This window comes from Mucilaginibacter flavidus, from assembly GCF_024055575.1.
GTDB lineage: Bacteria > Bacteroidota > Bacteroidia > Sphingobacteriales > Sphingobacteriaceae > Mucilaginibacter > Mucilaginibacter flavidus.
The window spans coordinates 115,343-173,013 of sequence record NZ_JAMXOE010000009.1 but is presented as its reverse complement, the minus strand read 5'-3'; the positions used below and the strand labels follow the sequence as shown (position 1 = coordinate 173,013).

42 protein-coding genes (2 of these 42 running past the window's edge) are annotated in these 57,671 nt (G+C 43.6%); 14 read left to right on the top strand and 28 right to left on the bottom strand.

Annotated features, from left to right (window positions below):
• The 3 genes from NAF19_RS15315 to NAF19_RS15305 form a co-directional block, all read left to right on the top strand.
• Nucleotides 1-778, top strand: partial view of a glycosyltransferase gene (locus NAF19_RS15315; protein ID WP_252790942.1) — the 3' portion only. It extends 365 nt beyond the left edge of the window; 778 of the gene's 1,143 nt are visible here — the last part of the coding sequence; its start codon lies off the left edge, out of view; it ends in the stop codon at nucleotides 776-778.
• A 688-nt stretch (nucleotides 779-1,466) separates the two neighbouring features.
• Nucleotides 1,467-2,879, top strand: a complete 1,413-nt coding sequence (locus tag NAF19_RS15310) for an undecaprenyl-phosphate glucose phosphotransferase (RefSeq protein ID WP_252790941.1) — start codon at nucleotides 1,467-1,469, stop codon at nucleotides 2,877-2,879.
• 271 nt (nucleotides 2,880-3,150) lie between these two features.
• Nucleotides 3,151-3,378, top strand: coding sequence for a hypothetical protein (locus NAF19_RS15305; RefSeq protein ID WP_252790940.1), 228 nt, complete (start codon nucleotides 3,151-3,153; stop codon nucleotides 3,376-3,378).
• 247 nt (nucleotides 3,379-3,625) lie between these two features.
• On the opposite strand, the gene NAF19_RS15300 is transcribed toward NAF19_RS15305, so the two are convergent.
• On the bottom strand, nucleotides 3,626-4,492 hold the full coding sequence (locus tag NAF19_RS15300; RefSeq protein WP_252790939.1) for an AraC family transcriptional regulator: 867 nt from the start codon (nucleotides 4,490-4,492) through the stop codon (nucleotides 3,626-3,628).
• Between the two features lie 218 nt (nucleotides 4,493-4,710).
• Here NAF19_RS15300 and NAF19_RS15295 point away from each other — a divergent pair, with 218 nt between their 5' ends.
• The 4 genes from NAF19_RS15295 to NAF19_RS15280 are packed head-to-tail and all read left to right on the top strand — an operon-like array spanning nucleotide 4,711 to nucleotide 10,353.
• Nucleotides 4,711-5,427, top strand: a complete 717-nt coding sequence (locus NAF19_RS15295) for an RraA family protein (RefSeq protein WP_252790938.1) — start codon at nucleotides 4,711-4,713, stop codon at nucleotides 5,425-5,427.
• 36 nt (nucleotides 5,428-5,463) lie between these two features.
• Nucleotides 5,464-8,388, top strand: coding sequence for a glycoside hydrolase family 2 TIM barrel-domain containing protein (locus NAF19_RS15290; RefSeq protein WP_252790937.1), 2,925 nt, complete (start codon nucleotides 5,464-5,466; stop codon nucleotides 8,386-8,388).
• Between the two features lie 10 nt (nucleotides 8,389-8,398).
• Nucleotides 8,399-9,565, top strand: a complete 1,167-nt coding sequence (locus tag NAF19_RS15285) for a mandelate racemase/muconate lactonizing enzyme family protein (RefSeq protein ID WP_252790936.1) — start codon at nucleotides 8,399-8,401, stop codon at nucleotides 9,563-9,565.
• A 14-nt stretch (nucleotides 9,566-9,579) separates the two neighbouring features.
• Nucleotides 9,580-10,353: an SDR family NAD(P)-dependent oxidoreductase gene (locus tag NAF19_RS15280; protein ID WP_252790935.1), complete on the top strand. Its 774-nt coding sequence runs from the start codon at nucleotides 9,580-9,582 to the stop codon at nucleotides 10,351-10,353.
• Nucleotides 10,354-10,367: 14 nt separating this feature from the next.
• On the opposite strand, the gene NAF19_RS15275 is transcribed toward NAF19_RS15280, so the two are convergent.
• The 13 genes from NAF19_RS15275 to NAF19_RS15215 all read right to left on the bottom strand — a co-directional run bounded on the left by NAF19_RS15275 (nucleotide 10,368) and on the right by NAF19_RS15215 (nucleotide 27,018).
• The gene (locus tag NAF19_RS15275; RefSeq protein WP_252790934.1) at nucleotides 10,368-13,241 is read right to left on the bottom strand and encodes a DUF8487 domain-containing protein; all 2,874 of its coding nucleotides are present in this window, start codon (nucleotides 13,239-13,241) and stop codon (nucleotides 10,368-10,370) included.
• A gap of 422 nt (nucleotides 13,242-13,663) precedes the next feature.
• A complete protein-coding gene (locus tag NAF19_RS15270; RefSeq protein WP_252790933.1) occupies nucleotides 13,664-14,554 on the bottom strand; it encodes an SDR family oxidoreductase in 891 nt (296 codons plus the stop codon).
• A gap of 31 nt (nucleotides 14,555-14,585) precedes the next feature.
• Nucleotides 14,586-15,365, bottom strand: coding sequence for an enoyl-CoA hydratase/isomerase family protein (locus NAF19_RS15265; RefSeq protein WP_252790932.1), 780 nt, complete (start codon nucleotides 15,363-15,365; stop codon nucleotides 14,586-14,588).
• A gap of 4 nt (nucleotides 15,366-15,369) precedes the next feature.
• Nucleotides 15,370-17,193 (bottom strand): AMP-dependent synthetase/ligase, encoded by a 1,824-nt coding sequence (locus NAF19_RS15260; protein ID WP_252790931.1) that lies wholly within the window; start codon nucleotides 17,191-17,193, stop codon nucleotides 15,370-15,372.
• A 49-nt stretch (nucleotides 17,194-17,242) separates the two neighbouring features.
• Nucleotides 17,243-18,418: an acetyl-CoA C-acyltransferase gene (locus NAF19_RS15255; protein WP_252790930.1), complete on the bottom strand. Its 1,176-nt coding sequence runs from the start codon at nucleotides 18,416-18,418 to the stop codon at nucleotides 17,243-17,245.
• Nucleotides 18,419-18,447: 29 nt separating this feature from the next.
• Nucleotides 18,448-20,829, bottom strand: coding sequence for a 3-hydroxyacyl-CoA dehydrogenase/enoyl-CoA hydratase family protein (locus tag NAF19_RS15250; RefSeq protein ID WP_252790929.1), 2,382 nt, complete (start codon nucleotides 20,827-20,829; stop codon nucleotides 18,448-18,450).
• A gap of 34 nt (nucleotides 20,830-20,863) precedes the next feature.
• Complete coding sequence (locus NAF19_RS15245; protein WP_252790928.1) at nucleotides 20,864-21,313, bottom strand: DUF2147 domain-containing protein; 450 nt, start codon at nucleotides 21,311-21,313, stop codon at nucleotides 20,864-20,866.
• A 222-nt stretch (nucleotides 21,314-21,535) separates the two neighbouring features.
• A complete protein-coding gene (locus tag NAF19_RS15240) occupies nucleotides 21,536-21,799 on the bottom strand; it encodes an acyl-CoA-binding protein (protein ID WP_252790927.1) in 264 nt (87 codons plus the stop codon).
• Nucleotides 21,799-22,248, bottom strand: a complete 450-nt coding sequence (locus NAF19_RS15235; protein WP_252790926.1) for an acyl-CoA thioesterase — start codon at nucleotides 22,246-22,248, stop codon at nucleotides 21,799-21,801. Before NAF19_RS15235 ends, NAF19_RS15240 begins: the two co-directional genes overlap by 1 nt.
• A 5-nt stretch (nucleotides 22,249-22,253) precedes the next feature.
• The gene (locus NAF19_RS15230; RefSeq protein ID WP_252790925.1) at nucleotides 22,254-23,228 is read right to left on the bottom strand and encodes an electron transfer flavoprotein subunit alpha/FixB family protein; all 975 of its coding nucleotides are present in this window, start codon (nucleotides 23,226-23,228) and stop codon (nucleotides 22,254-22,256) included.
• Nucleotides 23,229-23,273: 45 nt separating this feature from the next.
• On the bottom strand, nucleotides 23,274-24,017 hold the full coding sequence (locus NAF19_RS15225) for an electron transfer flavoprotein subunit beta/FixA family protein (protein ID WP_252790924.1): 744 nt from the start codon (nucleotides 24,015-24,017) through the stop codon (nucleotides 23,274-23,276).
• A 26-nt stretch (nucleotides 24,018-24,043) separates the two neighbouring features.
• Nucleotides 24,044-25,840 (bottom strand): acyl-CoA dehydrogenase FadE, encoded by a 1,797-nt coding sequence (locus NAF19_RS15220; RefSeq protein ID WP_252790923.1) that lies wholly within the window; start codon nucleotides 25,838-25,840, stop codon nucleotides 24,044-24,046.
• A gap of 290 nt (nucleotides 25,841-26,130) precedes the next feature.
• Nucleotides 26,131-27,018, bottom strand: a complete 888-nt coding sequence (locus tag NAF19_RS15215; RefSeq protein ID WP_252790922.1) for a helix-turn-helix domain-containing protein — start codon at nucleotides 27,016-27,018, stop codon at nucleotides 26,131-26,133.
• Nucleotides 27,019-27,240: 222 nt separating this feature from the next.
• Here NAF19_RS15215 and NAF19_RS15210 point away from each other — a divergent pair, with 222 nt between their 5' ends.
• The 3 genes from NAF19_RS15210 (at nucleotide 27,241) to NAF19_RS15200 (ending at nucleotide 30,300) form a co-directional block, all read left to right on the top strand.
• Nucleotides 27,241-28,464: an OmpP1/FadL family transporter gene (locus NAF19_RS15210; RefSeq protein WP_252790921.1), complete on the top strand. Its 1,224-nt coding sequence runs from the start codon at nucleotides 27,241-27,243 to the stop codon at nucleotides 28,462-28,464.
• A 17-nt stretch (nucleotides 28,465-28,481) separates the two neighbouring features.
• Nucleotides 28,482-29,801, top strand: coding sequence for an SGNH/GDSL hydrolase family protein (locus NAF19_RS15205; protein ID WP_252790920.1), 1,320 nt, complete (start codon nucleotides 28,482-28,484; stop codon nucleotides 29,799-29,801).
• Between the two features lie 316 nt (nucleotides 29,802-30,117).
• Complete coding sequence (locus NAF19_RS15200) at nucleotides 30,118-30,300, top strand: hypothetical protein (RefSeq protein WP_252790919.1); 183 nt, start codon at nucleotides 30,118-30,120, stop codon at nucleotides 30,298-30,300.
• A gap of 286 nt (nucleotides 30,301-30,586) precedes the next feature.
• On the opposite strand, the gene NAF19_RS15195 is transcribed toward NAF19_RS15200, so the two are convergent.
• The 6 genes from NAF19_RS15195 to NAF19_RS15170 form a co-directional block, all read right to left on the bottom strand.
• Nucleotides 30,587-32,764, bottom strand: coding sequence for a tetratricopeptide repeat-containing sensor histidine kinase (locus NAF19_RS15195; RefSeq protein WP_252790918.1), 2,178 nt, complete (start codon nucleotides 32,762-32,764; stop codon nucleotides 30,587-30,589).
• Between the two features lie 10 nt (nucleotides 32,765-32,774).
• Nucleotides 32,775-33,491, bottom strand: coding sequence for a LytR/AlgR family response regulator transcription factor (locus NAF19_RS15190; RefSeq protein ID WP_252790917.1), 717 nt, complete (start codon nucleotides 33,489-33,491; stop codon nucleotides 32,775-32,777).
• 219 nt (nucleotides 33,492-33,710) lie between these two features.
• A complete protein-coding gene (locus NAF19_RS15185; RefSeq protein ID WP_252790916.1) occupies nucleotides 33,711-35,702 on the bottom strand; it encodes a fibronectin type III domain-containing protein in 1,992 nt (663 codons plus the stop codon).
• 8 nt (nucleotides 35,703-35,710) lie between these two features.
• Entirely contained in the window at nucleotides 35,711-42,913 is a 7,203-nt protein-coding gene (locus tag NAF19_RS15180) for a hypothetical protein (RefSeq protein ID WP_252790915.1), read from the bottom strand.
• Between the two features lies 1 nt (nucleotide 42,914).
• Nucleotides 42,915-44,597, bottom strand: a complete 1,683-nt coding sequence (locus NAF19_RS15175; protein ID WP_252790914.1) for a hypothetical protein — start codon at nucleotides 44,595-44,597, stop codon at nucleotides 42,915-42,917.
• Between the two features lie 72 nt (nucleotides 44,598-44,669).
• On the bottom strand, nucleotides 44,670-46,481 hold the full coding sequence (locus NAF19_RS15170; protein ID WP_252790913.1) for a collagen-like domain-containing protein: 1,812 nt from the start codon (nucleotides 46,479-46,481) through the stop codon (nucleotides 44,670-44,672).
• A gap of 737 nt (nucleotides 46,482-47,218) precedes the next feature.
• Here NAF19_RS15170 and NAF19_RS15165 point away from each other — a divergent pair.
• The 4 genes from NAF19_RS15165 (at nucleotide 47,219) to NAF19_RS15150 (ending at nucleotide 50,835) form a co-directional block, all read left to right on the top strand.
• Nucleotides 47,219-48,040 carry a DUF2249 domain-containing protein gene (locus NAF19_RS15165; RefSeq protein WP_252790912.1) on the top strand — a complete coding sequence of 274 codons (822 nt, stop codon included), beginning with the start codon at nucleotides 47,219-47,221 and terminating at the stop codon, nucleotides 48,038-48,040.
• Nucleotides 48,037-49,323: a hypothetical protein gene (locus NAF19_RS15160; protein ID WP_252790911.1), complete on the top strand. Its 1,287-nt coding sequence runs from the start codon at nucleotides 48,037-48,039 to the stop codon at nucleotides 49,321-49,323. The genes NAF19_RS15165 and NAF19_RS15160 overlap by 4 nt, the downstream gene beginning before the upstream one ends.
• Nucleotides 49,310-49,642 carry a metal-sulfur cluster assembly factor gene (locus NAF19_RS15155; protein WP_252790910.1) on the top strand — a complete coding sequence of 111 codons (333 nt, stop codon included), beginning with the start codon at nucleotides 49,310-49,312 and terminating at the stop codon, nucleotides 49,640-49,642. The genes NAF19_RS15160 and NAF19_RS15155 overlap by 14 nt, the downstream gene beginning before the upstream one ends.
• 269 nt (nucleotides 49,643-49,911) lie before the next feature.
• Entirely contained in the window at nucleotides 49,912-50,835 is a 924-nt protein-coding gene (locus NAF19_RS15150) for a hypothetical protein (protein ID WP_252790909.1), read from the top strand.
• A 30-nt stretch (nucleotides 50,836-50,865) separates the two neighbouring features.
• Here NAF19_RS15150 and NAF19_RS15145 read toward each other — a convergent pair whose 3' ends face one another.
• The 8 genes from NAF19_RS15145 to NAF19_RS15110 all read right to left on the bottom strand — a co-directional run.
• Complete coding sequence (locus tag NAF19_RS15145; RefSeq protein WP_252790908.1) at nucleotides 50,866-51,072, bottom strand: YgaP family membrane protein; 207 nt, start codon at nucleotides 51,070-51,072, stop codon at nucleotides 50,866-50,868.
• 89 nt (nucleotides 51,073-51,161) lie between these two features.
• Nucleotides 51,162-51,794 carry a Crp/Fnr family transcriptional regulator gene (locus tag NAF19_RS15140; RefSeq protein ID WP_252790907.1) on the bottom strand — a complete coding sequence of 211 codons (633 nt, stop codon included), beginning with the start codon at nucleotides 51,792-51,794 and terminating at the stop codon, nucleotides 51,162-51,164.
• A gap of 121 nt (nucleotides 51,795-51,915) precedes the next feature.
• Nucleotides 51,916-52,326 carry a DUF983 domain-containing protein gene (locus NAF19_RS15135; RefSeq protein WP_252790906.1) on the bottom strand — a complete coding sequence of 137 codons (411 nt, stop codon included), beginning with the start codon at nucleotides 52,324-52,326 and terminating at the stop codon, nucleotides 51,916-51,918.
• Nucleotides 52,327-52,404: 78 nt separating this feature from the next.
• Entirely contained in the window at nucleotides 52,405-52,590 is a 186-nt protein-coding gene (locus NAF19_RS15130) for a YgaP family membrane protein (RefSeq protein ID WP_252790905.1), read from the bottom strand.
• 18 nt (nucleotides 52,591-52,608) lie between these two features.
• The gene (locus tag NAF19_RS15125; protein ID WP_252790904.1) at nucleotides 52,609-52,914 is read right to left on the bottom strand and encodes a hypothetical protein; all 306 of its coding nucleotides are present in this window, start codon (nucleotides 52,912-52,914) and stop codon (nucleotides 52,609-52,611) included.
• A complete protein-coding gene (locus tag NAF19_RS15120; RefSeq protein ID WP_252790903.1) occupies nucleotides 52,911-56,135 on the bottom strand; it encodes an efflux RND transporter permease subunit in 3,225 nt (1,074 codons plus the stop codon). The genes NAF19_RS15125 and NAF19_RS15120 overlap by 4 nt, the downstream gene beginning before the upstream one ends.
• Nucleotides 56,136-56,139: 4 nt before the next feature.
• On the bottom strand, nucleotides 56,140-57,249 hold the full coding sequence (locus NAF19_RS15115; RefSeq protein WP_252790902.1) for an efflux RND transporter periplasmic adaptor subunit: 1,110 nt from the start codon (nucleotides 57,247-57,249) through the stop codon (nucleotides 56,140-56,142).
• Between the two features lie 10 nt (nucleotides 57,250-57,259).
• Nucleotides 57,260-57,671, bottom strand: partial view of a TolC family protein gene (locus NAF19_RS15110; RefSeq protein ID WP_252790901.1) — the final stretch only. 932 nt of this gene lie beyond the right edge of the window; 412 of the gene's 1,344 nt are visible here — the last part of the coding sequence; its start codon lies beyond the right edge, outside the window; the stop codon is at nucleotides 57,260-57,262.

Genomic DNA, 57,671 nt, shown 5'->3' with positions numbered 1-57,671 from the left:
CGAGTCGTATCCTCAAATCGCAGGGGCTTCATTTTTCAAAAAAAAACTGTATCAGCTTGTTATTAAAACTTTAAGGAAGCTTGATAAAGACTCAACAAAGAAAATAAACTATTTTATTGCCAACTCTAAAATTGTAGCTGGCCGAATTAAAAAAGCTTATGGTGAGGATAAAGAAATTACTATTGTCAATCCCCCCGTTAAGTGCAACGATTTTTATATTTCGTCCGATAGCAAAGATTATTACTTAGTAGTATCAAGATTTGAACCGTACAAAAAAGTAGACCTGGTTTTAAGTGTATTTAAAGAACTCAACATTCCTTTAATGGTTGTTGGTAATGGTTCAATGGCAGATAAGATCAGGGATATGGCAGATAATAATATCACCATAAAAAGCAAAGTTCCTAAAGACGAACTGGCTAAATTGTTTGCTAATTGCAAAGCGTTGATTTTTCCGCAGTTGGAAGATTATGGCATAACACCACTTGAAGCAAATGCGGCAGGAAGGCCGGTAATTGCTTATGGCAAGGGTGGTGTACTGGAAACAATGGAACCTTACACAAATGATGCCTCCCAGGCCAGCGCCTTATTTTTCGACGAGCAAAATGAGCAATCGCTAAAAAAATCACTCAAACAATTTGAGACATTGCAATTTAACCCGGAATATATCCGGGCACATGCCAGGAAATTCGACGAACAAGTATTTATTGATAAAATAGTTGGCTTAATCCACTCGAAATTCCAGGAACACAATCCAAAGGTTTTAGCAGTAAAAAAATAGCATTGCGGTTTTATGCCGGGAATGCTTTTTTGTTTGCGGCATTATTTATTGTATGTAAATAGCTTTCTACTTATTGTTTTTCTATTCTTTTCAACGACATTATTTTACAAGCCAGCTTTTCTATAAGTCGATTTATCATTAAGATTGAAAAATCAATACACCACGTAAACTGCGTTTTAGCATGGAGCGGATTGTGATTTCTATCAGCCCACTATCGTTTTTAAAATGGGAATAACACACCGATGTAATCCTTAATGCCCTTGGCGAATATTTCTTGTGCGTATATAAAACACTACCATCAAGGATTATTTTCAAATTTACCATCAAATACGCTTAAAAATCATCAAATTACCTAACAAAGCACATCAAATTTTATACAAAAAGAAATAATGATGATATTTTTTATTTAAAATCATTAAAAAAACAGTTAATATTATATATAAAGTTATTTTTATCAATGCTATACCATTAAAAAATTAACAATTTTATAGAAATGTAAAAACTACAACATTTTAATGCTATATAAAATGAAGATTTTACCATAAATCACTATATTTGCTATACCTAATGAAATAAAATGCGAATTTTAGTTAATTTAAATAATTTTTTAAACCAAATAACAACAAAAAAACCTAGGCAATTGGGAATTAAACAGTTAATAACTAGTATAACTTTAAAATAAATTGTCATGATAGTAAATAGAGACTCTAATTTTGACGTTTTCCGTTTTTTTAATGATGTTTTCCTGATTTTTGTAAGTTTCTATGTTGCAATTGTAATGTTTACAGGGCAGGCATATGCAAAACTCAGCCTTGTTGATTTCTGGATGCTGGTATTATTAGTTGGGGCATGGTACTTTTGTAGCAGCAGTAATAATTTCTACGACAATTTAAATACGAAATCGCTCTTTAAAAATATGCTTAACACATTTCACAATGTATTTGTACAGTTGTGTATTGTAGTCATATTTTTCTTTGCAATACATCGCACCAGTCATTTCCAGCAATTCATTTATACTTATATAGGATTACTATGTGTATTAATACCGCTTGAAAAAATCCTGTACAGACGATTAATGACCTACTTGCATTATAAAGGAATCACTCAAAAGAAGATTCTTATTATTGGCGCAGGCAGAACCGGCATGGCTTTTTTTGATATCATTAAAAATCAAAAACACCTGGGTTATGAGGTGGTTGGCTTTTTAGATGATGAAGTAAAACCTCATCTAAACGGTAGTTACCTGGGAAACCTTGAAAAAATTGATGAGTATGTGAGCACGAATATGACAGAATTTGACGAAGTAGTTGTGGCGCTGCCAAATGCCGCAAACGAAAAAATAAAACACATAGCCGATATTGTGGGAAACCACGCGGTAAAACTAAGAATCATTCCAGCTTATCACGAACTTATTAATTCACAGTACCGAATCAGTACCTTCGCTGATTTCCCCATGATAACCCTGCGTGACGAGCCGCTGGAGAATATTCATAACAGGGTGATTAAGAGAGTTTTTGATATAATATTCACCTTATTTGTTTTAGTATTTGTATGCTCATGGCTGTTTCCAATTGTGGCGCTGGCTATAATGATAGATTCTAAAGGGCCAATATTCTTTATACAGGAAAGATGGGGCCGCAAGAACAAGAAAATCAGATGTTACAAGTTCAGGTCGATGTACACGCATTCAAAGGATGTAAGTGAGAAAGACGGAAAATATCAACAAGCTTCAAAAAACGACAAGAGGATTACCAGAGTAGGAAGAATATTGAGGAAAACCAATCTTGATGAGTTCCCTCAGTTCATTAACGTATTGCTTGGAGAAATGTCAGTGATTGGGCCACGCCCTCATCCTACCCCACTTAACCTTGAATCAAAGCAGGTTATACACAATTACCTTGTTCGTCACCTGGTTAAACCTGGAATTTCTGGCTGGGCGCAGGTAAACGGTTTTCGTGGGGAAACAGCTGATCCTCAACTGATGCATAGCAGAGTAAAATACGATATATGGTATATTGAGAACTGGAGCCCATGGCTTGATCTCCGTATTATTTTCCTTACCGTATGGGGAACATTAAAAGGCGATAAAAACGCATTCTGACAGGCTGAGTGGGACTGCTTTATATTAACCCATGAAATAATATTATGGGGTTACAAACCGATAGTGGAATCTTAAAATTACTATCGCAGCAACGTTATTTACATAGCTTACGTCACCAATGCCCCGCCGTAATGCCGAGCATTGCTTTTGTGCGCTTAATTATTCTTCAAAATGCAAGCTAAATAAAGGCCTCAATTGGTTACATACCGGAAAAGAACAAGCAACAAATGATGTTATAACTCAAATTTTTAAAATAATAACCTTTTAAGTCATGGTGAAGCTTAAAGATAATCCACGTTTAGAGCGATTTCTCGCTATGTTATCGCTTGCGGTGATTGCTCTAAACTTTGCCATCTGCCTAATCGTGATGGAGGTAAGAAAAAAAGACAATTCCAAAGACGGAACTCCAAAAAAAGAAGCAACAAAAAAGTTTGCGGATTCGCCGGCTTTAAAAAAGCAGCATACCGGCGACGGTAATAAGAAAGATGGCGTTCATTAAACAACCTGACAAAGCGAATGTGTTTCGCAAACGGTTCATAGACGGCGAATACCACATCTATTCACTGACAAGGAAAAAGATTTCCGCAAAAACACAGTGATGCTACAAGCGTGAATTTGGGCGTACCATGACGAGATCCCCCTATCGGCTTAAAAACTCTGGATTTTCTACCGTCTTACCCCCGGAGTCCCCATGAAAAGCACTGTAAAATCTTAGCCCTCTATTTCTTTAAAAGGCATACTGACCTTTAATCTTTCAACTGTTTTTTATATTCAGACGGCTTTTTGCCAGTGATTGTCCTGAAAAATTTGTTAAAATTGGTAAGGTTATTATATCCGCATTGAAAACATACATCAGCAATACCGTTCTCTTCATTCTGTAATAATTTACATGCCTGGCCTATGCGTAATTCATTAATGAACCGGGTGAGAGACTTTTGTGTGCGTGATTTAAAAAATCTGCAAAATGAATTGGTTGTCATATTACAGAGGTCAGCTACTTCTTTAAGACTAATATCACGTTGAAAATTTTGCATCAGAAATTGGTACACTTTATTAATTCTGGTGGTATCTTTTTCATCGTATGAATTTTTAAAAGATAAACTGGCCAGGTAATTATATTCATCGGAAATTGATAAAATTTCGATGGCCTGTAGAAAATATATAATTTTCTTAAATCCATCTTTTTCCGAAATGTTTGACAGGGTCTTTATTACCTTTTTACTGGTCTCACCGTAAAACCTTAATCCCCTGGCCGAACGCAGGATAAGGTCTGCTGTCGGATTTAAAATATCCTGTTCGTCTGTTAAATTCAATAGAAAGTCGGGGGGAAAATAGATAACGGTAGCTTTAACACTATTGCCTTTTAACGCTTGTTCAAATATTTTATCATTTAGCCAGATATGAGGCAGATTGGGCCCCATCAGCACAAGGTCGCCATCCTCAAAATTGTCAATACTGTCCCCTACTATACGTTTCCCATAGCTTTTCTCAATCCATACCAATTCACAAAGATTATGGAAATGAAAAGGACTGGTAAGGTTATTCATCTCCAGCTTCTTTATCTGAATAGTTTTCTTTCCAGATAGATTTATATCAATTAATTGAGGCTTCAATTGTCAAAATCTTAGCATTAATGGGCTCTTTATATATTACGCGGCAACTAAATTAACTTTATTTATTAAAACGGTGATCAATTTATGGTAAAATAGTTTTAAATCCTGTTAAATGGCTTTTAGAATGATTGCATAGCTGTATCCTATATTTATCCACCTTCAAAAAGGAAAAAAAACGGGAAGGAATTGGCAAAAAGATTTGAACTAAAACATATTAAATGAGCGATAACAATAGCACCCAAAACCTTCAAAAACTTTGGGCGAATGACGACGAATTGTTCCGTCTGGTCCGCAAAGAACTTTATACTGCGGTGGTTGGCGACATAATGGATAAACTGGGTTTTTTGAATCAGTTTCTCCCCCCGCAAATAATGGCGTTAAGTGAAGATTCATTCATTGTAGGCCGGGCAATGCCTGTTCTGCAGGCTGATGTGGTATCTGGTAGCAGTAAGCATAACTCGGTTTTAAATAAACCTTTTGGCTTAATGCTTGAGGCCTTGGATGACCTTAAGAAGAACGAAGTTTATATCTGTAGCGGGGCATCACCCAATTACGCGCTTTGGGGCGAATTAATGAGCGCACGGGCTATAAAATTAGGTGCGGCAGGTGCAATTGTTGATGGTTATTCAAGGGATACTAATGGTATACGCGCGCTAAAATTTCCCATTTTCTCCTATGGTAGCTATGCCCAGGACCAAGTTCCGCGGGGCAAGGTAATTGACTTTCGCGTACCAATTAACATTAAAGGTGTAAACGTTAAACCAGGCGATATTGTATTAGGAGATGTTGATGGGGTATGTATTATTCCAGGCGAAGCAGAGGAGAAAATATTCACTTTAGCGTTAGAAAAAGCAAGGGGGGAACGGATGGTATTAACGAAAATAAATGAAGGTATGGGTGCAAAAGAGGCATTTGAGAAGTACGGAATAATGTAATCAACAAGTAATCATTTAAAGACAATAACAATCAGGATGTTTCAAATCAGATTTTTCAGGAAATTTTATTTACCGCTTTCGTTTCTTTTTAATGCTGGGTTTACTTTTGGCCAAAGCACAATAAATGATTTTAATATCCCCCGCTTGTCGCCATTGCCCGTGGCTGTAACAAGTGTTGAACAGTCCCGGATTTCGTTAAATGGCAAATGGAATTTCCAGGTATTGGGTCAGGCAGCAAAACACAGCGTAAACGTGCCCGGTGAGTGGGAAATGCAGGGATTTACCGTTAATGAAGGAGAAACGGCTTTATACAGCTTAAAGCTTGATATTCCCGCTGATTGGAAAGGTGAGCGGATAAAAATACGATTTGACGGTGTAAGCTCCCATGCGCTGGTGAAAGTTAATAACATTCAAGTAGGCGAACATGAAGGAAGTTTCGTGCCTTTTGAAGGTGATATCACCAATGCGCTTAAACCCAGCGGCAATATATTGCAGGTAGAAGTGCAGGCATTAACCATTAGCGACCGGCTGGCCTGTACGTCACAATATGCAGTACATACAGTTGGCGGTTTGTTGCGTAAAGTGGTTCTCTTTGCAGTGCCGCAAATAAATATCGCATCGACTATAGCAACAACAACATTTGATCCGCAGTTTAAAAATGCCGTTTTAAAAGTAAGGTCAGAGATTGCCAACGAATCTGCATCCCCGGCATCTGCTCAGTTTCAATATATTTTAACAGATGCAGCGGGTAAAGTAATCCTCCAAAAACTGTCAACAATTGAAAAAAATATAGCTCAGGGTGGTATAGCAAACGCACAAACAACCATTGATGTAAAACAACCCGAGCAATGGAACCCGGAGCACCCTTATCTTTATCATTTAAAAAGCAGCTTGCTGATAAATAATAAAGTTGTTCAATCGGTAAGTCAGAACCTGGGGTTTCGGCAAATCCAAATAAACGGCAATCAATTGCTGGTGAATGGCAAAGCCGTAAAATTGCACGGTGTAAACCGGCATTCTATTTATCCGCTTACTGGTAGAAGCGTTTGTCCTGAATTAGACCGCAAGGATGCTGAGCTGTTTCGCGATGCCAATTGTAACTATATCCGCACATCACACTACCCGCCATCAGAAGAGTTTTTAAACGCGGCTGATGAATTGGGCCTTTTTGTTGAAAGTGAAGCCTCTCTTTGCTGGATCAATCATGGCGCAGCCCCCATCTGGAAAAAGTGGGATTACAAAGATGAACGGTTCTTACCTTATATGGTAAATGCCGATGTTGAAAATGTATTGGCAGGCCGCAATCACCCATCCATCATCATCTGGTCGCTGGGGAATGAATCAGTATGGAGCCCTTTATGGGCAAAGGTCTTAGCTGTAGTTAAAAAACTTGATCCTTCACGGCCGACAACTTTCCATGACCAGTGCTGGGGTGGATATAATAATGCCCACAGCAAGGCGGATATTGCTGTGTATCATTATCCGGGCACCAATGGCCCGGCTGCATCTGATACCATGAAACGCCCTGTGCTTTTTGGCGAATACGCGCATATATCCTGCTACAACCGGAGGGAACTGTTAACAGACCCCGGCATCCGCAGCAGCTATGGTAAACCACTGGAGACAATGTACGATTCCATGTACTATCATAAAGGTTGCCTTGGGGGAGCTATATGGAGCGGTATTGATGATACGTTCGATATGCCTGACGGGCGCATCGTTGGTTATGGCCCCTGGGGACCAATTGATGGTTGGCGAAGACCAAAACCCGAATACTTTGGTATGAAAAAGGCCTATTCCCCCATAAAAATAAAACACATTGACTGGCCGCCGGCCGGCAAAAAATATATTGAATTAAGTGTAGAGAACCGCTACGATTTTACATCATTAAAGGATATGAATATCACCGCCATTGTAAATGGGGTTTCACAAACGGTTAATGCGGATATTGCTCCGCGTAGCAGTGGCATTATAAGGATTTCGGCTGTTGATGTAAAGACCCTGCAACTTACATTTAAAGATGCAAGAGGCTTTATTGCTGATGAAGAAAAATATGAACCAGGCGCTAACTCAATTGAAACGAATGTTAAAAATGCAGAGGTTTCGTATACTGAAAACGAAGCTGCCTATTTTGTAGAACAGGGTAACATACAATACTCCATCAGCAAAAATACCGGGATCATCATCTCGGTACGAAAAGGCGATGCAGAAATTATGAAACAGGGGCCAGTATTTAGTATGGTACCCATGAATGAGGAAGACGGCGGGAAACCTAATGTGGCTGGAGAAACTTATCAGAACGATATTTATCCGCTCAAAAACTATCCTTTATACACCTTATTCGCCCGTAATCTTGCCTTACAAAAAATTGACTCCGGGTTGAAATTCTCGATGGAAATTGCTTATTCTGATTGTGTAGGAAAACAAACCTATTTATTTACAAATGATGGAAAACTGGTAACCGAATACGAAGTTCAATACACAAAGGCCGATATATCGCCCTATCAGTATGGGTTGATGCTTCAACTGCCAAAATCATTCGATCAGCTTAGCTGGAAGCGTAAAGGTGAATTTACAGGATATCCTGAAAACGATATTGCAAGAACACAAGGAACTGCCCTACTGAATGCAAAGCACATGAATGAAGTAGAGGACTGGGGAGCAGTGCCTAAAGGCTATTGGAAAGATGATGCTAATGACTTAGGCAGCAACGATTTCCGATCAACTAAACGCTATGTCCTTCAGGCATCATTACAGGATAAAGATGGGGATAATGTTACTATACTTTCTGACGCAACACAGGCGTCGCGTAGTTGGTTGCAGGATGAGCATATTAACTGGCTTATAGCCGATTATTGCAACAATGGTTCGGAACCGTTTTATGGTTCTCCGCACTCGGACGGAAGAATTAAAATAAAAGACAATACTTTAAAAGGTAAATTAGTGATCGCAGTAAGATAAGTTGGAAAATATGAAAATTACAGATGTAAAAGTTTGGTTGGTTGAAGGTGTTAAATACAACTGGACATTATTAAAAATATATACCGATACCGGGCATACCGGGGTTGGTGAGGCCACCAACTGGCCGGGCAGTCCCATAGTTTTCAATGCAGCAAAGCATGTTGGCGAGCGCATTATCGGCCTCGACCCTATGCGGACGGATTTCATATGGACAAAACTATACCGCGACCTTAACTGGATAGGGCCTTATGGAGCCAGTATGTGTGCAATTAGTGGCATCGATATGGCATTGCTTGACCTGAAAGGCAAGGTATTGGGCACTCCTTGTTATGAGTTGCTTGGTGGCGCATTTAGGAAGAATATTTTGTTGTATGCCAACTATTGGTTCACAGGCGGAGGGCATAACGCTGATGATTATGCTGCACAGGCAAAAAAAGTAAAGGAAGCTGGCTTTACAGGGTTAAAGTTTGATCCTTTTGCACACACTAATTATCTGTATGGCGAAGATCTTTCAAGCAACCTTACCCTTACTGCACAACAACAGGATCTGGCATTTAATGTAAGCAAAGTTGTTCGTGAAGCGGTTGGACCCGACTTTGATATTATGATAGAAACCCATGCCATGCTTAACTACCGTGTGGCAGTAAAAATGGCCCAGCGTTTATCCACATTGGATATTACCTGGTATGAAGAACCCGCAGGTCCCGAAAGTGCAGATACTTTACGTGCCATGCGTGAGCGTATTCCCTCAAATGTATCTATTTGCGTTGGCGAACGTCATTATACCCGCCACGGTATTCGCCCGGTGCTGGAAAAAAACATTTGTGATATAATGATGCCTGACATTACCCGCTGCGGTGGGCCGTCTGAAATGAAACGCATGGCCACTATGATGGAAGCCTATAATGTTCTATTGGCACCGCATAATCCTAACGGACCACTATCCACATTAGCATCTGCCCATGTTTGCGCATCTGTACCGAATTTTTTCAGGCAGGAATTTATGTTTAATGACGTGGCATGGCGGGATACAGTAATTACATATCCCATAAAAGACATGATAAAAGATGGACATTTGCATTTAAGCGACCGCCCAGGTCTGGGTGTTGATTTGGTAGAGGAGGAGATGGAAAATCATCCGGGCATATTACAACCAAGGGCAGGGTTCTATGTATAATAAAAAGATATAATATGATCCAAATTGATCTTACCGGAAAAACAGTATTGATAACAGGCGCCTCGTCAGGTATCGGATTAGGTATAGCAAGGATGTTTGCAAAAGCCGGGGCAAATATTTCGGGCTGCGGCCTGGAGAAACTCGATGGTGGGTTTGTAAAGGAGACAGAAGAACTGGGTGTGAAAGTACTGCACACGGTCTGCGATGTTACAAAAAAAACAGACCGGGAAAAACTCATCAAAAACACGGCCGATGCCTTTAACGGTATTGATATTCTGGTGTCCAATGCCGGGCAGAATATTTTTGAAGGGGCTGAAAAATGCGAGGAAGAAGCATGGCAGCATAACATTGATCTGAACCTGGCATCACACTGGCAATTGGCAAAGTTGTGTAAACCCTATCTTGAACAAAACACCGGCGTTATAATTATCATAACCTCCAATCATGCATATAGCACCATACCCGGATGCTTCCCTTACAATGTATCGAAAACCGCATTAACCGGATTGATCAGAAGCCTGGCAATAGAATGGGGCCCCCGCATACGAACTGTTGGTTTGGCGCCTGGTTTTATCGATACGCCTGGCAATCAGCAGTGGTTTAATTCGTTTCCCGATCCTGAAAAAGAGCGGCAACCAACAATTGATCTTCACCCTGTTAAAAAATTAGGCACGCCGGAGGAAGCAGGCGCCTGGTGTGTATTTTTAGCTAGTGATTATGCCGCTTTTGCTTCCGGGACAACTTACTTGCTCGATGGCGGAAGGAACGCATTAATGCAGGATAGCTAACGGTATTCAAATAGTCAATTATTTAATTTATACATAGCAGTAATACGGTTTAATTCCACTTCCGTTTTTGGATTAAATTCACCGCTTTTCATATATTTTTCGATACTAAAAGCCAGCTGCTTTGCTTCGGGCCTATCCGTTATATCTGTCAAAAGATCGATGCCGGAAACGATGAGTTTACCCTTTCCGACTTTGCACTCGAATAACAGAGAAAGCGACCTGGCCTTTACCCAGTCATCCACCACACGGACTATGGGCTTAAGATCCTTTGCCACACTGTCGACTAAGATCGGGCTGCTGTGTGTCATAGCATCCCACCATTGGTAATCCGTATAACTCCTGGTCGGGAACAATTTGAGCGCCGGGTGGTGTGGGTCACATAAGATGCCGAGCGTCTCCGGTGCTTGTCCATGTGTCCAGGCGGTATTCCAAAAGATGCTGGAGAACCCGATAGCTACCTTTCCTCCATATTCATCTTTTAGCGTGCCTTTTTTTAAGGTTAATAATACACTTGCGCCCTGCTTTAGTGATGTAATCACTTCGTCGGTTAGCCGGTCTGTTACAATTACCCTGGCGTCTGCTTTTTTAACCTGTTCCGGGTAGACAAAGAACCGCCAGTTATTAGAATATTTCCCGATTTTAACCGTTAGGGTCAATTCCGCAGCCTGCCGGATAGTTTTCAAGTCGGCCTTCACTACACCAAGAGCAATGCAATTACCTTCCGAGATATCGCGTTTACTGAGTATGCCTGAAAAAAGGATTTTCCCCGTTGCATCGGTGATCGCCCAATTTGGAGAGACTCCTCTAAGGGCATGTTCAGAAAATTGCGAAATCTCCAAAGGGACGTTCAGGATTTCGCTATTCAGGTAAATCATCTTCGAAAAACGGGCCAAAGGCACTACATCATTACAAAATCGATTGAAGATCGCCGCAGTGATATAGGGTTTTGGCTGGTAAAATGCATTGAGTACCCCCACCAAAGCCGTTCCCTGGCCCGGGAAATCCTCAAGTCCAAGCAACTGGAACCCGCCAAAGCCTTTTGTCCGCAACGCTGCTTCGATGTCTGCTTTATAACAATGGGTCTGTAATCTTCCGGAAGCGTCAAGGAATTGATTTTCGTAAGCGCTTAAGCCATTCGCAGCCAGCTGATCGCGGAATATTTCGAAGTTGCGTGCTTTGAAAACGCCTTTATATTTACCTATTTCCTTAAAATCGGGATATGCGCACCATTGACCAATTTCATGGCTGATTGTGGGGTGTTGCCATTTTGAAATAATTTCAGACCAGTCATAATCAGTCGAAGGCTTTTTTCCATTGATGATGCTTTTTATACCTTCACCCCAACCCTGGATACGCGGATCGGGGGTGCTGTTATAGTCAGCCCCGGCGATGATAGGCCAGCCGGAACCTGTGGTGTATAAACGCCGCGCATCTTTTGCTTTCCAATATTTCACAAAACTGGTTAGGTATTCAGTCATGTGGTTTCCAGCGGGCTCATTTCCGTAATCCATCAGGCAGAACGACGGATGATTTCCATATGCTTCTGTTATTTTTTTACTTTCCTTGTAAATGTACTGATCCAGTGGCTCCCCGTCGCCAATCACTGCGCCCTGGTTGGCCCACGAAGAGCACTCGATCTGGAAATACATGCCGAGCCTGTCGCCTGCAGTAAACGCTGCTTCCGGCGGGCACCAGGAATGGAAACGGATATGATTTAAACCAAAAGCCTTGCAGGTTTTCAATATTCGGAGCCAGGACGCCACGTCGGTCGGCGGGTAACCAGTTAACGGAAATGCAGCGCAATCCAGTGTTCCCCTTAGAATAGTTGGGTGCCCATTGATCAGGAATTGTGTGCCGGCAGAACTGAATTTACGCATGCCAAAATGAATGGTCTGCGCATCATGCCAAGCGGCAGATGCGAGGGTAACCCTCATCGCGTACAGATTGGGATGATGTTCGCTCCAAAGCTCAGGATGGGCGCCCATAGGGTATACGATGTTGATCGTGTCCGATAAACTTCCCGGGACATGCGTTATGGATACAGCCGGCAATCCCACCTTGCCTTGAGCCGACATGGCCTGCAGCGTTAGCTTTGACTGCTTTTTGGCCAGCGGGTTTTGTTCGATAACTATCCTGGCCAAAACTTGCTTCCTGTCGATATCCGGGTATAACTGGATGTATTTGATAAAGCTGCGTGGTTTTGCGGCCATGTAAATCCGGCCAACCATGCCATTCCAGTTACCTTGCGTATGATCACTGATGCTGTGCGAGTTTTTCCCGACATTAATTTCATTGACGCGGTTATCAACGCGTATGGAAAGGGTATGCCGACCGGCCATAAGCCCTTTTAATAATAAGTAGTCATGAGGTGTGCCAAGACTGTTTTCGGTCCCGATAAAACGGTCATCAACGTAGACGCCGGTTGTCCAATGTGCACGTTCTATAAAAAGCTCAATCACTTTGCCACTCCAGGACGCCGGAATTATGACTTCGGTTTGATACCATGCGGCGCCTTTGTAATACTTTTCGGGCTGCAGCCAGAATGGTATCTTGATATGCCCCGTTTCACGATAACGGGCGTACTCCGGTTTGCGGAACCATGAAGAATCTTCAATGCCCCCGGTCCATTGGGTATTTACAGTAATTTCGTCGCCCAGGTGATTACTGGTCATTGATCCGGGCAGTGTTATCATGCCTTCAAGCTGCTTTTTATACCAGCTTTCTTTTATACCAATATCGTTTGGATCCGCACGGAACTTCCATTTGCCGGAAAGGCTGATCGTATCCCCGGCAACCAAACGCCGGCCTAGCATTGCATTAACCTCGACGGAAAAAAGGATGAGCAGGCTCGCCGTTAAAATGATAATGAGCGGATGTTTGATAGCCATAAATTATTTATAAATCCGGTGTAGCACAGAAATTCAATATAAGCGTTTTTAACTAAGCCTGTTATAATTGTTTCATATCGACTTGCCGTCTTAGTCAATTAAAGAATTTAATTATCTTAAGGGATAATTGGTATGTCGAAGTTACTCCACACAATAAAAAATGCCAATGGACATTTATTGGAAAAAGATGGATTAAATTCTTATCAAAAAGTATTGAATTATGCAATAAAGAAGAGGGTATCTGGCATTGAAATCTAATGTTTGGCGAATAGCACGAATCATTTTCCAATTAGCAGGAAATAAATAGCCTTTTATAAATTATTATAAACTTAATTTAGATACAGACTTGGCTAAATCGGGTTGCAGGCAAGAACGGATCAATATGAATTTGTTGCGATTGTATATCAAATAAAGGCTAACCATTACGAATGAGAGGCACTTCTGGTTGCCTTCTCAATATTGTCCCACATGGCGTCCGGCACCATTTCCAGCGCGTTAAACTGTCCCGCGCCCTGTAGCCATTCACCCCCGTCAATAGTAATTACGTCACCGTTAATATACCCCGAAAAATCGGAGACGAGGAAAGCGGCGAGATTTGCTAATTCCTGGTGTTCTCCTACCCTTTTCAGGGGGACTTTATTTTTAAAATCAAATTTTTCGGCCATCGCACCAGGTAGCAGGCGTTCCCATGCTCCTTTAGTTGGGAACGGTCCCGGGGCAATTGCATTACAGCGAATACCATGGCGTCCCCATTCTACGGCCAGCGATCTCGTCATGGCGAGTACCCCGCCTTTAGCGCAGGCTGATGGAACTACATAAGCAGACCCGGTAAAAGCGTATGTGGTAACGATATTAAGAATGTTACCAGGTATTTTTTCTTTAATCCAGTACTTCCCCAAAGCAAGCGCGCAATTCACCGAGCCTTTTAGTACGATATCAATTATAGCCGAAAAGGCATTTGCGGATAAACGCTCTGTTGGAGAAATAAAATTACCCGCCGCATTATTTAACAATACATCAACTTTGCCGAAAGTGTTAACAGCTGCTGCCAGCATGTTTTCAACTTCTTCATATTTTCTAACATCGCATGATATGGCCATCACTTTTCCGCCGGTGTCCGCTTCCATTTCGGCAGCGGCCTGTTTTAAAACTTCAAGTTTGCGGCTGGTAATAACTAAATTGGCGCCAAGTTTTAAAAAGTAAGTGCCCATTGCTTTCCCAAGACCTGTGCCACCACCTGTAATAATAATGGTTTTTCCCTTTAAGGCATCATCCTTCAACATGCCTTCTGCAAGTCCCTGTGTTTGTTCCATCGTGATTATATTTGCCGGCCTTACCTTTTTATTAGTTTTTCACCGAACTGGCCTTTGACTTTAAATTTTGAATGATCATTTCCAAACCAGCCCTTGTTTCGGGCGCCCACCATTGTGTAAGCATCTGATCGATCGTTGTGCTTTGATCTTTGTTTATATGGCCGATCAATTTACTTCGCAAGTTTAATTTGCTTTGACTCCATGTTACCGGGTTAAACTGCATATAGGTTCTTACCTTTTTTTCTGCCTGGAAAAGCAGGCTGTCAGCCGGGCAAACTTCGTCTATTAGCCCGGTTTTTAGTGCCTGGTTCACGTTGATAAGTTTACCCTCCAATAGGTATTGATAAGCCTTTTGTCTACCAATCCAAAATGCATAAACTTCAAATACGCTTTCGGGAACGATGATACCAACGGGGATTTCATTTAAGCCAATAATATATTCTCCTTCGGCCATTAAACGGTAATCGCAGCAAATGGCCAAAACACATCCCCCCGCCGGACTATGGCCGCTAATGGCTGCTACCATTGGCTTTTGAAAAGATATGAGTACGCGCTGGAGTTCAAAAAAATCAGTCCAAAACGATTTAACCTGTACTTCGTTATAACCGTACACTTCAATAAGATCAACGCCTGACGAAAAAAAGCCCTGCTTACCTGTTAATATTAACCCGCCAACGTCGCCGTCTTTTTCAATATCTTTTATACAGGCAGTCAATTCCTTTACCATTTGGTGATTTATTGGGTTCGACCTGCCCCTGTCTAAAGTAATTGACGCTACCCGGTCATTTATCGTAACTACTATGGTTTCCATCAGTTTATTTATCCGGGGTTGACACTAATTCTGTTTGATCACCATACATCTCCTCTATTTTGGAATTATATTTTTCGGTGATGATTTTGCGGCGCATTTTCCCGGTAGGCGTAAGTTCTCCGCTCTCCACCGTCCATTCGTTTGTTAGCATAGTGAATTTTTTGATTTGCTCTACATGATTAAATTCCGGGTTGTAACCATCAATAATTGACTGGTACATCGCAATAACACGATTATCTTTAATCATTTCTTCGTTTGATGCATCAGGGACGTTGTTTTTCCTGCACCATGGTTTTAAATTAGCGTAGGAAGGTACGATAAGCGCTGAAGCAAATTTCTTTCCGGCACCAACTACCATCATCTGCTCTATAAAGTAATTTTCCTTCATTTTATTTTCAATAGGTAGCGGGGCTACATATTTACCACCGGAGGTTTTGAAAATCTCTTTTTTCCTGTCGGTTATTTTAAGAAAAGAATCTTTATCCAGTTCGCCAATATCGCCGGTACAAAACCATCCATCATGCAGTACTTCGGCGGTAAGCTCCTGATTTTTATAATAGCCGGGCATTACATTGGGCCCTTTGCACAATATTTCGCCATCATCCGCAATTTTCACCTGCACCCCAGTCAATAATGGACCGACAGTCCCAAACTTTCTTTTCTCAGGTAAATATTGGTTTACGGAAATCACCGGCGACGTTTCTGTAAGCCCGTATCCTTCTAAAATAACAATGCCTGCAGCTGTAAAAAGTCTTTCCAGCCTGACGGGGCAGGCAGAGCTCCCGACAACGATGGCCTTTACATTGCCGCCTAACGCAGCGCGCCACTTACTAAAAACCAGTTTGTCAACAATAGCCAGTTTGGTGCGATACCATATGCTTTTGTTCCCGATTTCAAACTGGTCGCCAATCTTTATCGACCATAAAAATATTTTGCTTTTTATCCCGGTTAGTTTTTTACCTTCAATAATAATCTTTTCAAAAACCTTCTCAAGTACCCTGGGCACAGCGGTAAATATATACGGGTGCACTTCTTTAATATTCTGCCCGATGGTATCCATACTCTCAGCGTAATAGATCGAAAAGCCGAAGAAAAGGTAGATATAAGAACACATTTTTTCAAAAATGTGGTTGACCGGCAAAAAGCTAAATGCCCTCTTGTTATCTATCGGGATTTGCTCAAGCACATCGCCCGAAGCCATGGCATTACTTAAAATATTTTTATGGGTAAGCATCACCCCTTTGGGCCTTCCCGTAGTGCCCGAGGTGTATATGATAGTGGTAATGTCATCTTCGGTGATATGGTCACTTATTTTCGATAAATTCAGGCGGTCATCCTCTGTAACCGGCTTTAGCAATTCCGACCAGTTGCTGCACCCGTCTAATTGATCGAAAGTATAAATTGCCTTTAACGAAGGGATGTTGTTACGGATACTGCTTACCTTTTCATACAATTCTTTATTGCTGATAAACATAACCTTGACTTCCGCTTCAATCAAGATCTGTTCAATCTCCTTTGCGTTGGTGTTCGGATATAAGGGCACCAAAACAGCGCCGGTTTGTTGTACAGCCAAGTCGGTAATTATCCACTCTGGCCTCCCGTTGCTGATCAATCCTATCTTATCCCGGCCCTCTACTGAGCCATCCCCTGAGGAAATGCCTGATTTCAACAACGCAACAGCCAGCCGGCAAGTCATGTCATGCACTTGTTGGGTGCTATATGACTGCCAAACGCCGTTTACTTTAGCATTTAAAAGATCAGGCCTGGGTTCTTTTGCCTGCATCGCCATGCAATCGAATAATCTAAGGGCTTTTTCCGGTGTTGCCATTGCTCGTTAAATACTTTGTTATCAATTAACTATCGCCTGAAATCCAAGATTATAATAGTTCAAATATGCCCGCAGCCCCCTGGCCGGTACCCACGCACATAGTAACCATGCCATATTTTTTATCCCTGCGTTTTAGTTCATTAAAAAGTTGTACGGAAAGCTTTGCCCCGGTACATCCAAGCGGATGGCCTAAAGCAATTGCGCCCCCGTTTACATTAACAACTTCCGGATCCAGACCCAGGCCTTTTATTATTGCAAGGGACTGGGAAGCGAAAGCCTCATTTAGCTCAATCAAGTCAATGTCCTGTTGTTTTAGCCCCGCGGCTTTCAATACTTTTGGGATGGCCACAAGCGGGCCGATCCCCATTATACGCGGAGGCACGCCCGCAACGGCATAATTAACCAATCGAGCAATAGGCTTCAGGTTATTTTGTTTTAAAAATTTTTCGCTTACAACCATTACAAAAGCAGCACCGTCACTTGTTTGTGATGAATTACCCGCGGTTACTACGCCTTTGGCGTTAAAGACTGGCTTCAGTTTAGCAAGAACTTCTAATGAAGTGTCACTTCGCGGGCCTTCGTCCGTATCTACTTTAAACTCCCTTTTCTTTTTTTTGCCGGTCTCGTCTACGTAGGTTTCGGTAATGTTTACCGGCACTATTTCCTCTTTAAATTTCCCAGCAGTGATCGCCTTAATAGCTTTTTGGTGCGAATTAAAAGCGAACTGATCCTGCTCTTCTCTACCGATTTGGTATTCTTTTGCAACAGCTTCTGCCGTTAAACCCATTCCCCAGTAATAATCGGGGTGTGCAAGGGCTATATCTGCATTGGGTACAATACGCCAGCCGCCCATTGGCAGCAGGCTCATGCTTTCCACACCGCCTGCAATAATGCAATCGGCAATTCCGCTGTGAATTTTGGCAGAGGCGATAGCAATGGTTTCTAAGCCTGATGCACAATATCGGTTCACTGTCATCCCGGGTACTTTATCAGTATCCAATGCCATTAAAGAGATGAGGCGGCCCACATTTAAGCCTTGTTCGGCTTCGGGGGTAGCGTTACCCACAATTACATCATCAATTTGCTCTTTATCGACATTGGGCACCAATGTTAAAAGATGTTTGATGACATCCGCGGCTAGCGTATCGGGCCTGGTAAACCTGAATCCTCCGCGGTTAGCCTTTCCGATAGCGCTGCGGCTACCTGCAACTATATATGCATTCATCTGTTTGCTTTCAGTTAGTTTTATTAAAATCAGTTTCTTAGTACTTTACCACCGGTTAAAATGGATTGAATGCGCTCAAGTGTTTTCTTTTCGGTACAAAGCGCAAGAAACGCCTCCCTTTCGAGATCAAGCAGGTACGACTCGCTAACTAAAGACGGCTGCGACAGGTCTCCGCCCGAGAGCACAAAGCCTAGTTTTTGGGATATCTTTACATCATGCTCGCTTATGTAATTACCGCTGTACATGGTGTTGGCGCCCACGTAAGCTAAACCAAGAGCCTGCTTGCCTAAAACTTTGATGTCAGTTCGTTGAAGCGGTTGCACATAGCCTTCATTGGCCAGCTGCAAACAATGCTGTTTTGCTTCTGCAAGCAGCCTGTTTTGTGATACTACTACCACATCCCGTCCTTTTTTTAGATAGCCATATTCAAAGGCCTCATAAGCAGAAGTGGAAACTTTTGCCTGTCCGATAGTTAAAAATCGTTCCCTGAAATTATTTAATTCTATATCACCCTCCTGCAATTCATCTGACAGACGAACGGCAAACTCCTTTGTTCCACCGCCGCCAGGAATCAAACCCACTCCAAACTCAACGAGGCCCATATATAATTCTGCATGGGCCACTACTTTATCCGCATGAAGGCATATTTCGCAACCGCCGCCTAATGCCATTTGATGAGGGGCTGCAACAACCGGTATTGACGAATAACGCAAGCGCATCATCGCGTTCTGAAAGGTCTTGACCACCATATTAAGCTCATCAAACTCCTGGTCAACCGCCATCATAAATATCATCCCAACATTAGCACCTGCGCTAAAATTGGCCCCCTCATTTGAAATTACCAGCCCTTTATAGTTAGCTTCTGCCAACATAATCGCTTTGTTAATACCTTCAATCACCTCACCGCCAATGGTATTCATTTTAGTATGGAACTCCAGGTTGAGAATACCATCGCCGATATCGGTAATAGTGGTCCCGCTGTTTTTCCATATTATTTTGTCTTTGCCGAGGTTTTTCAGCAAGATATAGTTCTCCGTCCCGGGGATAACTTTATAGCCCCTTGATGCGATGTCGTAATACATACGTTTGCCATCCTCAACTTTATAAAAGCTTTTGGCTCCCGTTTCAAGCATTTCGTAAACCCACTGCGCCGGTTTGTTAGCGCTGGCTTCCATGTCTTTCAACGTATTTTCAACTCCCAGCGCATCCCACTTTTCAAACGGACCCATTTCCCAGCCAAAACCGGCATTCATAGCAGCATCTATTTTAAAGAACTCATCGGCAATTTCAGGAATACGCTTGCTGGAATAAGCAAAGAGCTGGTAAAAAGTTGCCCGGTAAAAATCGCCTGCTTTATCTTTGGCAGCGAAAAGAATCTTTAGCCTATCCTCCAGCTTTTCAACCGCTTTAGTCGCTTCTAAAGCCGCAAACTTTACTTTTTGGGATGGTTTATAGTCGAGCGATTTCAGGTCAAGTGCATAAAACTGGTTTACCCCGTCAACTTTTTCCTTTTTATAAAAGCCCTGTCCCGTTTTGCTGCCCAGCCAGTTGTTTTTAACCATGTCTTTTACAAAACCGGGGATTTCGAAGAGTTCATTCGCTTCGTCATCCGGCGCATTTTTAAACAACCCGTTGGCAACGTGCACCATGGTATCCAGGCCGACTACGTCATTGGTACGAAATGTCGCTGACTTAGGGTGGCCGATAACAGGACCTGTTAGTTTATCCACTTCCTCTACAGTCAACCCGGTTTTATTTACATAATGCAGCAGGCTCATGATACTGAACACACCAATGCGGTTACCGATAAAGGCGGGGGTATCTTTTGCCAGCACTGTTGTTTTACCGAGGAATTTATCGCCATAATCCATCAGGAAATTAACCACGCCAGGTAAGGTATCTTTTGTGGGAATTATCTCCAGTAGTTTTAAATATCTGGGCGGGTTAAAAAAGTGGCTTCCGCAAAAATTCTTTTTAAAATCGTCGCTGCGTCCTTCGGCCATGAGGTGGATTGGTATGCCTGACGTATTTGAGGTAATCAGTGTGCCCGGTTTGCGATATTTTTCTACGCTTTCAAATACTTTTTGCTTAATGTCCAGGCGTTCCACCACAACCTCGATGATCCAATCACAATCGGAAATTTTAGAAATATCGTCAGTAAAGTTCCCGGTAGTGATGCGCCTTGCAAAGGATTTAAGGTATAACGGCGAAGGGTTTGACTTTATCGCAAAATCCAGCGCGTCGTTAACTATTTTATTCCTTGCAGCTTTGTTACCTTCTGCAGCATTTTCAGGTACAATATCAAACAACAGTACCTGCACACCGATATTTGCAAAATGGCAGGCAATACGGCTACCCATTACACCGGAACCTAATACTGCTACCTTTTTTATTATTCGTTTAGCATCCATTCTAGTAATTATGCTTGTTAAAATTTCATGGTCATTATTCTGCGCGCGACCAGATCGTCGTCCTTCCAAAAAGTGAGATTCCTATATAGCCGCGTATCGCCAGGGTTTGGCCTTTATAAGTCATGTTACAGGAGTAGGTTTTGCCATTTAACGGATCGTAAATTGTGCCATCGGTATACCTTGTATCGCCGTCTTTTACAAAACCCGATAAAACCTGTAAGCCCAGCCTTGGCCTGCTGCGTAATTTGGGATCGGCATTGAGCTCATCCACTTTGGGCTTCCCGTTTTTTAGTGGTTCTTTAAGCCATACCACTTTGCCATAGAACTTCCCGTCACTTGACTTTGTGATCAATATTTTCCCGCTTTTAACATCGTTGTACCACAATCCTTCTACCTGGTCGGTTTGGGCTTTCGCTATGGATACTGAAAAGAAAGCAAAAGCAAAAAATGCCGCCCGGATAAAGTGTTTTTTTAATATCGTCATTTCACTAAGTATTAAAATAATTAACTGCTTTCTTAACCAATGAAAATTTACCGGCCTAACGGTACCTAATAAACATAAAGCAATAGCCCGTTGATTCAACGAATAAATTACCCGAAGAGATAAATAATTTAGTATTGGTTATATAACAAACTTACTTAAAAGTACCGGGGATAATAAGGGCTATATGGCGGAAACATTTGTCAAAAACTCGGATGTTTGATTTTAATCGATTTTCCTGGATAATTGGGCCACCAGGTTAATGTATTGCTGCATGGCATCAGCTGTACCAAGTCCACTAAGTTTTAACCAGGCATCATATTTTGCCTTGGCCACAAAATCAAACATGCCGGGTGGCGCGATGTTGATGTCACCTTCGGTTGCTTGTTTGTATAAGCTGTATAGGCGTAAAAGTGTTTCGTTATCAGGTTTAGTTTGTAATGTTTTGCTGACAGCTACTGCTTTCTCAAAGGCTTCTTTTTGATCCATTATTTAGTTTTTATAGGTTCTTCAATATAATCGCTGCTTTTAGGAGCGTGCATAAATAATTGGCTAAGTTCAGGAGGAAGGGTAATCAATTTGCGTTTTTCCATATCTATCCAGGCGCCATCGGCTTCAATTATAGCTGCCTTTACCCCGTCGCTGCGATAAAGGTCGTGCCGTATCGTCCACCTGGAGCCATCCGCCCGAGCTTTCACAATATCACAGGTCACTTTAATGTGCTCATTAATACCTACCTCTCTCAGGTAAACAAGTTCTTCCCTGAATAACACCGGGCCAATTTTATAGCCATATAACACAGTCGGCTTTAAACCAAGGCTTTCCAACATAGCTAATCTGGCCTGGGCTGCAAAATCGGCATAGGCGGTGTGGCGCATATGCTGGTTCGCGTCAATCTGTGCCCAAAGTACTTGTCCTTCATAAAAAACATCCATCATGCAGTTTATTTATGTTGCTTGAATTTTTTTACGGCTTCAGTAAGCCTCGGTAAAACCTCCATTGCATCGCCCACCACACCATAATTGGCTGCTTTAAAAAAGGGAGCTTCAGGATCCTTGTTTATTACAACAATAGTTTTTGACCCGTTTACACCTGCCAAATGCTGTATTGCGCCGGAAATACCCACCGCGATATATAAATCCGGACGTATGGTACCGCCTGTTTGCCCGACATGTTCGTGATGGGGGCGCCAATCGGCGTCGGATACCGGGCGGGAACACGCGGTTGCTGCGCCTAATTCTTTAGCAAGATCTTCAATCAGGTACCAGTTTTCCCGCCCTTTCATACCACGTCCACCGGATACAACCAGGCTGGCATCTGAAAGCGAAACTTCGCCGGTTACTTTGCTTACCTCGTTTACTTTTATCCCAAAATCCTTTCCGGAAAAGTCGACTACCAGTTTCTCGATTACTGTTTTGCCAGTCGTTTCGGTTATCGGAAAAGTATTAGGCATCAGCATAATTACTTTTTTATCACTCGTAATATTTACGTATGCAAAAGCCTTTCCCGAATAAACTGCTTTTTTAATAACAAACCCTTTATCCATATCGGGGTAGGTCAATGCCCCAACTACAAGGCCTGCCTTTAATTTTGCTGCAACCCGGGGCGCAACAGCCCTGCCGTTGATATCATTTAGCGTGATAATTATTTTGCCGCCTTCTTTTTCAATAGCAGTTAACAACGCGCTTGTATAAGCACGCGGGTGCAGTTCACCGAGCCTGCTGTCTTCTACGTGCAATACTTTTTGTGCGCCATATGCTCCAAGTTTTTCTATTTCAGCATTATCAACGATGCCCAGGATCACGGCGGTGACTGTAGTGCCCATTTTTTGAGCAATACCGGACGCGTAGTGAACTGCTTCAAAATTTTTCTTTTTGATTGTTCCCGCGTCGTGTTCAACAAAAACTATTACAGACATTTTGTTCTAATAATTTATTAAATACTATTCAAGTTTATTTAAGGATTAAATCACTTTTGCTTCAGCATGGAGCAGTTCAACTAATTCGTCCATATCAGCCGGATCAATTAATCGCACACCAGCTTTTGCAGGAGGTAATTCATAAGATAAAATAGAGGTGAGAGCGTCATCAACGGTGGGTGTAATAACAGTAAGCGGCCGCGTACGGGCGGCCATAATACCCCTCATATTGGCTATCCGTGCTTCGGCAACGCCTTTCTGGCAGGATATCACCAGGGGGAATTTGCAACTATCAGTTTCTTCACCACCTTCAATTTCCCTTTTTACTACGGCGGTATTTCCTTCGATCTTGATTTCGGTTGCAAAGCCGATATAATCCATATCGAGTAACTCAGCGAGCATGGAGCCGACACTACCGTTATTATAATCAATGGATTCTTTGCCACAGAGGATAAGATCGTAATCCATGCTTTTAGCATATTCGGCGATGTAAACAGCGGTTAGATAGGGATCGGTGCTTTCAGCATCAATCCTTATGGCCTTATCACCACCAAGCGCAAGCGCCTTTCTGATAACTGGTTCGGTATTCGCTTTCCCCACAGTTACCAGGTCGACATCACTGGCTATCCCGCTTTCTTTTAATTCGATGGCACGGATAAGCGCATACCATTCATCGTATGGATTAATAATATAGGAGACTCCGGCGTTCTCAATTGTTGTGCTGTTGTCCTTTAACACAACTTTTGTGCTGGTATCCGGTACCTGGCTTATACACACTAATATCTTCATTTATATTCGGTTCTTTCGCTTTTGTGTTAAAAACAGTATTTGTTTTCGGCAATCAGTTTAGCTGCTATATTTCTGCGTGCCTGGGTCGAATTAATATCTTCTGTTTTGGTGTAGCGCTTAAGCCCCATCAACATCATTTTCTTTTCGTCACCTTCGGCAAAATAATTCAATGCCTCTTTTCCCGCCTTGGCAATTTTTTCCGCGGCATCATTAATATATACCCGCATAATATCTAATTGCTCTTTACAGCTATCCTCTCCACGCATTGAAACCAGTTTTTCAACCCGCAACTGCAACGATTCGCTTACATACAGCTCAATAAGCATATCAGCAAGGTTCATGAGAACTTCCTGCTCTTTGCCTAACTGCGCCATCAGTTTTTGAACCGCACCTCCTGCCACCATCAGGATGGCTTTCTTAAAATTGGCAATATATTTCTTCTCTTTACCGAATAAATTTCCTTCTTCTGCCGCGCCAAAATCCGGAATACTCATCAATTCGCCTGCAACTTTTTGCGCCGGGCCCATCAGGTCAAGGTCACCTTTAAGGGCACGCTTAAGCATCATATCTACGGTTAACATCCGGTTGATCTCGTTAGTACCTTCAAAAATCCGGTTTATCCTCGAATCGCGATAAGCGCGGTCCATCGGCGCTTCCGCACTGTAACCCATGCCGCCATAAATCTGCACACCTTCATCTACCACATAATCAAGTGTTTCGGACGAATGCACTTTTATAATTGCGGCTTCAATAGCAAACTGTTCGGTGCCCTTAAGCTTGGCGTTCGTTTCATCAAGTCCGGATGCTACCAACATTTCGGTTGCTTCTTCCATATTCTGGCTGGCCCTGTAAACCGCCGACTCCGAAGCATAGGTCAGTATGGCCTGCTGTGCCAGTTTGTACTTTATCGCCCCATACTTAGAGATTGCACGTCCAAACTGCTCACGCTCGTTGGCGTAGTGCACCGCCTGGCTGATTACTTCTTTGCTCGCGCCAACTGTTCCCCCGCCCAGTTTCATACGGCCTATATTTAAGATATTGACGGCGATCTTAAACCCATTCTGGCGGTCGGATAAAAGGTTTTCTACCGGCACTTTGCAATCGTTAAAAAACACCTGCCGTGTCGAGCTTCCTTTAATTCCCATTTTATGTTCTTCAGCATTCAATGTAATGCCTTCAAAATCTTTCTCCACGATGAAAGCACTTAAATTTTCATCGTCATCAATTTTGGCAAAAACTGTAAAAACATCAGCAAAACCTGCATTAGTGATCCACATTTTCTGACCGGTTATCAGATAGTGCGTACCATCTTCGGACAGCCTCGCCCTGGCTTTACCCGAGTTAGCGTCGGACCCTGAGCTTGGCTCTGTGAGGCAATATGCACCCTTCAACTCGCCACTGGCAAGCTTTGGAATATATTTTTGCTTCTGTGCGTCGTTGCCATAATAAAGAATAGGTAGTGTACCGATTCCGGAATGCGCTGAGAACGCCACTGAAAATGAATTCCCGGCGCCTAATTTTTCAGTAACCAGCATGGATGTTTTAAAGTCCTTACCAAAACCGCCGTATTCTTCAGGCACCGAAACACCGAGCAGGCCAAGCGCGCCCGCTTCATCCATTAAATGCGACATCAGGCCTTCTTCCTGTTCATCAATGCGGTTTAAATTTGGTTTTACATGTTGTGCAAGGAAGTTAACGCAGGTTTCAGCAATCATTTGCTGTTCCTCGTTCCATTCTTCCGGAATGAATACGCTATCGGCGGCGGTTTCCCTGATCAGAAATTCGCCTCCTTTTAAAGCTTTTACAGTTTCAATGTCGTTCATGATCTATCTTTTTTTATTGGAATGGTCAATACTTCTAAAACCAATTTTTTAGGATTGGCAGCTTTAAATTCCTGTAATTGGCAGCAAAATTCCTACCCGGTTAATACTATCAGACCGCTGGTTTCAAAAGCAGTTTACTGATGCTTTTGTGGTATTTATAATCAGAAGTAAAATTAGAAGCGACATTCAACCCATGAAAGGGCTGCAATACGGAGATATTAGTCAAAAAGTCGGAACATAATCCTGTCGCTGCAGAAAGAAGGATCGCACGGTAATTAAGTATGCGGGATTTAATTTGTTAAAACGAGGCGATAATCTGATGGCGACATGCCGGTATGCTTTTTGAAATATTTGCCAAAAGACGATTGATCGGGAAAGTGGATATTTTCGGCGACGCGCGCAATACTTATGTCATGATTCCTTAATAATACCTTTGCTTCCAATACAACCGCATCGTCAATCCATTCCCCCGCAGTTCTGCCGGTTACCTCTTTGATTGTTTCTGTTAAATGTTTGGGCGACACGAAAAGGGCATCAGCGTAATACTGAACATTACGGTGTTCTTTATAATGATGAAAAACCAGTTCCTGGAACAACATATTTAACTCCTGTTTACGGGTTTGTTTTCCTTTTATTATCAGGTGTTGCTTTTCATAGATGAAAGCGACTTCGTAAAGCAGCATATTTAGGGTATTCCTGGAGATTTCGACACGGTAGGGATGTTCCTCCCGCTGCAATGTTTGCTTTATAAGTGCATATATATTTTGCAATACTTTAACATCCTCCTGTTCAGGATAAATAACCGGGATAGAGGCGCTTTTAAAATAACTAAAGGATTCGAGGAAGTGGCTGTTAACATTATTTTCTGTTAAAAAAGCTTTCGAGAAAACGATGAACCTACAAAGGAAATCGTCGCTGCTGTCATAAATTCTTAAAACATGAAAGGGCGTCGCCAGCAACATAGCATCCGGCCTGGCCTGGTATACCTGCAAATTTACTTCTACCTGCGCCGTTCCGCGCGTGCATATACCTATAATATAACCGTCTGACCGGTATGGAAATTCGCTCAGGCTCAGCAATTGCTTCTCATCGGTAATAAAAAAATCCGGGCCAACTAATTTATCGGCATACAAATCTGCAAATTTTGATAAGCTTAATTGTGCAACTTTTTTACTCATTTGTCTAATTTATAAAATGATACTTCGGCAAATGCGCATATTTAAATTTAAATATGTTGTTCGGAAAATCACCCAGTATAATTCTCCGACTTTTTGACTAATATCTCCGCAGTATAGCCCTTTTTTTCTTTCAAATGCAAGCTAATTTTATTTTCTGATAGTTGTAAGCTTTGCAGCCATGCAAACTGCACATTATAAACCAATTCTATATTATATTAAATTATGAAGAAAATTTTGTTATTAGTGCTTGCACTAATTCCTGTATTGACCTTCGCCCAGGGTTTCCAGGTTAATCTTGAGGGGCAGAAACAGATAGGTATGGGGCACACCGGCACAGGGCTGGTTCAAGACGGCGCATCAGTTTTTTTCAATCCGGGGGCGGTGGTATTGCTGCCTGAGAATTATATCCAGGCAGGAATAAGCCCTTTGCTGTTTAAGTCTGACTTTAATCCATCGGGCACAAACGCTCAATATCAATCTTTGAACAAAGTGGCCACTCCATTTAATTTTTATGCCGTTTGGGGTCCGAAATCTTCCTGGTGGAAATTAGGCTTAGGTGTTTATACGCCATTTGGGGGATTAACCGATTGGGGAAAAAGCTGGCAAGGTAAATATGTACTGGAAAGCCTCGACCTGAAAGCCATCTATTTTCAGCCAACACTTAGTATTAAAATAAACAAAGTTTTAAGCATAGGCGGAGGCTTTGTTTATAACCGGGGAAGCGTTGACCTTACGCAGGCCATTCCTCTCGGCAATTCAAGCGGACAGGACGGGCAGGCCGAATTAAAAGGCACCGGTAAGGGCTACGGCTGGAACGCAGGTTTATTTATTAAGCCTTCGTCGAAAATATCCATTGGGCTTACGCACCGTTCAAAAGTGAGTACAACAATAAACAATGGCGACGCTATTTTTACCGTTCCGGCATCAGTTCAAGGCGGTTTTCCGCAGCCAAACACATTCACTGCAACTATACCTTTGCCCGCCACCAATTCGCTTGGGATTGGCCTCTATCCTACCGATAAATGGACAGTTGCCCTGGATGTTAACCTTATTAACTGGAATGTTTACAAGGTATTGGCATTCGATTATAAAACCAACACATCATCGCTGCAAGATACTTATTCACAACGAAACTATAAAAATGCCGTAACACTGCGCGCAGGCGCCCAATATAAGGCTAACACTAAAACGGCATTGCGATTTGGCGGAGGGTACGCGTCCACAGCCGTTCAGGATGGCTATGTAACCCCGGAAGCTCCGGACGCAAACCGGGTGTATGTTACCGCAGGACTTGGGTATAAACTGGCAAAAGGGCTTGATGTGGATGTGTCATTTGAATATGAGCACCTGATGTCGCGCACGCAAACAAACATTCAATCTCAATTGTCAGGCACATTTAAAACCAATGTGTACATCCCTGGTATTTCACTTGCTTATCACTGGTAATTTAAAAATCAAAACAAATGAAGACACTTAAACACTTTATTTATATTATAGTAGGTTTGGTTGGGCTGGTTGCCTGCAAACCCGAAATAAATACACCAAAGCCAAGCCATGGCACAGCCAATTTTTCAAGATTTATTGCTGTAGGCAACTCGCTGACAGCAGGCTATGCCGATGGTGGCCTTTACCTGCAAGGCCAATTAAACTCCTACCCGGCTATCATGGCCAAACAGATGCTTTCCGTTGGCGGAGGGACATTTACTCAACCACTATTCAGCACTGCACAGGCAAATGGGTCGGGTTATTTACAGTTAACCGGATTTAGTTCAACTGGCAGTCCTATTACTGCCCCAGTTACTTCAAACCTGGCCATTAGGGGAATTTTGCCTGTGCCCGGCTTTGGCAATGTAACGTTGTATAGCAAGTACAGCGGCGATATTAATAATTATGGCGTACCGGGTATCAAACTGCTTAACATTACTTATGCACCTTATGGTAATTTAAATGGTTTTTATGAAAGGTTATTACCAGGAGATTCGCCAACAAATACCACCCCTTACCTTGCCTTCATTACCGCAAAACCTTTTACTTTCTTTTCAAACTGGCTGGGAAATAATGACGCCCTTGCCTATGCCACATCGGGCGGAGCCGGCGATGTTTTGACGGACCCCGCAACTTTCGCGGCCTTAAATACTTTGTTGATAAATACGTTAACACAAGGCGGGGCAAAAGGCGTTGTAGCCACAATACCTGATGTAACGTCAATTCCCTACTTCAATACCGTTACAGAGGGTGCGATCCTTGCGGGAGTACAAAAAGCGAACCCATCGGTTACTGGCCTGTACATTAACGCTCTCGTTTCGGGCACAAACTATGCTCCAAGGGTAGCTACGCCGGCTGATTTAATTGTTTTAACCTTCCCGACAAGCAAGATAGGACAGCCGGTAAGCACACCATACGGCACGCTTCCTTATGGATTAACACCTTATACGCCAATTGATAACCAATATGTGCTCGATGCCAACGAGGTAACTTTAACCGAAAATGCGGTTACAGCGTTTAACAGCTCTATAACTTCAACCGCTAATGCCAAGGGGCTGGCGGTATTTGATGCTTACACGTTCCTGAAAAACATAAAATCAAATGGCCTGGTTACAAATGGTATAAGCCTCAATTCAAATTATATAAGCGGCGGTTTATTTTCATTGGACGGGGTACACCTTACTCCACGGGGTTACGCCATAGTAGCCAACGAATTTATTAAGGCCATCAATTCAAAATATGGTTCAAATATTCCATTAGCTGACGTTGCTGCTTACGGCGGAATTAAGTTTCCTTAAGTAAAAAATCCGCAATCGGACGTTTGCCTGAATCAGTACTGGCGTTAACGGAAGAAAACTAAAAATAAAAAGCCTGCGGTCATTTGATTTGCAGGCTTTTGTTTGTCAAAAATCCAACAATTTATAATTTGGGAATCCCGGGCAGTTGTACGATGATTCCAGCGCGTCCCGGATCTATATAAGCCGGTACATAGCTCTGCGGCCATCGGTGTTTCGGTAACAAGGTTTCAATGTTTCAGTTCATGGCGTCCTTTACTTCAAGCTATATCGAAGCCCGGTCAGGGCGAAGGGTTTCCGGCAATGTTGCGGTTTTAAAATGGACGATCAGTTCCTGTGTGGGCATCCGGCAAAGGTATCAAAGCCTGGAGGCCTGCTTTTATTATACGCCGAAGACGCTGTACTTTGGCGACAACGTTTTGTTTATCCCATTGTTGAGGTTGGTACTATCAATGAAAATGACAAACCCTTTCTTGATTTTAAAAGTAACGGAGACATCTAACTGTCAATAATTATTCTGCCATATTTCCCGGGCAAAAAACACTGCCGGGCGCCAGCAAATATTTATCCCTGTAAGTATAGGCTAACCTCGCCTGAAATTCCCCGTCGTTTTGATACGTTCTTTCCGAATTTGGTGCTGGAAACTGCTTTACTAAAGCTCAACGTAGGGCTACAGAAAGCTTTTATGCTGTTCTGTCGACCTACCCCCTTTTTTCACATTTAATATAAGATTCTGCCTGAACCAACTACGGAAAGTATAAATGACAGCAATGCATTCATGCTGTCATTTATTCGACCGGCGCAGCATTAACCAGCACCTGCAAACCGGGCACAGTAACCGTGAAACTTGTGCCGATAGTTAGTTTTGATGATACCTCAATATCACCGCCAAGGCGGAGAATAAATTCCTTAGCGAGCCGGAGTCCCATACCCGATGAATCACTCCGAATGCTGTTCCATTCAAACAAAGCCGCCAATTGCTCTTGGGTCATGCCGGAGCCGGTATCAGTCACTTTTAATTTTAGGTTGCTGCCCATTGCTTCAGCTGTTACATCTACTGAACCACCAGCCGGAGTGAATTTTATGGCATTGCTGATGATGTTACGCAGGACAATTTTCAGGAAGTTAACATCGGTAACAAGCACCATATTTTCCGGGCATTCCGCATTAAGGGTTATGTGCTTCCCCTCTGCATGATTACGGTGCATATCCACTGCATGTGCTATCAATTCGCCAACTTCGATTTTTTCGGGACTTAACGCAAACGATTCCATATGGCTTTTGCTCCAAACCAACAAATCCTCCATCGACTCCATCAGGTTTTCTGCCGAATGTATCAACCGTTCATTATGTTCCTTCTGTTGCTCCGGGTTTAATTTGTGTGCATGGTTTTTTTGTATTGTCAGAAACAGGAACAAATTGCTGATGGGCGACCGTAAGTCGTGGGTGATGACCGTGAAAAGGCGGGTTTTCGTCGTATTTGCTTCATTTAGTTTAGCGTTGAGCAGGTTTAGCGAACTATTTTTATCCTCAAGCAGCATGTTCGAATCCCGTTTGATGCGAAAACTGCGATACAGCAAAAAGGCGGTTACAGACAGAAAAGTAATCATTAGCAGCATCAGCCACCAATTTCGTTTCTGGTCGCGCAGCTCAATATCCTTCAGTTTACTCTGCTGATTTAAAAGCGTAATACGCTGTTCTTTTTCATTAGTCTGGTATTTTATTTCCAGGTCTGCGATATTCTTTTTCGAAGCCGCTTTTTCAATAGAATCTCTTATGGTATTGTATTGCGCATCATATTTATAAGCCTTTTCATATAACCCTGCTTTCCCGGCCACATCAGCAAGCAAACCAGATACATAAGATTCGCTGTCATAATGTGCTGTTCGCTTGGCTATCTCAAGGGCTTTTTCAAAGTTAGCTATAGAGGCGGGGTAGTGGCCCTGGTTTCTTTCCATCTTGCCCCTCATTATCAGTACATACATAAAACCGGCTTCGTATTTTTTAGCTGTGTAGTAGGCCGTAGCTTTATTTAAATATTCCGTGGCTTTGTCATATTGCCTAAGTTCAATGTAAGGTGATGCTATTGATACGTACATATCCACCACATATGAATAGTAATTCATCTTTATGGCTGCCTTAATAGCATTTTTATAGGCATCAACTGCTTTTTGATATTCTTTTAAGTCCACGTAATCAGAGCCAAGGTCGTTGAACACTACCATCCTGTTAAAATGACTTTCGCTCATATACGATAAACTCTCTAATGCATAATCAACCGCCTTTTTGTAGTTTGCTATATGCTCATACATTTCGCCAATGTCAGAAAGCTCTACGGCAATTGTTGAACTGTCTTTTTGGGCACGGGCATGCTCCAGCACCCGGAAATACAACTGTATTGCCTTTTCAGGCTGGTTGGTGGTTCCATAAATATCGGCCAGTTTTTCAAGCAGCCGCATTTTCATCGGCACATTTTTGATGGTATCGGCCTCCTGGCTCATCCTGTTCTTGTAAATATTTACCGAATCGGGTTTACCAGCATCATAGTAGACTCCGGATAGCGTGATCTGCGTAACAATTTTCAATTCCAGCGCATTGGACGCAGCTGCGTATACTTCGCAAGCTTTATAATAATTAATGGCGCTATCCTGGCGGCGCAGGCCTAAATAACCGTTGCCGATATTAGCGTATAAATATGCTAAATGCTTTTTTACCTTGGCGTGCTTAGCCTTTGGAAGTTCCCATTTCGCCTCTGTTATTATGCTGTCAAACTTTCCTTCTTTAAATAACCGCGCCATCTGTTTCTCAAAACTGAGAAAAGCTTCGTCTTTTGGGCCCTGGTGTGGCTCTCTTTTTCCCGCCGAATTGTTACAATTTGCCAGTAATAAAACCACCGCTAACAACCCGGTACATTTTAAACAGATATGCCGCGCGGAAAAGTTGCTTATGTACCTGGCAAAATTCATATTTACCTTTTTACTGAATATTATTAAGCAGCGCCTTGTTTATTTCACTGCGGAATGTCTTACCTACCGGAAGCCTTAAATTATCAAGTAGCAGCTCATTCTGCTCCATTTTACGTATCTGGTTTATGGCGACCGCAAAACTTCGGTGAATTCTCAAAAAGCGGTCGCCAGGCAATTTCTCGAAGAAGTTTTTTAAACTGCACAACGTCATGTACGTCTTGGCACGGGTGATCACTTTGGTATAATCCTTTAACGCCTCCAGGTAAATAATATCGCTCACTTTTAGCTGTATCAGGTTGTAACTCTCCTTAATGGTAAGGTAATCGCCTACGAACTGCACGTCGTACAGTTTTGCTTTATTCTGGATGTCAAGGTACTCACGCGCCCTTAGTACCGCGCGCTCCAGCCTGTCGGCTTTGGCCGGTTTCAACAGAAAATCGAATGCGTGGCTTTCATAGCTTTCAAGCGCATATTCGGCATACGAAGTTATAAAAATGCACAAAGGTGGATTTTTAAGGGAATTGAGAAACTCCAACCCGTTCAGGTATGGCATATCAATATCAAGAAAAGCAAGCTGAATATCAGCGTTCTGTATGAGTTCAAGACATTCAATAGGGTTTGCAAAACTCCCCAGTAGCCTTATAAACGAATATTTTTCCAGATACGATTCAATAGCAATTCTGTCTAACTCATTGTCATCTATTATGATACTATTGATATTTGCCATAAGAGGGGTCAAGGTCACGGATTCGTCACCTAAAGTATGCAAAAATTAATATCAAAGGAAATTTTATAGCTATTGAGCATACCAATATGGGCAAACAACGTATTATTTGAATATTATTTATCTTAAATACGTCAATGTACCTGTGTGGTTTGTAGTATTATTAAACGACAAAGAGGCAGGAATACCCCGCCTCTTTGCCGCCTGATTATTAAAATACTTTTAAAATGAGGTAAATGCTTCGTTGCTCTTTGGAGACGTTTCTGCAACATTTTTTCCGATGGAACGGATATAAAAATACCACGTGTCGCCTTTGGCAGCAGCTTTGTCGACGTAAGTATTTGTTGCAGAGGGCACCGTAGCGATAAGTTTTGCTGCCGCACCGCGTTTGTAACGGTAAATAGCAAACCGGGTAACGCGCTTGTCGTTTATAGCGCCCCATTTAAGTGTGATACCCGTAGGATCGGCAAGAGCTATCAAGCCTCCGGGCTGAATATATAGCATAGGTGTAACAGTGATAGCATTACTTGGCACCAGCATGCTATGTGCTTTTCCGGCCGTACTTTCAATATTGTAAGTGTAGGTTAAACCCGGAACGACAGCGCTGTCAACAAAAGTGCTGAACGGAGCCGGATAAGCGTTCCTGATTATAACGTCTCGTTTGCCGTCATCCGAATGTCTCGTGATCCGATAGCCTGTTTGATACCTGTTGAATTTCAGCATCTGCAGCCAGGTAAGCCTTACAGCTTGTCCCTGTAGTTCTGCATGGAAGTTTTTTGGTGCAATTAACACGCTATCAACAGTGTTTGCTTGAATATAAGCGATTGTGGAGTTTTTACTTTCCACATTACTTATATTTTCACTTCGTACGGCATAACCATACATTAGTCCTGGTCTTAATTTCGATGAGTCGATATAGGTGTTAGTGGCAAGCAATGTTGTAATCCGTTTCATCGGCATCCCCACACCTTCGCTGCGGTACACATAAAAGCCGCTTTGTTTCTCGGCTGGTGGCTCCCAATTTACCAATACTGAATTTTCTTTCAGAACTGCAGTAACGACTCGCGGCGGAAAATTATTGACTTTTGTTTGATAAAGGCCAAAGGTTTTGGCGCTACGAACAGCCTTACGGCCCATCTTATCCACCATCTGCAGAAAATAATAATACTTCTGACCCGGCTCGATGCGAAAATCGGTATAAACAGTATCATACGGCATGGCAAGGCCTACCTGCTGATAACCTCCATCGTCATACGAAGTACTGCGCATTACAGCAACGCTCCCTATAAAACCCGGATTCGGCAGGTGATAATGAAGCTTGATGGTGTGTGTTAGTTCATCACCCACAGCCTTAAAATATTGCGGCGTCAATAGTCCCCGTGCCTCCATACAGGTGGCGGGTATTGTGTCTGACACTACATTACCACCGCCGCCAAAGTTGTTAACCGGCATAATAAAATATCTGTACATCGTGCTAAAAGCTACATGTTCGTCCCGGATGGAATATTTCAGCGTATCACCTTTCCGTTCCATATAAATAAACGGGTGTATTTCTTCAAACACTTTATCCCCTTCGGTCTTACGGAAAGTTTTAAAATTGAAAGAGTTATTATCATTCTTAGCGAACCATTCCAAACGAATAGCCTCGCTTTCAACCTTTCGCGACAATATATGGGGCTTCAACGCTGTAACCACTGCGGGATATTTTACGCTATTGGTGATGAATGATGTGCCCCCTGACCCAACTTCCGAAACCCGGTAACGGTAAGTTTTTCCTTTAACAACAGTTGTATCGGCAACCAATATGTTAAATGCCATCTGCATCGGCGTAAAAGCCAATTCGTTGCTTAGCGAATCGAGCGTTTGGTTAGTGGAGAGAAACTTTTTCCATATAGTCGGCGGGTCAAGCCGAAGTTGTTTACCATCGGGAAAAAAGCGGAACGATGCGCGCAAATTCCTCACCAATTCATCAATATTCTTCGGGGTGTGAAAATCGCGGATCACCACCCACCTGCCTGGTACACCGGAATCCTCGCGCTCCAGCTTGTACCCGGTGATACCATTATTGGGATAAGCCAACGATGCGGGATGAAAGGCATGATAAATAAATAATGCGCCATCACCTCCATATGCAGTGATTGAATTATCCTGCGCCCTGGCAGCAGTAAGCCCGAACAATACTATTTGAAAAATTATTATAAATGCCTTTCTCATTTTAAATCTTAATAACTTAAACCAGGGATATTAACATGCGTAGAATATGTATTGTCAAAAATACTTAGCCAAAGGTTACCATCTGTTGGTGTTAGTTTGCCCGGAGGTTTTGTTACGTTGACGCCCATACCAAGGTCCATCGATTTACCGATACCTGTAGAATGGCATCCAGGAGGAATTTTAACGCCGAATACTTTTATTGAATTGCAGTTATCGTCGCAAACCCCAAAGCCTACATAAGCACTACCTGATAATATAACATGTGCGCTGGCGCTCATCGTAAGGTCGCTGGCCGACAGCAAGGCAACCGGGTCAAAGCCAAATTGGCTAAATGGCGGAAGGCCGACATGCTGCACCACGGTTGCGTTCACCTCGGCACTCAGGTTTAACCCTGCGCAGCCAACCAGCACTGACGCCCCTGCATGCACTTTTACATAAGCGCCAACTTTTATACCGCCATCGATGTTTACATTTTTGCCGCCAAAATCTATTGCTGTAAATATATTAGCGTAAATCCCTTTTTCAACCGTAACCGATGCAATTGGGCCGACATTCAAATTGATATCAGGAATGATAGGCAAATTCATGTCGACCGCAGTAACTAGCAATGTGCCTTTAATTGTGTTGAATTGCTTAAAACCGTCAGGCAATATACCGTCATGGAACTGTGATTGTATGATTGACTGTATACCCGGGGTAATAGTGCTTGCACCAATCCATACGGCACCATTGGCACTGTTTACCGGCACCGGCGAACCTGTTATATGGTCAATCTTTGCCACGCCGAGTACATACCATTGCCCGCTGCCAAGCTGCAGTTCAAAATCGGTATGAAATTGGGCATTCGGTGTTGTTTCATCAAGGTGGAATGAACCAACAATCGCCTTTTTGTCGAAATCGTACGTAAAATTCCCGTTCGACATATCGCCAAACGACAGGTTTTTTACGCCAATCTGGCTTTTATTTGCCACCAGGTCGCCTTGTACAACAAAACCCATTCTTGTTTTATTTGTGTTGGCATCAACCGAGGTGCTGTCGCGCATACCTTCTGCCCCGATTACATCTCCTATAAATTTAAAGTTTTGCCACGACGAAAAATCACCAATCATCGTCCCTTCTATGGCCGATAGCTTTTGTGGGCCGCCCATCTCCACAAAATTGCTTTTATCCTGGGTCACAGATATCATGTGGGAGTTAGCATTATATTTAAGCAATTTTACTTTGAAATTGTATGGCGAATTCGGTGCTTTATCTTTTAAGTGGCCTGGAATGATTAATTGATTATTGATGAAAGTTTGCCCAACATTATCAAATGTTACGTGTACGCCGTTGCTTACCATATCAAGCGGAGGTAAATTGGTTTGCAGGTGCACCAGCGATGTGCCATTGCTTTTGTAAGCCAGGTTGTAAATTTTATCATTCATACCTGTAAGGGCCGGTATATTAAGGTCGAGCGAGCCATCAAACGATATGTTGTCAATTCCATTCGCTACCTGGTAAGGTGTAAAAGTTGCAAAGCCATTGAGTGTTAACGGTTTTTGACTGTTCGAGATAACAATACGCGATTCATCGCCCTTGCTGTAAAGCGATATGTTCGAAATTAGGATCTGGTCGTTTGTTCCCAGGTCCGGTAAGTCTTTTATCACGGTTACCGGGGCGTCGGTTGTTGAAACCATCGATAGCGACCATGAGCCATACTGCGGATTCTTTAGCGAGCCATATTTGGCTGCTTTATCATACCCGAACGAGGTAGCAACGTTTGAGCCCAGCGGCAGATCTTTAACGCCCGCAATGCCAATCTTATCTATGCTCATATATCCGTATCCAATATTATCGTATCCAATTTCAAGGTTACTAACCGGAACCGTGATGGAACCCGCAAACAAGTTACCCGTTAGTTTTATCGTGCCCTGATCCAGCGTCCATTTTCCCTGGGCTTTCCATTTATCAAAACCGATGCTGAGGTCAGATTTACTGAAGGTCTGCACCATCGACTTGTAATCAAAAATCAAGTAACCCACGTTAAGGTTCAGGTCGGGGTTGTTAATATTGGCAATGTTTGTATGTACCGTTGATGCAAGATGTAAACCTGTATAATCAAGATAACTGGCTGCAGAAGCATCTACGTTGTATAAATTGTTTAATGTGTATTTAAATGTTTTGCCATTTAAACTCTGAACCCGGTATTTGTAGGTGTTATCATCATCGAAAGTACTTACAAAAAGGTTAAAGAAATTTTTTGTAGCAGCTGCTAAACCATCGGCAAATACATCCGGCGAACCGGGCGAGTATACCTGCACCTGGTCAAGTCCGCCTTTACTTACTCCCATCTGCAAGCCCATATTGCTTCCATTATTTCCATCGTTACCGCCATTTTTCAGTATTTCATTGGCCACCTTATTGCTATTATCAAACTGTACTTGCTGTTGCTGTGACGGGGTAGGTGCATTTTGTCCTTGCTGGATTACCTCTTTACCATCGTCCACGAATGGAATTACCGTTTGCGAACCATTCCAAACCACGCCATGCGAAAACGAATTGGATGTTATAGCCGCCTCTCCCACTATTGAACCTCTGCCCGGGTCATTTGGCGCCTGCTGCAGCGATAAACCCTTCAGACCGGAAGCGGTTGCATGATAGTACTTGAACATCAACAAATCAATGTTATTTTCGCTAAGCGCTATCGATCCATACGCCCCAACTATGATGTAAGGCGGCAATGGTTTGCCAAATTGATTATTAGCATTTTTAACAGGCCGTTCAATTACCTTCACTTCAACATTTTTAAGTGTCAGGAAGTTGTTATAGTAGTTACCCATGTATACGTTTTTATTCGGCTTTACCTGTACTCTGCCATTTAGTATATAATTGGAGCTGTTTGTTTTTTTCACCCATGATTCTACTTCTATCGGGAAGCCGTATATAGAGCTAAAATCGATAGTTGCATTACTGGTGAGGTAAAAATCTGCCTGTGCCGAATTGATAACAATATTTTTAAACATGTACGAATCCAGCTTTACCTGTTTCGTCGCTCCGGGCCCGGCTGGGTTCGAAGCTACCACCGTTATGTTACTCCCGTCTTTCGGCAGGCCGTCAATGCTGTACTTTCCGTTTTGGTCGGTGTAAACTTCCTGTACGGTTTGCCACATCTCCTTTATGTAGACGCCTACGTTTGCCTTTGGCTTACCGTCAACCTTAATCGTACCGATAATCGAAAATCCGGCGTCAAGCTTGATATCGAGGAACGTAACCGCATCGGGCGAGTTACTTGCAATTACGGTGGTTTCCTGGGTAACATACCCGGCCGACACTACCTTTACGCCATATTTTGCGGCACTGCTCTGGAAGGTAAAGCTTGCGCATTCGCCAGCCTTAATATCAGTACCTCCCGGGGTCTCATCAGGCGGCAATTGAGTTATATACACCTGAGCCGGAATGGCCTTTTTTGTAACTGCGCTCTTTACGCATACCGACAGTTTATTAACCGGCCGCAACATTTCGAAGGCCTCCATTTGGCTGTAGCTATCGTCAATAGCGCCTGCGTTAGCAAGGCCAATATTAGGCGGAGCGTCAACTGTTCGTGTAAATATCTGGGTATGGTAGTTTACCTGGTCATCAGGTATCACTGTAAATTTAACCTGGCCATAACTGGTTTGCATTTGCGCACGTTCTTCGTTAGGGCTTGGCGCTCCCTGGAACAGGTACAGCGATTGCGTATCTACCCAGCTAAAACCATCGCCGACAACAATCCTTGCTTTTACCGGCTTTTTGGTATCGTGGTCTATCACATCGGCCTGCATCAGGCGCGGAGGTAATACAAACCCTTTTATATTCTCTTTCCTTCCGGGTCCCATCGGTATGCCGGAATTAACAACGCTGTAACCGGTTATGAAGCCATATTTTGTAAAAATAAGCAGCTTCCAGCCTTTATAGTCGTCCGTCTCAGGGTCATCAAACCTGAACAATCCATTGTCGCCTGTTTGTTGTATTTTCTGCAGTTGAACCGGGGAATTGTTCCATTGAGACATATAGTCCAATATAGTCAACGGGTCGGAACCTGCAAATAAATCCTTGAAGTACTGGGCGTTATAAGCCTTCTTTGTAGCATCTATATCGTAAAGCCACACCAATACCTGCGATAAAGCATTGGTACTGGTATTACTTTGCGGGTATACCGCGCCATCAATGTAAGGTTTTTGCGGCACAGTATTTACGGTTACATCTACCGAAACATTTTTTTGACCGACTATGCTGTTCAACACAGGCTCGTCGAAATAATGGCCATTGGTAGTAAAAATAGCGACATGGGGATCTACCTGCTGCGCCGAAACTGTTGAATAGTTATCCCCTGTTAATATTTCCGATTCCGAATAAATGTAATACGTATCGCTGGCATTGTACACGTCATTTGACACTAGCCTGCTGAAGGACGCGACACCGTCAGTATTGGTAACGCCGTAACCGATAACTTTATAATTATTATAATAATAATCCTGTATCGTCTTTTGTTCAAGCCCGTTTTGTTGTCCCTCATCATCTGGTATACCAAATTGTGCATAGTTAAAGCCAGTTAGGCGGCACAGGTACACACGCTGATTTTTTAATTTTTCAGTAAGTTTTGTATTGCTGTTATATCCTTTGATTGTTACATTCAAGTTAAAATCCTTTACCTGCGCTATCACTTCACCCACATTATAGGTGTTGCCCGCACGGAATGAGTATGCTATATCGGGACTACCATAGTACGGGCTGAATACCTTGAGATATTGCTGAAAGCCAAAGCCGTTATTATAATTGTACAGCTCAAGCTGGTCATATTGCAAAACGCCTGAATTTAGCTCAAAATAGCCGTTCGGGTCGGTAAAGACAGCCGCGTACGTTTTCGCCTTGTTTTCGTCGTGAACAATATTGCCTTTACCATCAGGATACATAGGTATCGACTCAAGCACTATTGATGTATTCGGCAGCGGCCTTGCTGAACCATCTTTAAATCGATATTTCAGCACTCCCTTAACGGTGAACGACACATAGCTTGGCCTGAAATCGATGTCCTTGTAGCGCACAAAGGGCTTGGTGTATGGCTGATAATCATCGTCCTCAACCGGGGCCATCGACACCTCTACCGGCTCGAAGGAAACTTTGCTGTGTTTGTATTCGGCGTATACGTAATATGAATCTGATGCCTTAAGGTTGTCAACCAGGTTATCAAAAACAACACTGCCTGTGTATGTATTAAATAATGCGTCATGATCCATGCTGGATTGATGGTGTGATACAATTTCATATTTATTGCCGCCAACATACCAACCGGCGGTGGTATCAACCGGTTTAAACGGCGCGTGGCCAACATTATCACCTTCATCATTTGGAATGGAGGGCGAACGCGGCAGCTTTCTCAGCACGTATACCTGCACGGTGTCGTCTGCCGTTCCCTCAACTGAAGCCCCGGCGACCTTGCCGGTATTAGTTCCGCCTTCCGGGTTTCGATCTATTAAAACATGAAGCCGGTAGTTGTTTACAAAAACGTTTTGCGTACCTGCGTCAACCTGGGTGGTTTCATCTTTATCGACCGGCGGTTTAGCGTAAATGAACGAATGCGGGTCAGAATACTGCTTGTTTATAACGTTAATATAATAGCACATTACCATCGCCACGTTTGATTCCGGGTACACCTGGATAATTTTGCAGGGCAGCTTCGAATCAAAATCGAATTCATAATGTCCGTTTGCATCGGTTTTAGCGGTCGCAACAACATTTTGCGGCCCATAATCGGTCGCGGGCAGCAATAAATCCCCAGTTTGGTCTATGGTATCTATCACCGGTGGCGTATCAGGAATGTACTTTGCCCCCTTTTTTACCTTTGACTTGCCCCCGGCATTCACCTGGCTCCCCGCATTTGCATTACCATTTACGCCATTATATTTCTCTACCTTGTTTTCCTGCTGCTGTACGGCCTGACTTACTATCTGATCACCCGGTTTATTAAAATCAGTCTTCGAACCGGAACCGCTTCCTATTTCCCCCCCCTGCTTCCCTACGTTTTTCCCCATCCAATCGCCAATTTTTGAACCATTGGGAGGCGCCCCCTGCTTATATTGTTTGATTTCTTCCTGGTGAATATCCATCGGCACATAGCACAACCCGTAAACCAGCTCAATTTTAGTAAGCTTCAGCGGCACAGCGGTATCGCGGCGGGCGGTTTTTATATACGGCATCTGCTTGTCATTAGCCAAATGATACTTATAAGTCAAGTTTCCACTTACCTGGTAATCATAATGAACTACAGAAAAATCGTCGCCGTGCTTGGTTGGCCCAAGCTTATCGTCCTTACCGTTATCCTGCTCATAAATAAAAACCGAGGCCGGGCTGCGACCGTTGTTCCTGAAGACCACTCTGTTATTCGGATCAACAGCTGTTACCCTCCACGCGTAACTTTTACCTGGTTTAAACGGCACATTGCGCATGTTATACTGGTAGCTTGTGCCGGTAACCACGGTAGTTAAAACCGGCAGCGAGGAGGCATTAAGTATTTGATTGGGGTCTCTTGCCGGATCAGGCATTTCGGCAATTTCAAGCTTATATTGTGTACCAAGCGGAACTGTACCGGGGTTAATCCAATTAAAAAAAGCAGTATTTGCCGGCGTTGCACGCAGGCGCTCATTCCTTGCCGGGCCTACCAGTACCGGAGGGTCGGGATTGGTGATAGTAATCATACTGCAACCCATCGGCGCATTTGCAGAAATCAAACGGACGCCGTTATACTCATATGCTTCAATACATAATGTATAATGTCCCTCAGGTATACGCGAGGAAGCAGCCAGCTTAGCCTTATCTATACCGTACACGTTAACGCTGTTTAAATCAAACACACTTTGAAGGGTGGTTCCGTTTAGCTGCTTAGTTTCGTGGGGATTAAGAACAATTGGCTGAACGGGGCGGTAATTGCCACGGGTTGAAATAAGAATGCCGTTATCGCCCTGCAATTTGCCGGCTAGTCTTATCCTTTGCTGTGTGCCAGACGTGTTTTGAAGGATGAGCAGCGTTTTAGAAGCATAAGCGCTGGTGTAATCGGAATAATAGGGCGAATATGGCGGCAAAACGTTTATGGTGATATTTACAGTTTGCGCCTTAACTGCGCCGGCAAACAGCATGACGGCTGCAAAAATCACTCTGCTGAAATTCTTAATCGTGGATTTGTACGTTTTCATCATGCTAAAAAGTATGTGTTAAGGATAATGACGACCGTAATTCGCTGAAAGACGGCAGCGTTGCATCCTTCGAATTGCTTTTCAAGTAAGATATGGTAGTGGTAATGCCGTCGCGCTTACCCAGCCGGTATGAGCCGTTGAGATAGGCGTTGATCACGTTGCCTGCATTCTTGTCATCGTTATGCTGTTGCTGATAGGCGATATTAGCATTCAGCATCAGCCTGTTTTTATCGAGTTGATGGCTGATACCGATTGAAGGGCCAAACAGGCGGGTATGCATTGTGCTGATTTGCGCAACAGTATAGTTCAAATTAGAGTTGATACTTAATCCCGACTTACCAAACCCAAGGGAATAAGAAAGATTGGCGCTTTTGCTGTTGCTCTGACTTTGGCCCGATGTAAAATGGTTTAAGTCAACCAGCGATTGCAGGTTACCCGATAAAATAAAGCTGTGTGATATAACCGAATCGCCAAGCATGTAACGGATAAGGCCGTTTACGTTATAATTGGTGCGGGCTACACGGAAGGTATCGATAACCGGGTTAAGACCCCTGTCCTGCGTAATACCATAGTTCGAAAAGCGGAAGTCGGCACCGAATTTTGATGTGTTGTACGATGCGCTGAATGAGCTAATGGTGCGATGCGAGGTGTACAACAGGTCATGTGCGACATTGTCGTGCTGAAAGCCTAAACTGCCGTTTAGCTGGAGTTGGTTTTTGAGAAGCGAAAGGCCGCCATTTACAGTATAGTTAGCCACATCGGTTTCGAAATAGTAAGCCCCCATCGATTTAAAATCAGGATCGACGCGTTTGTATTGTATGCCGATATTATAGTTATTGTTCTGATAACTTAACGCGGTTTGCACGGCAGTTAGCAGCTGACTGGAATTATTGAGCGTTATCCAGTTTTTCAGGAAGTTAAACCCGCCCAAATCAAAATCGCGCAGTGTGTCGCTCAAACGGTTGCGTGTGTACAAGCTGCCCGCTACGTCTGCCTCCCACCGAAAATGTTTAGCAATCAGGAATTTTGTACCGATACCCGCCACCAGGTTCTCCGCGGGCTGCAGGCCGGAAACAATAGATGGGTTTTGAATAGAATTAGGGTCGTCTTTTGCTTTCAGAAAAGTTATGTCGACATGATTTTGCTCGGTACCATAGCCTAATTTAGCGGCATAGCCCGAGCGGCTGTATGACGGTGTTTGAAAGAGCAGCGGCTCGGAAGAACTTTCCACAATTGCCTTATTAAAACGCCCGTAAATAAAGCCCAGCCTGAGTTTACCTGGATTTGCTTCGATTCCTCCGCCTAAAAAGTTATAGCCCGACAACGTAAACGGCGACCACGTAATGCTTTGCCAGCCGGCGTGCACGGTAAGCCATTTGTATTGCGGACTGATGCCATATTGATTAAAAGGTTGTCTGAACCCGCGCTGCTGGTCGCTTACGACCACCGAAAAAGGGAACGATATACCATATACGGTTAAAACCGGCGCTCCGCTAAGCAGATAGGAAAATGGATGTTCGCGGTTATCAATGCCCGATGAGGTGTAGGTGCCCAGGCCTAAGCCAAACTGGCCGCTGATGGTAACCGGCTGCGCGTTAGCCATTTTCGATACATCCTGCGCACGCGCCGGGATGGCCAAAACAACCATCAGCATTAGAACCCATAAGACGTTAATAAGGTGCTTCATAAACAAATCTGGCTGGTAGTGGCGAGTAGAAAAGGGGCGTGCCATTAATTTAAGGCACGCCCTGGTTATGAACTATTTAACTGTCTTAAAACTTCGATCTGTTAGGCTAAACTGCCGCATTACCTGTTTAATTGACTGACCGCCGACGACATTGAGTGTACCGGTGGAAGTTTGCGGCGATATAATCACCCGTATCTTATTTATATTAAGCAGTGGCGAGGGCTGCGTGTTAACAGCGTTACTGATATTGCAGAATATACGTACGCTGTTCCCGGCAAGAGATGCGATTGCACGGAATGTATATGATTGTATGTTTGATGTACCTATAACATTGGTGTAAGGCAATTGTATCCATTGGTGTACCGATGTATCAGCCGGGTTAACAATTTGCGCATAAACCAGTGTCACACCGTTCCGTAGCGAATTATAAACAGAATCTGGTAATCTGAAAAAGGTTACGGAGTCGCCTATAAATCGCTGATGCCTCAATACAAAGCTCGTGGGCGGGCCTGCAGTTGCGTTACCATAAACGTTCCATTGCGGAAAGTCAAAGTCCGAAGTTTCGTACGCGACAGCATTCCCGCCGCTTCCCGGAGCACCTTTCAGCGATACGCCAGGACCCCAGCCATCCACGTTTTTAGGGCCATAAAACAGGTAGGTTTGCCTGTCAAGGTAAAAGTCACCTGCTTTTCCGGTTGCAGGGTCGGGCGCACCAAGGCCGCTCAATATCGTCGATCCATCGGCACCCGCAGCGCCGGTTGCACCCGTGGCACCAGTTCCGCCGGTAGCTCCTGTCGCGCCGACTAATGACGTCGGGCTTCCCCACCCCCCTGCAGTTTTAGGGCCATAAAAGGAGCGATTAGTTTTATCAAAATAATAATCGCCAATGGTACCTACGGCAGGGTCCGGAGCTCCTGTGCCGCTGTAGATAATGCTGCCATCAGCCCCGGCGGGGCCAACCGGGCCTTGCGCTCCCTGGGCTCCTTTCAGGAGCGTTCTTGTTCCCCAGCTTGATGCAGTTTTCGGCCCATAAAAGAAATATGTGCTCAAGTCAAGATAAAAATCTCCAACCTTGCCCATTGTAAGCGACGGTGGGCCGTTCCCGTTCAAAATCGTTGCTCCTGCCGCACCAGTGGCGCCCGTTGCGCCGGTGGCGCCAGTAGAGCCGGTTGCACCGGTGGCTCCCTGTGGCCCTACTAATGAGGTAGCCGCGCCCCATCCGCGTGCGGTTTTAGGGCCGTATAGCCCACCCGTAGCTTTATTGAAATAATAGTCCCCATTTTGGCCGAGCGTTGCGTCCGGAGCGCCATTGCCGCTGTAAATTATACTTCCGTCAGCTCCGGCAGGGCCAACTGGACCCTGCGGGCCTTGAGCACCGCGCAATAAAACGGGGGTGCCCCAGCTTGTATTTTTTGGCCCATACAATAAAAGATTTGTTTTGTCCAGGTAGTAATCACCAACTGCCCCTTGTGTATTTGATGGCGTGCCATTTCCGCTCAATAATTTACTGCCCGAGGCGCCGGTAGCTCCCGTAGCCCCGGTAGCACCGGTATTTCCTGTAGCACCGGTATTTCCTGTAGCACCCTGTGCCCCCTTGAGGCTAATTGGCGGATCCCAGCCGTTTGCAGTTTTAGGGCCATAGAGGTCGCCGGTGGAACGGTTCAGGTAGTAATCGCCAGGCAGACCCGTAGTTCCCGATGGAATTGTGTTACCACTATAAATAATTGAGCCGTCTTTCCCGGCAGGTCCGGCGGGGCCTGTAGTACCCGCCGGACCTTGCGGACCGGCCGGACCATCGGGCCCTTGTAACCCCTCCTTACTACATGACACGACCATGAAAGCTACTATAAATAACAGGAAAATGCTTTTGTAAATGTTTTTCATAACGCGATAGATTATTTGCAGGTGACAGCTTCCATAGGCCATGAACCGTAATAAAAGTAAGCTGCGCCGTCGCAGCGACAGACAAAACATAGACGAACGGCGGTTAATAATAGACGAAGGGATCCGGGCGGTAGAATAATAAGAAGCGAGAGGATGCTTAAGGACATTTACCTGCAGAAAAGTCAACTTTGAGAAATTGAAAAAGATTAGAGTTGTGGGATCAATTACTTCAGGGCCTGTGTTCCCGCCCGCTCAACGTTCCAATTTGATATACTATGCGCTCAAGCCGATCCTCCCCTAAAGAAAGGTATGCCTTGAGACTTTGTCTTTGCGCCATGCCGGGACGGGCTATGAAAGCTGCTTTACTTTTGTAAAGCGACTTTACCTGAGAAACAAAGAGTTGCAAGCAAAAAAAATGGGGCAAAAGTCCGATGTTCGACTTCTGCCCCATGCGAGATGGAAGGACTTCCAAATTTCTCCACGATTTATCGCTGATTTAAAACGGCTGGCAGATTTGCCGCGAAAAATGAAAGAAGATGAAGGAGGGTCTGACGCGGATAGAAGCAGCCTCCGAAAATGTCCAGCCTGTTGAAACTTACCCAGGCATCTCAGCTGAATTTCTCTTAATTGAAATATTCCGTTCAAGTCACTACTTGAGACCACATCATGCTATGATATCATCTTATTATATGATTAAAATCATATAACAATCATCAATGTATCCGCATTTTTGTGGAATGGAACTAAAAATTACCGCGCAAACAAAAATCAGCCAGCTGCTCGAAGTCGACCGCGACCTGGTTATTAAAACCCTGGTAAGTCTAAATAAAAAATTTTCAAAACTTAAAAATCCGGTACTGCGCAACCTTTTGGTGAAACGGGTCAGCATTGCCGACGCTTGCAAAATATCGAAAACTGAGATCGCGGATTTTATGTCGAGCATGACTGAGATCGGGTTCAAAGTGGCGGGTGATTGTGTTGCTGACACGGAATCGAACAACGTATCAGTACCCTTCCTGGAACCGCTCGATTATCTTGAACTTGACGTTCGACCGATATTAGCACAGGATAAGGACCCGCTCAAGGAAATATTATCTTCTGTAAAAGTATTAAAGACGGATCAGGGCCTGAAACTCATTAATTCGTTTGAACCGTCCCCACTGATCCACCTGTTAGCAAGTAAAGGATTTACGCATCGCGTTGAGCACGTCGATACTGATACGGTCATCACCTATTTCAACAAATCCGGGGATACCGCAACGGATGTACTGACTATCCCGGCAAGAGAACCTGCGATTGATGATCAGCAATTCGATATGCTGCTCGCAAGTTTTGTTCCGGAACAAATTAGCTATTTGGATGTGCGTGAACTCGAGATGCCAAAACCTATGCTTGCCATCCTGGAGCAAACCCCGAATTTGACTGCTGGACATGCGTTATTTGTTCACCATAAAAAGATCCCGGTATTTCTTCTTCCTGAGTTAGAAAAGCAAGGACTTCAATATATTTTTAAAACATTCGCGCCGGGCAATATCAACATGTTGATCTATAAAAAATGAGTTCAGTTAAACAGAATCCCGGGCTTTACAAAATAGTCGTGACCCATTACGTTTTCGCTGCATTTTGCTTTTTGATACTGTCTGTCATGATGCTATTTTCAGTAAACGCATTTACCGGGCACTATTTTCATCCGCAGATCTTAGCGATTACCCACATGGCGGCGCTCGGATGGGGAACGATGGTTATACTTGGTGCATCCTATCAGCTAATCCCGGTAGTTTTGGAAACCGAACTTTACAGCGAAAAACTGGCATGGATAAGTCTTGGCTTCTTTTTGCCCGGGCTGCTTGCCCTGGTCTATTCGTTTTGGGTATTTGTCCCTGGGGTTCACATGCAATGCGGGGCTGTTTTATTAATGCTGGCCGTCATCTTATTTACTGTTAATGTATACCTGACCGGCAAAAGGAAAAAACAACAGACCATACAGGAAGATTTTATTTTTAGCGCCTGCCTGTGCCTTTGTTTTACGGTGGCGTTGGGAACGGCCCTCGTTTTTAATTTTACAATCCCAATATTTCCGCAGGATCATCTGCATTTCCTGAAACTGCATGCCCACCTGGGGTTGGTCGGCTGGTTCCTGCTGATGCTTATCGGTGTAAGTTCAAAGCTGGTACCAATGTTCCTTGTTTCGTCGTACCAAAAAACCAGGCTGTTAACTGCAAGCTATTACCTTATCGTTATTGCCTTACTTCTTTTTTTGGTTGACTCCTACTTTTTTGGGCTTACTTTTAGGACCTATGTGATATTTGCTGTTGGCGCTGCGGGAATAGCCTGCTATTTTATGTTCATTTTAAAATGCCTGCGTTCACGGCTGCGAAAACATATCGACCTGCCGATGTTGAGCAGCTTTCTCTCTTTTATCCTGTTGAAGATCGCTATCATGATTGTGCCTTTTATCATCTATTTTCATCTTAAAAACAACCCTGCTACCGTCCGTTTTTCCGTGATTTACGGCGAATTTATGTTACTGGGCTGGATTACCTCGCTTATATTGGGCCAAACATTTAAAACCCTCCCTTTTATTGTTTGGGTAAAACGTTATGAACACCTCACCGGTAAGTTTAAAACCCCGATGCCTGCCGACTTGTATGCTAATAACTTACTTAAAGCACAAACCATTTCCTTCATCATATTCTGCCTGGCCTTTATGCCTGGTTGTTACTTCATGACTATCCCGCTTATATACATTGGAGTGGCTGCATTGGTGGTTACGGCAATATTGTATATAACCAACGTGTTTATTGTACTGTTTCATAAAACAATAACCTATGGCAAACTTTGATATAACCGACCCCATCTCCTTCCTTAAGGAGCAAATGATGGAAACGCTCAGGCTTGTAACCGATCCGGAACTGTATATTAATATCATCGACCTGGGGCTTGTCTATGGAATCGACATTGACGACTCCAAAAAGCTGGTGAACGTTAAAATGACCTTATCTTCCTCGTATTGTCCGATGGGCGAAAGTATAGTATCCGCGGTGAAAAATTGCATCGATGGACATTATGCGGGTTACGTTACTAGTGTTGCCCTTGTTTGGGATCCGGTTTGGTCTTACGATTGCATTACAGAAGAAGGTAAAAGATTATTGGGGATGTAATGAAATGGACGAAAAATCTTAACTATCCCCGATTGGCGATGTTTAACTTCATCGTGTTGAGTATTTTTGGGGTGCTGCTGCGGTACTTGCAGCTTTACGACCTTCCCTTAATTAATTACCAATTCATCCTTCATGCTCACTCGCACTTTGCCTTTTCCGGCTGGATGTTTTTTAGCATAGCCTTATTAATCGCCTTGTTATGCAGTGACTGTAAAATAGGGTCACATTTCAAAACTATACTTGTACTTACACTTATCAGTGCCTACGGTATGCTGGCCAGCTTTTCACTGCAAGGTTATAAACTGGTATCCATTGGTTTTTCAACTCTTTTTGTATTGGTGACATTTCGCTTTACTTACCTTGTTTTCAAAGGCGATTTGCTAAAAGATCGCGTGAACGAAACAGTGTACAAACTTATTCGGGGAGGTCTGATTTTGCTATGCCTATCCGCATTAGGCCCATTTGCGTTAGGTCCGCTGGCTGCTTGTGGCTTAAAGAACACAACGTATTACCAGGATGCGATCTATTTTTACCTGCATTTCCAAATGAACGGCTTTATGTTATTGGCCGCATTAGGGCTATTGGCGTCAACTCTGCCCGCCACACCGCTACCTGGTAGTGCGGGTCGATGGCTTATGCTGTTTATTTATTCCACCATACCACTTTATTTCATTTTCACATTATGGGGGAACCCCGGTACCGGCTTGTGGCTTTTGGCCGGCATAGGTTCCGGACTCAATTTGTTAAGCTGGCTGGCTGTATGTATCAACTTCAAAAGAAGCTGGAGCTGTTTTTCCTTTCTTGAAAAGGCAGCATTAATTGCCCTTACCATAAAATGTGTCTTCCAGACTTCAATATGCATACCTATAATAGGCGAGTGGACATTTCTTAACCGAAACCTGATCATTGGGTATATCCACCTTTTAACGCTGGGAATTATCATGCCACTACTGATCGGGCAGTTTAACAGGAACGGTTTTTTTAATGTTGTCAAAACTCTGGTTGTCGCTAGCCGTACATACATCTTTCTGGTGGTTGGATATCTCGGATTGCTGTTTACTCAACCGCTATTAACGGTATTTAATGTTGCAATACCATACTACCAGAACTTACTTTTTCTATGCTCCGTGTTGTTTCTACCAATCGGCTGGTTATTGCTTAGATATCTGAAAAAATATCGACCGACCACGTGATTTTAGTTTTTAGCGGCTAGTCTCCGAAGATTAAGGGTTCGAGCGCCTGGTTCTGATGCCGAAAGGCAGATATAAAGGGCAAAAACTAATCAAACTTGTAGCAATAAATATTATAGCAATTATTAACAATACTATCGCTAAAGTACCTGATATTAAGTTGGTATAATATAAAACCCCGATTGCTATCACGGCAAGTATGCGGATAATGCGATCGGCTGTACCCATGTTCTTTTTCATAACTCTAATTTTTTATTAAAACTAGTGCTTATAAGTCTGTGGCGTGGTAACAAATGTTACACAGTAAAGTGATGTTGGTTACAATCAGATCAGTCAAAATCATGCAGCAATTTGATCTCATTGCGGTATAGCAAGATTTTTCCATTATTCTCCAGGATCTTGAGCAGGCGGGAGATAACCACCCTGGAAGTAGCGAGTTCGTCAGCTATTTGATAATGAGAGGCTTTTATGACACTCGAACCTGACAGTCGCTTTTTTTCTTTTAAATAAGCGATGAGCCGGTCATCCAGTTTATGAAAGGCAATACTTTCTATGGACTTTAACATTTCGGAAAAGCGCTCATTAAAGCTCCGCATGATGTAGTTTTTCCAACTGGGATATTTGCAAAGCCATTCATCCAGTTTATTATGAGGGATGGCGACGATGGTAAGGTCACCTTCAGCAATTGCCTTCACTTCGCTCTTCTTTTCTTCCAGGCAACAACTATAAGCCATAGAGCAGGTTTCGTTACTGGAAAGATAATACAGCAAAATCTCGTTGCCGTTATCATCCTTCTTCAATACCTTCAAAGTACCCTTAACAACCAATGGCATCATACGGATATACTTGCCATAGTCCATAATGATGTCTCCGTCTTTAAATGAGCGCAGCTCACCAAATTCCTCAATCTCTTTACTCAGGGCAGGTTCAAACTGAAAAGCTAAATTGGCTGATTCATCCATACAGCTAAGTTAACAGTATTGGGCCACATTATTCCAGCTCCCGCCATTGATTAATGTTCGTAATTCCGTTTTGCCTGCCAGCTTCTGCCCCCGCTCAGCCAATATATTCATAGCATATTTTTTAATCGTGAAGTGGTTTGTTCAATTCCGGATGATAATGTAATCCAGGGGTCAACCAGTGTAGCAGGATAACTTTTGAATACCTTAAATTAAAAGGCGCCAGCAACCCCACTACTCCCAAAAGGATAATAATGTACAACCATGGATTGTCGCTCCCTGTAAGTATCGATGTTGCGACGGCCAAAGTCACAAGTTCGGCTACTATAAAGGCATAACTCACATACATAGCCGCATAAAAATACCCGGGTTCCCGTTCATACGTCAAACCACAATGCGGGCAATGGTCATGAATTTTCTGCCCGATTAAGCTGTATATCGGTTTGGTATAAATGTCGCCAACCCGGCATTTAGGACATTTGGCGTGAACAATAGCCGGCCACATGGTCAACTTTTTTTTCTTGATCTTTTCCATTTCTTTGATGGTTAATTTTAAACACCAACACACAAAGGTGCTTTGAATCTGCGTTCATCACGGTTACAATTGTTACATTTATTCTTTGACACCAGCCGCCTTCAGGATCAGTTCCAGCGGGCAAAATTTTGTGAAGGCTGATTGCAGTAAGTTAATGCCTACAAAAACACCCAGCCATAGCCAGTTAATATTTACAGTATATGCTAAAGCGATGCTGGCTAGCACCATCACGCCGGCAACGGCGCGTACTATTCTTTCTTTCATGATCTTTAAATTATAGGATTAAACGGATTTCTCAACAGGCATGACAAATGCCCTGACCGGGAAATTTTCTTTAAGGGTTTCGTTATACTCTCTAATCAGCGCCATACCGTGTTCAGCATTTGCTGCCGGGGTAAAGGTGAATATCATCATCGAATCAACCTCTTCACCACCGCTGGCAAACCAGTCTTCTAAAAGGTTCAAGGGCGCGCCATTCCGGTGCCCTGCGATTTCACTCGTGCTGAACACATCAATATTTGCTTGTTTAAATATCCGGGAAACATCGCCCAGGTATTCTTTTAGACAGGTTACTACCAATAGTTTCATGAGTTAGATTTTTTAGGGTTAAGTTTTGTTTTGCGCATCATTTTGAAGTATAGTAAAGGCACCACGATGAGGGTCAGGAAAGTGGAGGTAACCGTACCGCCCATTAGTGAGATCGCCAGGCCCTGGAAGATAGGGTCAAACAAAATGATCACCGCTCCTAAAGCAACAGCACCAGCGGTCAATAAAATAGGTGTAGTACGCACCGCACCAGCTTCGATGATCGCCTGCTTGAGCGGGATGCCTTCATCCAGCCTGATATTAATGAAATCAATGAGTAATATAGAGTTGCGGACCATCACGCCGGCCAGGGCAATAAACCCAATCATAGAGGTTGCTGTAAAATAGGCGTGCAGCATCCAGTGGCCCAATACGATACCTATGAGTGAAAGTGGTATCGCAGCCAGCATCACCAACGGCACCGTGAAATTCTGGAACCAGCCCACGATCAGGATATAGATCATGATGATCACAACGGCAAAGGCAATACCCAGGTCGCGGAACACTTCGAAAGTGATCTGCCATTCCCCATCCCATTTCAGGCTGTAATTATCCTCTAATTCCGGCTGATGCGTGTATTCCTCTTTCAGCGAAAACCCCTTGGGGATTGTTACCGTTTTTAAATGATCAGAAACGTCGGAGATCGCATAGGACGGACTTTCAAGGTTACCGGCCATATCACCCAGCACATAAACCACTTCTTTCTGATTTTTGCGGTAAATACTTTTCGGCTTGATCTGCCGGGTTACGGTAACCAGGTCCTTTACGGGTATGGCATTACCCTGTATACCCATCACTTTCAGATTCAACACATCGTCTATGCTGCTCTTATCCGCATCGCTTAATTGCAGCTTGATCGCTGTTTGGTTATAAGCGGCAGGCTGAGCAATATTACCGACCGCCATACCTGACAGGCCGGCATTAACCGTTGCAGCTATTTGCGCCGTGGCTATCCCATAACGCATGGCTTTTTCTTTATTCACTTCAATATGGTACTCGGGCTGGTCATCTTCTACCATCCAGTCCATATCCACCACATTAGAGGTTTTTTCCATCAAACCCTTCACCTGCCGGGCAACTTTGATCTGCTCCTTATAGTCAGGTCCATAAATTTCGGCCACTAAGGTTGACAGTACCGGCGGACCCGGCGGAACTTCAACGATCTTCGCGTTCGCGTTATATTTTCGGGCAATAGCCTGTATAGGGGCGCGCATTTCTTTGGCGATACCGTGACTCTGGATACTCCGGGCGCTTTTATCCACCAGGTTCACCTGTATATCCGCTACATTATCGCCTCTTCTAAGGTCATAATGGCGCACCAACCCGTTGAAACTAATCGGAGCTGAAGTGCCGATATAGGTCTCATAATTTCGCACGAGTGCCTGTCCGGACACGTAAGCGCCAATGTCTTTGGCAACCGCTTGTGTTTTTTCCAACGTGGTGCCTTCCGGCATATCGATCACTACCTGGAACTCATTCTTGTTATCAAAGGGCAGCATTTTAACCGCGACCGCTTTGGTATAGAACATCGACAGCGAGGCGAACAGGATCACCACAATACTCAATATAAAGGTCCAGCGTTTCCAGCGGGTTTCCAGTAATGGCTGAATGAATGCACGGTAGATTTTATAGATGCGCGTTTCTTCCAGTAATTTCGGTTTGCTTTCTTCGTGTGCCATGCCTTGATTTTCTTTCTCGCGCAGAAAAATGTAACCCAGGTATGGGGTTAAGGTCAAAGCCACGATCAGCGATAAGATCATAGCGATGGAAGCGCCGATGGGCATAGGACTCATGTAAGGCCCCATCATACCGGATACAAAAGCCATCGGTAATACGGCAGCAATTACGGTGAATGTTGCCAGAATGGTAGGATTGCCCACCTCATTAATGGCATAGATAGCAGCCTGCAGTGGCGGCAGCTTTTTCATCTTGAAATGCCGGTGCATGTTTTCGGCAATGATGATGGAATCATCGACCACGATACCCGTAATAAACACCAACGCAAACAGCGTGATACGGTTAAGCGTATAATGCATAAAATAATAAGCAAATAGCGTAAGCGCAAAGGTGACTGGTACGGATAGGAATACGACCAGGCCACCGCGCCAACCCATGGCCAGCATTACAAACACAGTTACAACTACGATGGCGATAAACAGGTGAAGCAGTAATTCACCCACCTTGTCTGAAGCGCTTTCGCCATAATTACGGGTAACGGTCAAATGCACATCGTTGGGCAAAAGGCTTGCTTTCAGATGTTCCACTTTACCAAGGATCTGTTCTGATAGTTTCATCGCGTCTGCGCCTTTCTTTTTGGCTATCGAAAGGGTGACAGCCGGGTAATTCGATTTAAATGCCCGGACGTTTTTGGTATCCGCTTTTCCATAACCAAACAGCACATACTGGTTCGGCGTTTCAGCGCCTTCGTCAACTTTGGCAATCTGTTTCAGGTAAACCGGCTGTTGCTGGTTAATGCCCACGACTAAATTGCCGACGTCATCTGAAGAGGCCAGGAAGTTCCCGGTCTCTACGGAAAAGGCCGTATCCTTTTGGAGCAGCGTACCGCCGGGCAATTGCATGTTACTGCCTTGTATTTGTTTACTGAGCGATAAAAAGTCCACATGGTTCTCCGCCATCTTGTTTTTATCCAGCAATACTTTTACCTCGCGGTTGCGGCCGCCGATGATGTTGACATCCGATACGTCGTTGATCTTTTTAACCTCATTTGCCAATTCCTGGCCAATTTGTTTCAGCTGGTAGTCGTCGTATTTATCGCTCCAAAGGGTTAAACCCAATACCGGCACATCGTCAATGGCCCTGGTTTTGATCAATGGCAGCGTAACACCCTGCGGCATTTTATCCATGTTTTTCATCAGCTCACTGTACAGTTTCACCAGCGAACGTTCCACATCTTCACCTACATTAAACTGCACGATAACCATCGCCTGTCCCTGCATCGAAGTGGAATACACGTATTCCACCCCCTTGATATTCGAGATCATTTTTTCAATTGGCGCCGCAACTTTGGTTTCCACATCTTTTGGTGAAGCGCCGGGGTACCCGATAAATATATCGGCCATCGGCACCTGTATCTGGGGTTCTTCCTCGCGCGGAATTAAGAACGTACTGTATCCGCCGATAAGTAAAAAGGCGATCATCAACAGTATCGTTAATTTCGACTGTATAAATGCCTTGGCTATATTTCCTGCAAATCCGTCTTTCATGTCCTTATTTTATTTTAACAGCTACACCGTTATACAATCTGCCTTCTGCGCTTACAATGAATTGTTCGTTTGCTGCCAGCCCGCTTAAAACTTCGACTTGATTGCCTTGTGTTCTGCCCAGCCTTACCCAGCGCAGCAGGGCAGTATGGTTACTGCCAATGGTGTACAAACCCGTTAACTGGTCTTTATATTCAATAGCTGATACCGGAACCATGATTTGTTCACTGGTATTAGCTGTTTTTACTATCTGTGTTACAGGGATAGTTACATTGGCATACATCCCGGCGAACAAGCCTTGCTTTTCATTATCGGGGATATTTACTTTGATTATATACTGGCCGCCGCTGCTTTGAGAAGACTGGGCGATCTGTGCTATTGTTCCTTTGATCGATTTATGAATAGCATCGATATTTATCGTCACCGGTGCATTTTCCTTTATCAAACTGATCTCACTTTCCGGCACCGACGCGCTCACCTGGTAACTGCCGCTTTGTTCAATGGTGAGCAGCGGCATACCGGGATTGGCCATACTGCCGGCGTCCATCATTTTCTGGGTAACCGTTCCGGCAAATGGTGCTGTCAAATTGGTATAGCTAAGCATCGCGTTCACTTCGTTCCGTTGTTGTTTCGCAGCTTCCAATCTTGCTTTGGCCGAACTATACTGTAGCGTAATATTATCCAGTTCTTTGGCCGAAGCGCTTTGTTGCTTATAGAGTGCATAAAAGCGGTCATAATCTTTTTGTGCGTTTTGTGCGGCTGCGTTAGCTTCTGCAATCATCGCGTCGGCCTGGGCCCGTTTCGCAAGGATATCGTCATTACTGATCGTTGCCAGTAATTGCCCTTTACCCACCCGGTCGCCCACTTTGACATTAATCTTTGTGATATAGCCCATCACCCTGGTGCTGATATTGGCTGTTTGACTGGCTTCCACCTGTCCGCTTACAGTTAATCCCTGTCTGGCATCGGCCGAGGGCCGGCTTACCGTAACCAGTACCGCAGTATCGGCACCGGTTTGCGTTTCTTTTTTTGCATTGGAAGAACAGGAACTGATAAGCAGTAAACCTATAGCTGTAAATAGCTGTAAAGCCCTGTTTTTATGGATAGGTAAGTTCATATCTGATCGGTTATTTAGAGGTCGTTGTTGTTAATAATTTGATATAGGCGCTTGTTACATTGGCAGTAAACTGCGCCTGTGCAAGCGAAAACTTTAATTGAGATAGCTGGGTGTCTGCGGTCAGCACGTCGGTGGTATTAACCAGCCCTTGCTGGTAACGATTTTGTAAGATCCTTACGGCTTCGGCTGCCTGTTCTATGGCTGCCTGGTCCTGAGCCATCTCAAACCGGGCGTCGGAAAGGTCTCGGTAGGCTTTATCCAGTTCCAGCTGGCTTTGGTCTTTCTGCTGGGCTAACTGCAAGGTAAGCTTGTCCCGCTCCAGTTTTTGTGTGGCAATTACATGTTTGGTCTTATTCCCGTTAAAAACATTCCACGATAACTGTATACCGACCAGGTAAGCGTTGGTCCCGAAACCGGTTAAA

Coding starts and splice junctions, on each gene's coding strand:
- NAF19_RS15310 (WP_252790941.1), top strand. CDS start 1,467: ATGATAGTAAATAGAGACTCTAATTTTGACGTTTTCCGTTTTTTTAAT.
- NAF19_RS15305 (WP_252790940.1), top strand. CDS start 3,151: ATGGTGAAGCTTAAAGATAATCCACGTTTAGAGCGATTTCTCGCTATG.
- NAF19_RS15295 (WP_252790938.1), top strand. CDS start 4,711: ATGAGCGATAACAATAGCACCCAAAACCTTCAAAAACTTTGGGCGAAT.
- NAF19_RS15290 (WP_252790937.1), top strand. CDS start 5,464: ATGTTTCAAATCAGATTTTTCAGGAAATTTTATTTACCGCTTTCGTTT.
- NAF19_RS15285 (WP_252790936.1), top strand. CDS start 8,399: ATGAAAATTACAGATGTAAAAGTTTGGTTGGTTGAAGGTGTTAAATAC.
- NAF19_RS15280 (WP_252790935.1), top strand. CDS start 9,580: ATGATCCAAATTGATCTTACCGGAAAAACAGTATTGATAACAGGCGCC.
- NAF19_RS15275 (WP_252790934.1), bottom strand. CDS start 13,241: ATGGCTATCAAACATCCGCTCATTATCATTTTAACGGCGAGCCTGCTC.
- NAF19_RS15270 (WP_252790933.1), bottom strand. CDS start 14,554: ATGGAACAAACACAGGGACTTGCAGAAGGCATGTTGAAGGATGATGCC.
- NAF19_RS15265 (WP_252790932.1), bottom strand. CDS start 15,365: ATGGAAACCATAGTAGTTACGATAAATGACCGGGTAGCGTCAATTACT.
- NAF19_RS15260 (WP_252790931.1), bottom strand. CDS start 17,193: ATGGCAACACCGGAAAAAGCCCTTAGATTATTCGATTGCATGGCGATG.
- NAF19_RS15255 (WP_252790930.1), bottom strand. CDS start 18,418: ATGAATGCATATATAGTTGCAGGTAGCCGCAGCGCTATCGGAAAGGCT.
- NAF19_RS15250 (WP_252790929.1), bottom strand. CDS start 20,829: ATGGATGCTAAACGAATAATAAAAAAGGTAGCAGTATTAGGTTCCGGT.
- NAF19_RS15245 (WP_252790928.1), bottom strand. CDS start 21,313: ATGACGATATTAAAAAAACACTTTATCCGGGCGGCATTTTTTGCTTTT.
- NAF19_RS15240 (WP_252790927.1), bottom strand. CDS start 21,799: ATGGATCAAAAAGAAGCCTTTGAGAAAGCAGTAGCTGTCAGCAAAACA.
- NAF19_RS15235 (WP_252790926.1), bottom strand. CDS start 22,248: ATGATGGATGTTTTTTATGAAGGACAAGTACTTTGGGCACAGATTGAC.
- NAF19_RS15230 (WP_252790925.1), bottom strand. CDS start 23,228: ATGTCTGTAATAGTTTTTGTTGAACACGACGCGGGAACAATCAAAAAG.
- NAF19_RS15225 (WP_252790924.1), bottom strand. CDS start 24,017: ATGAAGATATTAGTGTGTATAAGCCAGGTACCGGATACCAGCACAAAA.
- NAF19_RS15220 (WP_252790923.1), bottom strand. CDS start 25,840: ATGAACGACATTGAAACTGTAAAAGCTTTAAAAGGAGGCGAATTTCTG.
- NAF19_RS15215 (WP_252790922.1), bottom strand. CDS start 27,018: ATGAGTAAAAAAGTTGCACAATTAAGCTTATCAAAATTTGCAGATTTG.
- NAF19_RS15210 (WP_252790921.1), top strand. CDS start 27,241: ATGAAGAAAATTTTGTTATTAGTGCTTGCACTAATTCCTGTATTGACC.
- NAF19_RS15205 (WP_252790920.1), top strand. CDS start 28,482: ATGAAGACACTTAAACACTTTATTTATATTATAGTAGGTTTGGTTGGG.
- NAF19_RS15200 (WP_252790919.1), top strand. CDS start 30,118: ATGGACGATCAGTTCCTGTGTGGGCATCCGGCAAAGGTATCAAAGCCT.
- NAF19_RS15195 (WP_252790918.1), bottom strand. CDS start 32,764: ATGAATTTTGCCAGGTACATAAGCAACTTTTCCGCGCGGCATATCTGT.
- NAF19_RS15190 (WP_252790917.1), bottom strand. CDS start 33,491: ATGGCAAATATCAATAGTATCATAATAGATGACAATGAGTTAGACAGA.
- NAF19_RS15185 (WP_252790916.1), bottom strand. CDS start 35,702: ATGAGAAAGGCATTTATAATAATTTTTCAAATAGTATTGTTCGGGCTT.
- NAF19_RS15180 (WP_252790915.1), bottom strand. CDS start 42,913: ATGATGAAAACGTACAAATCCACGATTAAGAATTTCAGCAGAGTGATT.
- NAF19_RS15175 (WP_252790914.1), bottom strand. CDS start 44,597: ATGAAGCACCTTATTAACGTCTTATGGGTTCTAATGCTGATGGTTGTT.
- NAF19_RS15170 (WP_252790913.1), bottom strand. CDS start 46,481: ATGAAAAACATTTACAAAAGCATTTTCCTGTTATTTATAGTAGCTTTC.
- NAF19_RS15165 (WP_252790912.1), top strand. CDS start 47,219: ATGGAACTAAAAATTACCGCGCAAACAAAAATCAGCCAGCTGCTCGAA.
- NAF19_RS15160 (WP_252790911.1), top strand. CDS start 48,037: ATGAGTTCAGTTAAACAGAATCCCGGGCTTTACAAAATAGTCGTGACC.
- NAF19_RS15155 (WP_252790910.1), top strand. CDS start 49,310: ATGGCAAACTTTGATATAACCGACCCCATCTCCTTCCTTAAGGAGCAA.
- NAF19_RS15150 (WP_252790909.1), top strand. CDS start 49,912: ATGCTGGCCAGCTTTTCACTGCAAGGTTATAAACTGGTATCCATTGGT.
- NAF19_RS15145 (WP_252790908.1), bottom strand. CDS start 51,072: ATGAAAAAGAACATGGGTACAGCCGATCGCATTATCCGCATACTTGCC.
- NAF19_RS15140 (WP_252790907.1), bottom strand. CDS start 51,794: ATGGATGAATCAGCCAATTTAGCTTTTCAGTTTGAACCTGCCCTGAGT.
- NAF19_RS15135 (WP_252790906.1), bottom strand. CDS start 52,326: ATGGAAAAGATCAAGAAAAAAAAGTTGACCATGTGGCCGGCTATTGTT.
- NAF19_RS15130 (WP_252790905.1), bottom strand. CDS start 52,590: ATGAAAGAAAGAATAGTACGCGCCGTTGCCGGCGTGATGGTGCTAGCC.
- NAF19_RS15125 (WP_252790904.1), bottom strand. CDS start 52,914: ATGAAACTATTGGTAGTAACCTGTCTAAAAGAATACCTGGGCGATGTT.
- NAF19_RS15120 (WP_252790903.1), bottom strand. CDS start 56,135: ATGAAAGACGGATTTGCAGGAAATATAGCCAAGGCATTTATACAGTCG.
- NAF19_RS15115 (WP_252790902.1), bottom strand. CDS start 57,249: ATGAACTTACCTATCCATAAAAACAGGGCTTTACAGCTATTTACAGCT.